Source organism: Azospirillum humicireducens (genome assembly GCF_001639105.2).
GTDB classification, from domain to species: domain Bacteria; phylum Pseudomonadota; class Alphaproteobacteria; order Azospirillales; family Azospirillaceae; genus Azospirillum; species Azospirillum humicireducens.
This window is the reverse complement of record NZ_CP028902.1, coordinates 326,079-372,149: the sequence shown is the minus strand read 5'-3', so window position 1 is coordinate 372,149 and position 46,071 is coordinate 326,079. Positions and strand designations below refer to the sequence as shown.

Here is a 46,071-nt window from a genome sequence, read left to right as displayed (position 1 = left end):
GAGAGTCAGTTCAGGCGTGAGCCGGTATGACAGAGTTCATGGCGTTCACGAAGATCCCGATCATCATTTTTTCGGCGACAATATCCCGGCGCAACCGATGGCCAATCCTGGTCAGGACCAGTGGCGCGTGCGTCTCGACATGGCCCGGCTATGGCGGGATGCCGTGAACCGCCGTGGCGGCGACGTCACCGTCGTGCATCTCCCCGAGGTCGGGATCCGCGGCAACACGCACTTTCCGTTCTCGGACCTGAACAATCTTGAGATCGCGGATTTGATGTCCAAGTTTCTCGCGGAGAAGGGATTGGACTGAAGCCGTCAGAAACCGGAAGGCGGTGTCGGGTTCACCCACCTCGACCGACACCGGCTTGAAAACCGGTCCCGGCATGCCTTGAACACTTCCGGTGCGATCCCGGTCCATTGCCCTGTCCGCCGATCCGCTGCCTGGACGGTCACAATCCAGTCACCCAAGGTCTGGCCAGCTACTATGGACCAGTCCAGGTCGCATTGGTAACGGGCCTTCACCTCAAAGCGTTGATGATTGGCATCCCGTCCATCTGTCATCGTCGAACAGCCGGTCGAACAGCCGGTCACGGTCCTCCTGGGACAGGGGGCACATCCCCAGCAGTTCGGTGACGGCCAGCCCACGCGCCGCTGCCCACCGGAGCAGCGCGAGATCAGGATCGGTTGCCTCCGCTTTCATCTTTGCGACGGTTCCCGCCGAGTGTTCCCGCGCGCTGCTCAGCAGATCCGGATTATCTGCGACGACCGCGAATACGGCGAAGGCGATGGCCCGTTGCCGGGTCAGCGTCTGGCGCAGGGTATCGATCTGGGCGGCCAACTGCGGATAGGCGAGCGCATTCTCATGTTCGGCCAGGAAATGCCGCGAAGCCTCCTCGAACTGCTCGGTCTGGAAGGCGAGAAGGGCTGCCAGCACCGCGCTCTTGTTGCGGAAATGGTGCAGGAGGGCACCCTTGCTCATCCCGCTTTCCTTGACGATCGCATCAAGCGTGAGCCGTCCCGGCCCATCCCGCGCGATGATTGTCAATGCTGCCTGAAGGACGGCGTTACGGGTGCGTTCCGAACGGACAGAATTTTCCATGAGAAACTCGAACGAAGCGGTTTCGGCCGGTTCAGGCCGGAAAATGTGAGGCGGGATGAACAGTCATAGCGCGCCGATGCCTCGAATAACAAGCCGGCTGGTTGGTTTAATGGGAGAACGGCTCTGTTTAGGATGTCTGCGCGATGGGAGTCCGTCAGGTTCCGGGCACAGTGCCTGACGGACTCCAGGCCTCCCCAAGTGCGTTATGGCTCAACCAAGGCCGCTCGAACCGATGCCGTTCCGGGGAGCAGCCTCCCGTTCATCGCAATTGCGCCGCCAAGGCCGCGGCGCCCTTGTCGATGCCGGTTCTGGCGGCGGCCAGCGATCCGAAGCTGGACGGAATGTTGTAGGGATTGGGATACTGCTTGGCGATGAAGGCATCCAGCAGCCGGTCGGACGGCGCATCGTAAATCTCGACCGCGTAGATCACCGAACCTGTCATCGTGCCCTCGCCGCCCCGTACCGACTGCACACCGTTGTAGAGGCCGCCGGCGATGTCGAAGCGCGACAGCGCCCCCAGCACCGGCGTGGTGGTGGCGGCCCCGGTCAGGGTCAGCTTGAGACGCAGGGTGTGGGGGGCGGGAGTTTGCACGGTGCGGAAGCGGGGCGAGAGCTCCGCGGTGAAGCTGCGCTGCATGTGGTCGGCGAGCGTCCTCTTGTCCTGCTCGGACATGTCGCCGAACTGTTGGTCGGCACCGCGGTAGATCGCGACCGGATCGACGATGATCTGGTCGTAATCGCGCCAGTTCATCCCGGTGTTGTAGCGGAACGGAATCCGGCCGGTGTCGTCCTGTGGATTCGGGGCGAGATAAGAGGAGGATTTGAGGCCGGAATAAGCGACGGGATCGGGACTGGCGCAGGCGGCGACCAGTGCGCAGACGACAGCGACGACAGCCGTCGGAATGAGGCGTCGGCGTGCCCGTGACGCGACGAGGATTTGAGGCATGGAATTGGATCCTTTCCGGGGGTGGTATTCAAGATGCCGTAAGCGCGTCCGCGATACGGTCGGCAAGGCGTGCGAGAGTCCGGCTCAGCGCCAGGACGAGCGCATCCGGACCCGGGCCGACGGGACTGAGGGTTTCCACGACGCTCCGTTCAGTGGGAGGGAGGGGGGAACGGGGATGGCGCAGGACGAAATGCGCGGCCAGAACGGCGTGTCCGTCCGCATCGGCCTCGAAGCGGTCGATTCCCACCTCGACCAGGACAGCGGGAGCACCGGCTCCGCCGATGACGTCGGTCGCGATGCCGTTCACCGCATCGGTCACGGTGGCGGCGGGCAAGCGGTCGGCCAGGTTCCGTCGCAGCACGGCGGCGATCATGTCGCCCGGCGCGGCCGCCCATTGCCCGCCGGTCGGAACCAGCCGGGTGTCGCCGGCCAGTCTGAGAATGTCCGGGCGATCCAAGGCGCGCGCCACCGTCACGTCGTGCAGTTCGACCCGTGCCGTCACGTCGGCACGCACGGGTCCGGCAACCGGTACAGGACGGAACCAGTCCAGCCGGGCGGAGGTGCAACCGGCAATCGGTACGGCGAGCAGCCATCCCAGCAGGACGCGCCGGCCGGTGGCCCCGGGGAGATATCCGGCCGTCATGGCCTGCGCCCCTGGATCAGGGCCTCGGGGTGGCTTTCCAGCAGTTCGGCGAGCCGGCGCAACGCCTTGGCGGCCTCGGCGGCCTGCCGCACGCCCAGCTCCGTCTGCCGCCGGAACGACGACTCCGCGCCATAGCCTTCCTCCAGAGATCGTGCCAATGCCTGCACGGCGTTTAGGGATTGGGCGCCGGCCCGCATCAGTTGCGGCAACTGCGCCATGGCCGGTCCCAGCCCGTTGTCCGCCTTGCGCAGAAGGGTCCGGGCACTGCCGGCCAGCCCGTCGATGGCGGCGAGGGCCGAAACCAGTTGGGTGCCGATCGCCTCCAACGGGAGGGCATCGATCCGGCCCGCCACCGCGCTGAGTGCGGCAATCGGATCGTTTCCCGTGCCGGGGAGCGACGGCAGCAGGATCGCGCCGCTGCCCTCCACCGCCTGTGCGATCGCCGCCGGCCCGTCCGGCTCCGGAGCATCGTTCCAGTGCTCGATCGACAGATGCTTCGCGCCCGTCAACAGATTGCCGGTCCGCAGCGCGATCCGATAGCGCTCCCCAGCCCGGCCGGACAGCAGGCGCTCTGCCTCGGACCGCGTGCTGCCGCTCCCAAGGAGGCGGTCCGGCTCCACCGTCAGGTGAACGGCCACGCGAAACCGCCGGGTCCTGGCGTCGTGGACCAGGCCTACGGCGGTGACAGTGCCGACCCGCAGTCCCTGAAGATCGACAGGAGAGCCGATGCCAAGACCATCGATGGCCTCATCGAAATAGGTGAGGATCTCGACCCGGCCGGCGGTATCGGCCGCCGCAGCCACGCTTCGGTCCGCAAGCAGCGGGAATGCCGCACCCGACGGCGCCGCCGGTCCCCCCAGCTTGTCCGGCGGGGTTTCGAAGGCGATGCCGCCACCCAGGGCCGCCCGCAGACTTTCCAGTTCCAGAGTCAGACCGGTCGAGCCAAGATCGAGGCGGATGCCGCTGCTGTTCCAGAAGCGGGTCTCGGCCCGGACATAGCCGTCATAGGGTGCACGGATGAAGATCCGGAGCGTGATCGGGCCATCCGCGACCGGCGGATCGACATCCAGCACGGAACCGACCGGTTTATCGCGAAAGCTCACCGTCGATCCGGCCGACAGCGGCCCCAGCCTTTCGGTTTGCAGAAGATAGACGGAGCCATGTTCCCCGGCGCGGATGTCGGGAGGCTGCTCGAGGCCGGTGAAGCGGGTTTCCGACTGCGTTTTGGCTATCCCGGCCGGGTCGAACTCGATGTATGGGCCGGTCAGCAAGGTTTCGAAGCCCGACAGCGCTTCGGCGCCGAGCCGGGGCTGCACGATCCAGAATCGGGCGCCCTCCGTCAGCCAGCCGGCAAAGGTGCCGTCGATCCTCGCGGTGATGCGCAGGTGCGAGCGGTCCTCGGCCAACCGCACCGCCTCCACACTGCCGATCTGGGCCGAGCGATAGCGGATCTGGGTCTGGCCGGCGACAATGCCCGACGCGTTCCGGAAATCGATGGTGATGGCCGTTCCCCGCTGACGCCATGCCTGGTAACCGACCACCACCGAGAGGGTGGCGGCCAGCACCGGTACCAGCCAGACCCAGGAGAGCGTTCGCCGGCGTTGTCCGGAGCTGTGGGGCCTCAAGGTCATCACCGCCTCCCACCGGACGGGCCGGCCGCCTGGCCGGTGCCGGCATCCCACAGCAGCCGCGGATCGAATGCCCTGGCGGCCAGCATGGTCAGGACGACCACCGCCCCGAAGAACACGCCGCCGGGACCGGCGACGACCGAGGCGGCGGCATCGAACCGAAGCAGCCCGATCAGCACGGCCACGATGAAGACGTCGATCATCGACCAGCGCCCCAGCGCCTCGATCAGGCTGTAAAGACGGGTGTAGATCCAGGCCCGGTCGCCGGACGGCCTGCTCACATGCAGAAGCATCGCCGACAGGCCGGCAAGCTTCAGCAGCGGAAACAGGACGCTCGTCACGAAGACGATCACCGCCAGCGGCCAGAAGCCGTTCTCGGCGAAGGCTGCGACACCGCCCATGATCGTGTGGGATTCAGCGTGACCCAGCCGGATCAGCGTCATCACCGGCAGCAGATTGGCCGGCACATAGGCGATGGCGGCCGCCGTCACCAGGGCCCAGCTGCGCGCCACGCTGTCGGGTTTGCGCGACCGCAGCGGGGTTCCGCAGCGCGGGCAGGGCGCGCCGGGCGGCAGGAACGCCAACCGGCGGCAGTACGGGCAGCTTTGCGGGGGGGAGCCGGCCAGGAAAGGCGCCGGGTCTTCCGCAGCGTTGAGCGCATGCCAGATCGACTGCGGTTCGAACAGGGCATCGGCAACCAGCGTCGTCACCACGAAGGCGAAAAGGCCATAGGCCGCCGGCCCGATCTGAACGTCGGCCATGGTCGTGAGCCGGACATAGGCCACGATCCCGCCGACGAGGAAGATTTCGGGCATGCACCAAGCGCCGAGCCGATCGTGCCAGCGAAGCAGCGCCACCATGCGGGGCGCCATCCGCTGCGGGGATCGGAACATGAGAAGGCCCGACAGCACGGCGATCCGCAACGTCAGGCGCAGCAGCGGCGCCATCATCACGGTCGCAACCAGCAGCAGGGCGAGCGGGGCGGCTCCGTCCTCCAGGAAGAAGCGGGCACCGGACAGCGGGGTACTGTCTCTGTAGCGTCCGAGAAGCCGGATGGAGAGGAGCGGCGACGCAAGGGTAATGACGCCGAGGAGCCAGGCGCCGATGGACAGCGCCAGGGGCGTTGTCAGCGGTTCGTCATGATCCCGCCTGAGCAACTCGCCGCAACGCGGACAATGATGGCGACCGTCTGGCTCCGGTGATGGCAACAGAACCAGTTGGCCGCAGGAATCGCAGGCCAGCATGCAGTCGCCGTCAGTGAAGCCGGCGGCGGCTAAATCGGGGGCGCCGCTTCTGGAATGGACCGGGGAACCCACAGCGGTTCCGCCGCCCAAGGGCATCTGCATGTCGGCGGCCATGGCCTGTCCTGCGCTGATGACGACGTTGTCACGCTATCACCAAGCGCCGATCGGTGTAAACCGTCTAGACGGTATGTTTTTGATTTCGGGCACGGTCCTGAGGGATTGCGATCGTGCGCAGTTTGAATCGCTGTTGAAGATAGAACTTCGGGCCGATCCGAATGCTGGTTCGGGGCGCGGCTTGTGCCTGTTCCCAAACCTTGGGGGCATAGCCGGATTGGTCGTGTCCCGAGGCGTGGTGTAGGAGCCGGGGGGCTCATCTGGTCTCCGGCAGGCCTAGCCGGGACAGTCACGCGGCCGTAGCGGGCAACGTGAGGGCGAGATCAACGCGCAAGGCGGCGATGGTTTCCAGGGTCATGTAGCGCGCCCGCTGTACCGCCCATTCATCGTTCTGTTCGAGCAGGATGGCGCCGATCAGCCGAGTGATCGCCGCCTCGTTGGGGAAGATGCCCACCACCTCGGTGCGCCGCTTGATCTCGCCGTTCAGCCGCTCCAGCGGGTTCGTGCTGTGGATCTTGGCGCGGTGCTCCTTGGGAAAGGTCATGAAGGCCAGCACGTCCTCCTCGGCCTCGTCGAGCAGGGTGGCCAACTTGGGCCGCTTGGGGCGGACCTGATCGGCCACCCGGCGCCACTGCGCCTTGGCGGCGCCGGCGTCATCCTGGGCGAACGCGGTGGCGATGAAGGCCGACACCACGCGCCGGCCGCTCCGCCCGGCATGCGCCAGGGCGTTGCGCATGAAGTGCACCCGACAGCGCTGCCATGTGGCGCGGAACACCTTGGACACGGCGGCCTTGATGCCTTCGTGGGCGTCGGAGATCACCAGCTTCACCCCGGCCAAGCCGCGGCGCTTGAGCTTGCGTAGGAACTCGATCCAGAAGGTCTCGGCTTCCGAGGCGCCCGATGTCCATGCCCAGCACCTCGCGCTGGCCGTCGTTGTTCACGGCCACCGCGATGGTCACGATGACCGCCCCGCTGTGCAAAACCCGCCCGCCTACGCCAGCTCTGGGGGGGCGCTTCGGCGGGCCGGTTCCCCACAGCTCCTACACCACGTTCAGGGACGTGACCCGGCCCGGTAGGCCAGCCGTCGGCCATTGCTTTCGACGAATTGGGTTCGAGCGTCGGCGGAACTGGGAGCGGATTGCAGGGCATTCGGATGGGGGAGGGTGGTCATGTTCGAGGTTCCGACTGATTGGAGGGAGGGAAGCCGGGCTGTATTACCCCAATCAACCAGGGGAGAGCGCCGAATTCAGGCGCTTTCCCCTGGCCCCACGCCTGATCCGGCTTGAGATGATCGACTGGCTCAGGTGGTAACGGGGGTGCGGTAACGGTCCGCCGGCGTGCCGCCGAGGCCCGAGGGGAGTGCGGCGCGGGCGCCCTCAAACGTTTCCCACAGGCTGGCATCGGCCAGAGGGGGGATGGTGACACTCTCCCGGCGGTCGAAGCCGACAAGGGCGGCGTCGACGAGGTCGTCGACCGACATGACATTGGGGATCTGTCCCACATCCACGCCGGCCTTCGCCCAAATCGCGGTGCGCGTCGCGGCCGGCAGCACGGCCTGCACATAAACACCTTTCGGGCCCATTTCCGCCGCCAGCCCCTGCGACAGGGTGAGGATGTAGGCCTTCGTCGCCGCATAGATACCGGGAAAATACGCCGGCATGAGCGAAACCACCGAGCCAATGTTAATGATGGCGCCGTTCCCACGGGCCGCCATGCCGTCAACGGCCGCCGACGCAAGCAGGGTGGGCGCGGTGATGTTGAGGCGGATCAACGCCTCCATCTTATTCCGGTCATTCCCATGGAACGGCCCCATCAGCGCCGCGCCGGCATTGTTGACAAGAATGTCGACGGGCCCCCCAACGCGCAGGCGCTTTTCCACGAGGCCGAGATGCGTCGCATCAGTCAGGTCGGCCGTAATCACCTCCACCGAAACCGCGTGGGCCGCGCGCAGTTCCGCAGCCAAGCCCTCCAGTTTGTCCGTGTTGCGCGCCACAAGAACAAGGTCATGGCCGCGGGCGGCGAAGCGATGGGCGTAGGTGGCACCTATTCCTTCCGATGCGCCCGTGATGAGAGCTGTCGACATCGAATCTTCTCCGAAACGAGGAGCGGTTCGCTCACATGGATGATGGTTATCATCTAATTGAAAAGATGATGGTTGTCATCTATAATTTTTCCGCGAAGGAGATTTAGGGATGGCAAAAAGTCAGAAGCGGAAGGCGGAGAGCCGTGAGGCGATCATGCGCTCTGCGGCCAAGCTGTTTCGGGAGAACGGGTTCGACGGCGTCACCGTTGCGGCGGTGATGGACGGTGCGGGGCTGACGCATGGCGGATTCCCCCGACATTTCACCAGCAAGGAAGAGCTGATCACGGCGACACTCGCCGAGCTGTTCGCCGCAGACGCACGGGAGCCATCGCTGCCGATGCGCGACTTGCATGAATTCGCCCGTGCCTATCTGCGCTCCGAACATCGCGGTGAGCCCGGTACCGGCTGCGTGTTCGCGGCCCTGGGCCCTGAAATGGCGCGGGCACCACGGCCCACCCGCGACATCCTGACCGATGCCATCGAGCGGCAGATCCAGAAATTCGTCGACATCGCGCCGGGTGAGAAACCGGCGGAGCGGCGGGTCGCTGCGATCGGGACTTGGGCGACGATGATCGGCGCCATGGTTCTCGCGCGGATCGTCAATTCGGACGCGCTATCCGAGGATATTCTCGCTTCGGCGCGCCTCTTTCTGGAAGTGGAAGGTTGAAGAAGGGCCTGCTTCTCCGTCGAGGACCAACGAACTATGGCGCGCGTCTTCCGTGGGCTGCCGGTCGTGTCCCGGCTCTCGTGGCCTCCGGACGACGTCGCGCAGGGCTTGGCGGACCTCTTCCTTTGGCGTCCGTCTGATGCTTATTGCAGTTGCAGACGGACGCCAGCGTTTTGATTTTTCGTGCGATCGTTTCAATCGATACCGCTTGAAACGATCGCACTTTAAGCCGCCGAAACTTTTGATCCTGACAAGTCAGGATCAAAAAGCTGCTGGTATCATCTGCGACGGATTGCTGCCGACGCTCACCACGTCTGTGCGGCGATCCAGCTTTCGACAGTGATCGGCTTGAGCCCGAGCTTGGCGTTGTCGTTTGTCTTCCGTGCGAGATGCGATCGACCCTCACCGCCCAGCCAGCCATAGAGCCGGGCGATTTCGGTTCCCACCGGCTCGCCCAGTGCCTGGTTCAGCCCCGCCTCGAACCCTTCAAGTGGCATCGGAGCATAGGCGAATGCGCCGCCGAGGACGTTGCCGAACGCAGCCGCGAGTTCGGGGCCGGTCAGTGCGCGGTCACCGCCAATGTTCAGCGCCTGACCGGCAAAGGCCGGATCCGACAGCGCCCGGGACACCGCGACTGCGACATCCTCCCAACTGACCCACGACACACCTAAGCCGCTATCGACAGGATAGGCGATGACCCGGTTCCCAACGATACCCGGCGCGGACCAAGGGGCGGTCAGATTGCCCAGATAGATGGTCGGTCGAAGGATCGTCCAGGGAATTGATGCGGCGCGAATGATATCCTCGGCGACGATCTTAACGTCGATCGCGGCGACACCTGTGCGTGTGTCTGGTACGGGGGCGCTGGTGTCGAACACGATCCTTTCCACCCCCGCCCGCTCAGCCGCTTTAACCACGTTGCGGGTCCAATCGGCCGCTGCCTCAATGTCGAAGGCCAGCGGCAACAACAATACGATGTACCGGATGCCCGTGGTCGCGCGGATCAGACTCTCAACGTCGTCTAATGATCCCGCCACCGTTTCGACGCCATTTGCGACGCCATCCAACTTGTCCTGCCGGCTCATCACGCGGACGCTGAAACCGTCTGCCTGAAGTCGCTCTACGATAGGTCGGCCCTGCTGCCCGGTGCCGCCGTAAACCAACACTCGTCCATTGTTACGCATGTTTGCCTCCGTCCGCATTCGATGGAGCCGACATACGAGCAAGGAAACCAATGGACAAGTACGCACCTTTTGGTGCCTATTAAGGCATGCATCAGATTCTTTCACCTGACACGTTCGATGCCGCTTGCCCCGCGCGTGCGCTGCTGACCAGGCTCGCTGACAAGTGGGTCATGCTGGTGTTGCTTGCACTGCGGACCGGGCCAATGCGCAACGGTGCGCTGCTGCGCCGAATCGATGGACTGTCGCAAAAGATGTTGACGCAGACGTTGCGTGGACTGGAACGCGACGGTTTGGTGTTGCGTACCATGTTCGACGTGGTGCCGCCCCATGTCGAATATCAATTGACGGAGGGCGGGGAGGAGATTGCCCGCCTCGTCGATCAAATCGACCGGTGGATACGCGATAGCATAGCCGGTAATCCGGCGGCTGGCCCGGCGGCCTGATGTCGAAACGGCACGGGCGACGCGACCTGTAAAAATGGAGTATAAGTGCATACGGGACTGACCGTCTAATCGTATGCGAATGCGTGTACCATAACGCTTTCCGCAGCAGTCGAAAGCCGAAAGGGCGCCGGAGCCGAGCAGAATATGCTCACCGGCACCGACCAGGACAAGAAGTTCGTCCTTGTCGTGAACGCGGATGGCCGGGTGGAATACCGTTCGGTTGACCTTGGTCCCCTGTCCGACGGGCTACGTGTGGTCGCCCGGGGGCTGACCGTGGAGGACCGTGTCGTCGTCAACGGCCTCCAGCACGCCCGCCCCAGCACCCTGGTCCAGCCCCGCATGGTCGCCATGGGAGCAGAGGCGGTACCGCAGGGCAACATCGCAGCCCAGCTGAACCCAAACGCCGGGGTTCGTCAGCGTGGCCATCCGGGTTCAGCGATGGGCGCCGTGGCGGAGCGCCGCCACAAGGAGCGAAAAGGCGGGAGGGAGCTGCCGGCGATCCGGAAAATAGAGGTGGTAGCCGGCGAAGGGCGGGCACCAGTCGTCCAGCAGCCGCACCAGCCGGCCGTCGGCGATGAAGGGCGCGGCCTGATCCGCCATGACGCAGGCGATGCCGAGGCCCTCGCTGGCGGCCTGTAGAACCATGCTCAGGTCATTGAGCACCAGCGGGCCTCCGACCCGGACATTGAGTTCGCGACCGTCCTTCGCGAACTCCCATGCATACAGGCCGCCCTTCGTTGGTAAGCGCACGTTGATGCACCGGTGTTCGGTCAGTTCGTGCGGGGTCTTGGGCATGGGGCGGTTCGCCAGATACGAAGGGGCGCATACCACCGCCATTCGCAGATCGGGGCCGATGCGAACCGCGATCATATCCTTGGCAATTTGCTCGCCGAGCCGGACCCCCGCATCGAACCTGTCGACCACAATGTCGGAGAGCGCAGGGTCGATCGACAATTCGATCGTGATGTCCGGATACTCGCGCAGCAGCCGCGACACGGTAGGCCAAAGGATCGTCTCGGCGGCATGTCGGCTGGAGGTGATGCGGACCGTGCCCGACGGTCGCTCGCGCAGGGCGCTCAGTGCCGAAAGACGCGCATCGATGTCTTCGAACGCCGGCCGCAGCGTCTCCACCAGTTGCTCGCCGGCTTCGGTCAGGGCGACGCTTCGCGTGGTCCGGGTCAGCAATTTGACTCCGATGTTGGCTTCCAGCCGGCGGATGACCTGGCTGATCGCCGACTGGGAGGTATTCATCCGCGCCGCCGCTCGTGTGAAGCTGCACTCCTCGGCGACCGTGAGGAAGACCGCCAGATCGCCCAGTTCGTCACGTCGCATTGATAAGCTCCCAGTATAACATCGTGTATGATTAAGCATCTAATAGTGCAGATCAATGCGCCGTACATAGTCTCCATCGGGTTCGATGCGAAGCCGCTCGTGCTTCCCGACCGGCTCTCGCGGGGCTTCCACAGCCCCCGCAGTTGGAGGAGATATGAGATGACAAACGACGTTATCGTGGTGATCGGAACCGGCGGCATCGGCTTGGCGATCGCCCGGCGACAGGGCTTTGGAAAAAGGGTGCTGCTCGCGGACTTCAACGAGACACTGCTGCGCGCCGCGGCGGACGGTATGGCTGCGGCCGGCTACACGATCGAGTCGCAGGTTGTCGACGTCGCCTTGCGGGAGTCGGTGCGCGCGCTGGCCGACAAGGCGGCGTCGCTGGGCAGCGTCATGCAGGTGATCAACACCGCCGGCCTGTCGCCCAACATGGCGCCCCCGGCCAAGGTGCTGGAAGTCGACCTTTACGGATCGGCCCTGGTGTTCGAGGAGTTCGAGCGCGTCATCGCCCCTGGCGGCGCCGGTCTCATCATCTCCAGCATGGCGGGGCACATGATGCCGCCGCTGCCGAGGGATCAGGAGCATGCGCTGGCGTTCACGCCGGCCGATGAGCTGCTCGGCCTGCCCTTCCTGAAGGGGGATGCCGTGCCCAACTCGCTCGTCGGCTACATGATCGCCAAGCGCGCCAATCACCTCCGTGTGCAGGCGGCCGCGATGAGCTGGGGTGCGCGAGGCGCACGCGTCAACTCGATCAGCCCCGGCATCGTCGTGACGCCGCTTGCGCAGCACGAGCTTAATTCGGAGATCGGCGACGGCTATCGCGCCATGATCGCCGCCTCTCCGTCCAAGCGGATGGCGCCGCCCGAAGAGATCGCGGTGGCGGCTTCCTATCTGCTCGGTCCCGATGCCGGATTCATCACAGGCAGCGACCTGCTGATCGATGGCGGTGTGATCGCGGCGATGCGCGCGGGCAAGCTGCCGGTTCCGGGCTGATCCCGGCGTGCGACGACGGGCCGTCCCGACCAACGGACGGTCCATTGGCCCTATCGACAGGAGAATCCCATGGAAACGCGCACTCTGGGTACGCTGAGCGTCTCGGCCCTCGGCTTCGGCACGATGAGCTTCGCGTCCACCTACGGCACGGCGCCTGACCGGAATGAGGCCATTCGTGTGATCCGCGGCGCGCATGCACTGGGCATCACCCTGTTCGACACCGCCGAGGCCTATGGGCCGTTCACCAACGAGGAACTCGTCGGCGAAGCGTTGTCGCCCGTGCGTGACGAGGTGGTCATCGCCACGAAGTTCGGCTGAAACATCGACCCCGAAACCGGCGAGCGCCGCCCGGGGCTCAACAGCCGTCCGGACCATGTCCGCCGCGCGGTGGATGGCATGCTGAAGCGCCTGAAGATCGAGACCATCGACCTGCTCTACCAGCATCGCGTCGATCCGGACGTCCCGATCGAGGAGGTCGCCGGAACGGTGAGGGATCTGATCGCGGCCGGGAAGGTCCGCCATTTCGGCCTCTCGGAGGCCGGGGCGCAAACCATCCGCCGGGCGCATGCGGTTCAGCCGGTGACGGCGATCCAAAGCGAATATTCGCTGTGGACGCGTGACCCAGAACCGGAAATCCTCCCGCTATGCGCGGAGCTGGTCATCGGCTTTGTGCCCGGGAGTCCGCTCGGGCAAGGTTTCCTGACCGGGCATATCGACCCGAGCACCAGCTTCGACGCGTCGGACTGGCGCAACCGCTTCCCCTGGTTCACGCCGGAGGCGCGCGAAGCCAATCAGGCGATGGTCGAGCTGGTCAAGCGGATCGCGGACGCCAAGGGCGCCCCCCCCGAGCAGGTCGCGCTCGCCTGGCTCCTTGCCCAGACGCCCTGGATCGTACCAATTCCGGGGACGCGCAAGCTGCACCGGCTCGAGGAGAACATCGCCTCGGCCGACATCGAGCTCGGTTCCTCCGATCTCGTCGAGATCGCCGCCGCGCTCTCGGTGATCCCCGTGCAGGGTGCCCGCGGGACAGGCCGCGAAAGTTACGGCTGAAGCACAGGGGTGGAACGATCCTGGCGACCACCATCGGCTCCTGACGCTCTGAATCCATTGGATTGCTTCCATGACCAAGATCCTGATCCTAGGCGCCAACGGGCAGATCGCGCGCGTTGCCATACGCCTGTTCCTCGCGCGGACCGACGCGCAGCTCACGCTTTACCTGCGCAACGCCCATCGCCTGACGGAGACCGCTCCGGCCGATCGGGTCACGGTCATCGAAGGCGACGTTCTGGAGACCGCGACACTCGAGGCCGCCATGGCTGGGCAGGATGTCGTCTACGCCAACCTCTCGGGAGCGCTGGAGCAGCAGGTAAGCCGCATCTTGTCGGCCATGAATGCCGTCGGCGTCCAGCGCCTGATCTTCATCAGCTCGATGGGGATTTACGACGAGGTGCCGGGAGAGCGTTATGGAAGCGTCCTCGATTCCTACCGCAACGCGGCCCGCGTCATCGAATCCTCGGGGCTCGACTACACGATCTTGCGGCCGGCCTGGCTGAACGACCGGGACGACATCGCCTACGGGACCACGAGGAAGGGCGAGCCGTTCCGGAACGCCGCGGCGACCGTGTCGCGCAGCAGCGTGGCGGATCTCGTGGTCAAACTGGCGATGACGCCTGGTCTGGAAAGCCGTGGCAGCCTGGGGATTCACAAGGCGCCGTGATACCCGGCGCCGCGGGATGCCTCACCCGCGGTAGCGCAACGCTTCCAACAGCACGGCGAAGGCGGCCGACGGTTGGCGCCGGCTCGGGTAGTACAGGTGATAGCCGGGGAACGGCGGGCACCAGTCCTCCAGAACCCGGACCAGACGGCCGTCGGCGAGATGCGCCCTGACATGGTCCTCCATGACGAAGCCGAGTCCGAACCCCGCGGTGGCGGCGCGGACGATCAAAGGCACGTTGTTGAAGGCCAGTTGCCCCTCGACGCGCACCCGCAACTCGCGGCCATCCTTTTCCAGCTCCCAGGCATAGAGGGCTCCTGAACTCTGGTGACGCAGATTGATGCACTGGTGATCGGCCAGGTCGGACGGCGTGCGTGGAACCCGGCGCGTCCTGAAATAGGCGGGCGCGCCGACAACGGCCATGCGCAGGTCCGGGCCGATTCGGGTGGCAATCATGTCCTTGGCGAGTGCTTCGCCCAGGCGGACGCCGGCGTCGAAGCGCTCCGTAACGATATCGGCCAGTGCGGAGTCGAGGCTCAGTTCAACGTGGATATCCGGATAATCGGGAAGCAGCCGCTCAAGCACCGGCCACAGGACGGTATTGGCTGCATGCTCTCCTGCCGTGATGCGGATCGTCCCGGCTGGCCTGTCACGCAGTTCGGTCAGGGATGCGAGCTGGGCGCCGATGCTGTTCAAGGCCGGCCGCAGGGTGGCGAGCAGCCGCTCGCCCGCCTCGGTCGGCGCGACGCTCCGGGTGGTGCGGGTCAGCAGGCGGACGCCGATGCGGGTTTCCAGGCGGCGGATCGTGTGGCTCAGCGTCGATTGGGAGGTGCCCAGCCGCGCGGCGGCGCGGGTGAAGCTCTGCTCCTCGGCAACCGTGAGGAAGGCGTTGAGGTCGACCAGCTCTTCACGCTGCATTCATGAACCCCGGATATGACCGCATGTGATTCATAGCACCTAATCTCTGGAGTGCCTCCCCGCTAATTTGCTTGCCGCAGTCGGCGTCCTGAATGGGCGCCGGCACCAACGGTGTGGAGGATGAGAATGAACATCAGGCGCAGCGGGGCGGAAGCCTCGGTGAGAGGCCCCGGTGAGTATTTCACCGGCACCGTCCGGATTGATGCGCCGTTCAGCGGCAACGGCACGCTGAGCGGCGCCACCGTCACTTTCGAGCCAGGTGCGCGCACCACATGGCATACGCACCCGCTCGGGCAGACCCTTCTCGTCACATCCGGGCTTGGCCGCGTGCAGCGGGAAGGCGGCCCGGTCGAGGAAATCCGCCCTGGCGACATCGTCTGGATCGAGCCCGGTGAGAAGCACTGGCATGGCGCCGCACCGCATTGCGCGATGACGCACATCGCCATCGCCGAGATGAAGGACGGCAAGGTGGTCGACTGGCTCGAACCGGTGACCGACGCGCAGTACGGCGGCTGAAGGGCCGCACGACACACCCAAACACAAGGAGACGGAGGATCGTCATGCCACAGGTAATCGTTTTGATCGGAGCCGGTTCAATCGGCCAGGCGATCGCACGCCGGGTCGGTGCCGGCAAGCATGTTCTGCTTGCCGACCTGCGTCAGGAAAATGCCGATGCCGCGGCAAAAACACTGAGCGAGGCCGGCTTCGACGTCAGCGCCGCGACGGTCGACGTGTCGTCGCGCTCGTCGGTTCAGGCGCTGGTCGGGACGGCCTCCGCCCGCGGCGAGGTCTTCGGCGTCATCCATGCCGCCGGAGTGTCCCCGACGCAAGCCAAGCCGGAAACCATTCTCAAGGTCGATCTCTACGGCACCGCGCTGGTGCTGGAGGAATTCGGCAACGTCATCGCGCGCGGCGGCTCCGCTGTCGTGATCGCGTCGCAGTCGGGTCACCGCCTGCCCCCGCTCACGGCCGAGCAGAACAAGGCCCTTGCGACGACGCCCACCGAGGAACTGCTCGCCCTGCCGATGCTGCAGCCCGATCAGGTGAAGGATCCCCTCCACGCCTATCAGATCTCGAAGCGGGGGAACTCCCTGCGGGTGATGGCGGAGGCTGTTCGCTGGGGGAAGCGGGGCGCGCGGGTCAACACGATCAGCCCGGGAATCATCATCACGCCGTTGGCCAAGGATGAGCTGGAGGGACCGCGCGGCCCCGGCTACCGGCACATGATCGAGCTCTCGGCGGCCGGGCGGGCCGGAACCCCGGATGAGGTGGGAACCGTCGGCGCGCTCCTCATGGGAGCCGACGGCGCGTTCATCACCGGCAGCGACTTCCTGTTGGATGGCGGCGTCACGGCAGCCTATTGGTTCGGCGATCTGGCTCCGAAGTGATGGGCTGGCGGGCGAGGACCGCATCCAGGTCGTCACGCACCCGCCGCGGTTCCTCGGCCAACGGCATGTTCGCCGTATCGTGAACGCCGTCCAGCGCGCATGACGGGTCGGCGTCGAGAGCGGCGAACAAGCTGTCGACGTCGTCCTGGGCAAGGCCGCGGGCGGCGACGAGTTCGAAGGTCTTCCGCACCGCCTGGTCGGATGTGAGGCTGCGGACCAGCATCTCGGCGATCTGGCGCCGGGCGATGACGCCGTCGCTGGGGGCGCCGGCCCGGCGTGTGTCACCCTGTAGCAGCACGAGACGGTGCTCGTCCGGACCGTTGCAGTCGAACCAGCCGGGCCGGACGATTGTGTATGGCAACCCGGTGGCGCGGACAAGCCGTTCGGAGCGGCGTTTCCAATCATGGGCCTCGGTCGCGCGGTTATAGGCGCCCGTGCGGTTGGTGACCCCGATCGAGGTCATCAGCGCAAGGCGCGCCTGCCGCCGCCCGAGCGCGCGAAGGACGTTGCGCACGCCGCCGTAATCGACGCTCTCCGCTCCCGCTTTGCCGGCGCCGTCCGAGCCGAGGGTGAACACGACGGCATCGATGCCGTCCATGGCGGCGGACAGCGTTTCGGGTCGGGTGACATCTCCAATGACGATCTGCGCTTGCGCCGGAAGCCGACATGCTCTGGCTGGATCGCGCACCAGGGCGCGCACGGCGTGGCCCTGCTGAATTGCCTCCTCGACGACGAGGCGCCCGATGCTGCCGGTCGCGCCGACGACAAGCACGGTCAGGGGAAGCGTTGACATGATGTCTCCTAGAGTGCGATCGCTTCGGACGGAAGCGTCTGAAGCGTGAATCGCACGAAAAATCAAAAGGCTAGAGTCTGTCAGATGCTTCAGTAAGCATCTGACAGACTCTGGGTGTTCGGAGGGCTATTCCGCCGTCCTCAGCAGGCGGAAGCCGATGCTGATGCCGCGGTAGTCGGGGACGTAGCTGCGTCGGAAGGCCGTCCGCCAGCTCGTCGCCGTGGTGTGCCAGCTGCCGCCGCGCACGACGCGTTCGCCCCCCTGTTCCGGCCCTTGCGGATCGGTTGCCGGACTGTTGGCGTAGTAGGCCGGGTCGTACCAGTCCCGCACCCATTCCCAGGCATTGCCGTGGATGTCGTAGAGGCCCCAGGGGTTCGGCGCCTTGCGCCCGACGGGATGCGTCCCACCCGTGGCGAAATCCTCGCCGTACCAGGCGTAGCGGCCCAACTCCACCGCGTTGTCGCCGAAGGAATAGGCCGTGGTCGTTCCGGCGCGGGCTGCATATTCCCACTCCGCCTCGGTTGGCAGGCGGTAGCGGTTGCCGCCTTCCCGCTCGTTGAGGCGGGCGATGAATCGTTGCGCGTCATTCCAGGACACCGTGGCCGGGTGGTCGGGACGTGTGATCCGTTCCGCCATGCCGGGCAGGCCGTAATAGGGATTGGAGCGGTCGAGCGTGTAGGGGTTCGAGCCCATCACCGCTTCCCATTGCGCCTGCGTCACCTCATGGCGGGCGAGGTAGAAGGGCCGGCTGATGGTGACCCTGTGCTGAGGCTTTTCGAAGTCTCGGGCCTCGCGGTCGCTGTCGGGCGATCCCATGAGGAAGCTGCCGGCCGGGATCAGCCGAAACTCCATGCCGATGCCGTTGGTGATGGTGTCCACGGCATTCCGGGCAAGGGCGCACTTCGAGGTTCCGAGCAGCACGGCAACGGATGCCGCCGAGGCCAGCACCCCACGGCGATTCAGCACCGTCTTCATGATGTCCTCGCAGTGGCGCGTGTGGAGGGAACGAGCAGCCGGGCGCACAGCAGGCTGCCGATCCCGGTGAAGGCGATGACCCAGCCCATCGGCCAGGGCGTGCCGTCCGCGAACTCCCCGACCAGGGCCGAACTGACGATGCCGCTGCCGTAATGGACCGCTCCGATCAGCGCGGACACGGCGCCGGCCCGTTCGGGGTAGCCCGCCATCGCGCCGGCGATGGAGTTGGCGACGATGAAGCCGGTTGCCGAGGCGAACAGGAACAGCGGCACCGCCAGTCCCCAGAGTCCGCCCCAGCCGGTCCAGGCCGCCGCCGCCAGCACCAGTCCGGCGAGTGCTGCCATGCCGGCCCCGCCGCGCAGCAGCCGGTCGCTGCCCAGCCGCCGCACCAGCCGCGCGTTGACGGTGTTGGTGGCCATGATGCCGACGATGCCGGCCCCGAACAGCAGGCCGTACATCTGCGGCGGGACATGGTGGTAGGTGACGTAGGCGAAGGGCGTGCCGGCGATGTAGGCGAACATGCCGCCGTAGAAGAACCCGCCCGCCCCGGCGTAACCGAGCAGCCGGCGCTGCCGGATGAGATCGCCGTAACGCAGCAACGCCCGGCCGAGCGGTTCGCGGTTGCGGCGCTCGGCCGGCAGCGTCTCGGGCAGGGTGAACAGGGCGGCGAGCGTGATGAAACCGACGCCGACCAGCACCCAGAAGATCGCCCGCCAACCGGCGACGGCGAGAATCTGTCCGCCGACGATCGGCCCAAGCAGGGGGGCCACCGCCATCACCGTCATCAGCGTCGACAGCATCTGGGCGGCGCGATGGCCCTCATAGAGGTCGCGGACCATCGCCCGAGCCAGCACCACGCCGGCACAGGCGCCCATGGCCTGCACGATGCGCCAGCCGATCAACGCCCCGGCGCCGCCCGCCATGGCGCAGCCGGCTGATCCGATGGCGAACAGCACCAATCCGACCGCCACCGGCAGGCGACGGCCGATGCGGTCGCTGATCGGTCCCCAAAGCAGTTGCCCCAGGCTGAAGCCGATCAGATACCCCGACACGGTCAGCTCGACCATGCCGGTATCGGCGCCGAGCGCCTGTCCGATCGCCGGCATGGCGGGCAGGTAGAGGTCGGTCGAGATGGAGGCGAAGCCCATCAGCGCGCTGAGAATGCCGAGCATGCGCCAGCCGTGGCTCGGCGCCCGGGCGGGCGCTGTGACGCTGGAGACCATGGACATCACAGTTCCTGCGCTGTTGGGCGGAACAGGATCTCGTTCACATCCACGTCTTCGGGCTGGCTGATCGCGAAGGCGACCATCCGCGCGAAGCTGTCCGCCGGAATGGCGACGGCCTGATAGAAATCCCGGATGCCCTTGGCCACGTCGGCCTCGGTGATGCTCTGCGGCAGCTCCGACCGCACCGCACCCGGCGAGATGATGGTGGTGCGGATGTTGTAGGGCTTCACCTCCATCCGCAGCTCCTCGGACAGCATGCGCACCGCCGCCTTGGTCGCGGCGTAGACGGCGCTGCCGGGGCGCACCTTGTGGCCGGCGACCGAGGAGACGTTGATGATGTGTCCGCTCTTCTGCCGAGCCATGTGGGGGAGCGCCGCCGCGATGCCGTCGATGGTGCCGTTCATTGCTGTCTTCCTTTCGGTCCGATCCGGCGGCGTCCGTAGGCTTTCGGCGTCGGGGATCCGGAACCCGCAGGGGGACCCGCTCATCGGCCGGGCCGGATGCCGCCCAGCCATCGGGTTGTTTACGCAAGGGTTTGCCGCTCCTGGTCCGCCTGCATGACGATCGCCTTATAGTCTTCGGGATAGGGGGCGGCTGGCTCGATCTCGAACAGGTCCGCGTCACGAGCCCGCCGGATCTGGCCCGCGACGACGCGGGTGTTGCCGGTGCGGGAGAAAAAGGCGACCAGAGGCACTGCCCGGGATTGAACCTGCCGGACGGCGGCGGAACCGGCCGAAAGGCCCACTCCCATCGCCAGAGGCAGAGAGAGCGCCGCCGTCATCGCATTCCGCCTCGATAGTCCGCTCGGCCGTTCCATCGGTTCTCTTCCCTCGCTTCGGTCAGAGGCCGGTGGTCTTCATCAGATGCTCGGGATAGCGTTGCCCCTCCACCGCAATCTCCGCGGCGGCGCGCTCGATTTCGGCGAGGTCGCCGGCGGTCAGCTCGAGAGCGGCGGCGGCGAGGTTCTCGTCCAGCCGGTGCAGCTTGGTGGTGCCGGGGATCGGCACGATCCAGGGCTTCCGCGCCAGCAGCCAGGCGAGGGCGATCTGCGCCGGCGTGGCTTTTTTCTCCACGGCGATGCGTTTCAGCAGGTCGACCAATGCCTGATTCTTTTCCATCGCCTCAGGCGTGAAGCGTGGGAGAATCTTGCGGAAGTCGTTCTCGCCGATCTTGGTGTCCTTGTCCATGGCGCCGGTCAGGAAGCCCTTGCCGAGCGGGCTGTAGGCGACCAGCCCGATGCCCAGCTCCTCGCAGGCATCGAGAATGCCGTTGGTCTCCGGACCACGCGTCCACAGCGAATACTCGTTCTGTAGCGCGGTGACCGGCTGGACCGCGTGCGCCCGGCGGACGGTGTGGGCACCGGGTTCGGACAGACCGAAATGCTTGACCTTGCCTTCCCGGATCAAATCCTTGACCGCGCCGGCGACATCCTCGATCGGCACGTTCGGATCGACGCGGTGCTGGTAGAAAAGGTCGATCACTTCGACGCCAAGCCGCTTCAGCGACCCTTCCGCGACCGCCTTGATGCGCTCCGGGCGGCTGTTCACGCCAGCCATCTTGCCGTCGACGATGTTGAAGCCGAATTTGGTGGCGATCACCACCTGGTCGCGCACCGGCTTCAGTGCTTCGCCGACGATCTCCTCATTGGTGAAGGGGCCATAAATTTCAGCCGTGTCGAAGAGGGTGACGCCACGCTCCACCGCCTGCCGGATCAACGCGACACTCTCCTCCCGGCTCAGCGCATGACCGTAACTGAAGTTGAGCCCCATACAACCGAAGCCGATCGCCGAAACCTCCAGGCCACTTTTCCCTAGGATACGCGTCTTCATCGCTTCCCCTTCGGCCCACCGGTATGGGCGTTCAACTGTTGCGGTACGCATGAGATAAGCCAATCGACGCCTGTCGATTAGACGGTGTGATCAACATGAAGCTATATCTGATTTTCATGAATGGGCGGCCGGGTGCGCATGCGCTCCAACCTTGCTCCTGGCCCACGGCGTGGGGCGGAGCGATCAGCCCATACGTTCCTCGCCCGAGGGGCGGCGCGTCCGCATCGGACCTGGGATCGTTTCGGAGTGACGCGGAATACCGAAGCCGCGCTCGGTTCCCGCCAGCAGAATGACGTAGAAGGTCGTAACGACAAGTCCGATGCCGATGCAGATCATGGGCTGCTCCTGCCGCCCGCCGCGGCGGCCTGGACCTCCTATCATCGAAGGCCAAGGTGGAATGGAGGTGCCGGACGGAGGCCAAGGCGGCGCCGACTTTGCCGGCGGCGGATGTGGTCAGTCCCGTGGTGGCACTCGACCCGGCTTGATGGGCGGAAAATAGGTCAAGTCGGACCCGCCGACCAGGCGGCATGGCCGGCATGAGGTCATGTCCATGCTTCATGAATACGCGGCGGCCACGGAACCTTGGCGCTGCCAGAAACGCCTCCCATCGGAGTGGCATCAGGCCGCGATCTGCCGCGCAGGTGTACGCCTGCCCTGTCGGTCGTCACCGACGACATGCATTGCCGGAAGCGTGAGGACGGCGCGCAAGCCGCCATCCTGCCGGTTCTCCAGGCAGATGTCGCCACCATGGCCGCGGACGATGGAGCGGGCGATGGACAGCCCAAGCCCGACGCCGCCGGTGCTCCGGTTGCGCGATGTCTCAAGCCTGACGAAAGGTTCGAACACCCGCTCGATGTCCACCGCCGGGATGCCAGGCCCCCTGTCCTCGACGGTCACCCGAATGTCGCCGCCGTCGGGACGCACGGAAACCCTGGCCTCGGCACCATAGGCGATGGCGTTTTCAACGAGGTTGCGGACGACCCGCCGCATGGCGATCGGGCGGCATATCGCCGGCAGTTTGGCGGCACCATCGAAACTCACGGGGGCGCCGACGTCGGCCATGTCCTCGCACACGCTTTCAACCAGCGAGACGAGATCCACGGCCCGCGCCTCCTCGCTACCCTCCTCGCGGGCGAAGGACAGCATGGCCTCGGCGGTCAGCCGGAGTTCCTCCACATTGTCCAGCATGCGCTGCTTCGTTTCGCCCTCGTCGAGCAGTTCCACCCTCAGGCGCAGGTTGGTGATGGGGGTGCGCAGGTCGTGGCTGACCGCTGCCAGCATCCGTGTGCGGTCATCGACGAAGCGTCGCAGGCGCGCGCCCATGGTGTTGAAGGCGGTCGCTGCACGGCGAACCTCGTCAGGCCCCCTCCGCTCGTCCAGCTCCACCGACTCCCCCCGTCCAAGCCGCTCGGCCGCTTCGCCGATCTGCTTGAGTGGCCGCGAGATGCGGCACGAAATGAAGAAGGCGACCAGCGCTACCATGGCGACCGAGGTCAGGATGGAGAAATACAGCGAGCTGTTTGACACTGCCGGCCGTGCCGGCTGTACCGTGGCGGCGTTCAGCCGGCGGCGGGTAACGTCCATGGGCGTGGTGGAAAAAGCGCCCATGAAGGATCGGGCTGGGGCCGGGCGAAGCTCGCACACAGCGTAGCCCGGCCCCAGCCCGATCCTCCGCCTCGCAGGCGGTGTGTTCGGCGGCAGGAGGTGGTCATCGCGCATCTTCGGTAAGGTCGAGTTGCGACACGCGACCACGACCAAGGACACGACGATGACCGACGACAGAATGGCACTGATCGAGCAGATCCAGAAGAGCACGGATGGCGACTGTCTGCGCTCCGTCGCCGAGCACACGTTGCATCGGCTGATGGACTTCGAGGTCGAGGCGCTGATCGGCGCCGCGCGGCATGAGCGCAGCGACACGCGCACCACCTATCGCAACGGCTCGCGCCCGCGCCAGCTCGATACCCGGCTCGGCACGCTGGACCTGAAGATCCCCAAGCTGCGGCAGGGCAGCTACTTCCCTGCCTTCCTGGAGCCGCGCAAGACGGCCGAGAAGGCGCTCACCGCGGTCATCCAGGAGGCCTGGATCCAGGGCGTCTCAACCCGGAAGGTCGATGACCTCGTCCAGGCACTCGGTATGACCGGCATCTCCAAGTCCCAGGTTTCGGCGCTGTGCCAGGAGATCGACACCCGGGTACAGTCCTTCTTGGAGCGTCCGCTGGAGGGGGACTGGCCGTACCTCTGGCTGGATGCCACCTACCTGAAGGTCCGCCAAGACGGCCGCATCGTCTCGATCGCCGCGATAATCGCCACCGGCGTCAATCAGGATGGGCGGCGCGAGATCCTCGGCCTTGGGCTGGGGCAATCGGAGGCGGCGATCTTCTGGATCGAGTTCCTGCGCGGCCTCGTACGGCGCGGGCTGAAAGGCGTGAAGCTGGTGATATCCGATGCCCATGAGGGGCTGAAGGCGGCGATCAGCCAAGTGCTGAGCGCCACCTGGCAACGTTGCCGTGTTCATTTCCTTCGTTCGCTGCTGTGCCATGTGCCCAAGGGGCAGCAGACCGTGGTGTCGGCCGCCGTGCGCCAAGTGTTCGTGCAGCCCGACCGCAAGATCGCCGGCGAGGTCTGGCGCCATGTCGCCGATCAGCTGCGGGCACGCTTCCCCAAGGTGGCGGCGCTGCTCGATGCCGCCGAGCACGATGTGCTCGCCTACATGGACTATCCAGAGGCACACCGCACCAAACTACACTCGACGAATCCTCTTGAACGTCTCAACAAGGAAGTGAAACGCCGCACGGATGTTGTTGGCATATTCCCAAATGAAGAAAGTGTTCGAAGGCTCGTCGGTGCGATCTTGCTGGAACAGAACGACGACTGGCAGCTTCAACACCGGTACCTGACGCTCGAAACCATGGCCGGTATCGCCGCCGCCGATGAGCCCGCTATCACACCGCTCCCCTCAACAAAGGCGGCCTGACCGACGACGCTCCTGACCACCTTCCAATTTCCACCACCTTGACGGACGTGACCCCGAAACCCCGAAACCGGCCACGTCCTCGGCGTTGAAACGATGCACCCAATCGCGCAAGGTCTGCCGGTCCATCCCGCCCAAGCGCGCGGCGTGGGCCCGGCTGTGACCGTTCAGCACGGTGGCGATCGCCAGAAGACGCGCCGCCACCCGCCCGTCCTCCTCCAATCGGGCCTGCCGGCGCAACTCGCAGACCGAGATGTCCTGTCGGATCGCTATCGCTGGCATTCCCGCTCCCCCGCTGAATAGAGCGGACAGCGAATCACACCAAAGCCGCAGCCTCAATCCCCTGCAACACAACGCGAGTCAGAAATTTCTGGATGCGGTATTATCTGTGCTCCACCACCCTGGACGCCGAGACGTTCGCTCGCGCCGTTCGCGCTCATTGGGGCATCGAGAACCGCCTGCACTGGGTGCTCGACGTCGTCTTCCACGATGACCTCACCCGCCTCAGGTCAGGAAACGGGCCTCAAAACATGGCCATCATCCGTCATATCGCCATGAACCTCGTCCGAATGCCCGCCGACAAGCAAAGCCTCAAAGTCAGGCGAAAACGCGCCAATCTCGACCCAGACTATCTCGAACGCCTCATCCGACAATCCAACACGTTAACCTGAAGCGATTCCCCTGACGCCCCATCGCCTCAGGCTGCTTGATTAGGCGGGGTGTGGCGAGAAAGCGCCACCAGCAAATTTGCCATTCCGGCATCCGCCGCGCCATGCGCCCGGGCAACCTGTCGCGAGAAGGATGGTTGGCCGATGGGCGCCGGATCGAACTCCGCCCGGTCACCCGACGGAGCCGCCTCGCCTCCCGATCCGCTCGGCGGAGCTGCCGGTTCATTGTCCGGCGGTTCAGCGGTGGCGGGTATCCGTCTCCCTGGTTGCTGGTCCTGCAATTCATCCGGCAGCCGTTTGCCGGACGGAAGGTCGATCCTCCGGCTGGCGCCGGGCGCTTCCGGTGTGCTGGTTGCCGCATTGCCCGACACGCTTCCAAGAGTGTCGCCGATGCTCACCCCTGAGGACGATAGGTTCATGGCGCTGCCGCCGATGCCCGATGTTCCCGTCGCAACGTTGCCGGTCACGGAGCTGACCGACGGGCTCGCGCTCATGGGACCGCCGATGTTGCTGATGGTGATGACGCGCCCGGTTTCGATGCTCGACATGCTGCCGATGCTGTTCGACGTGATGACGCGGCCGCTGCCCGCTCCGCCCTCCGACCCGCTGCCGGAGATGGCGGCGGTCGTGATGACCCGCGCGGAGTTTCCGGGAGCGTTGTCCGATGCGGCGGAACCGCCCGGTGGGGGCAACGCGCTGTTTGGTGCGTCGCTGAGCACCGTGGTGGTGTTGCTCGCGACGGCGACCGCCGCGCCCCTGGCCGGTGTGGGCGGCGGCGCGGGAGGAGCTTCGATGGTCAGGCGCGTCGTAGTTTCGGCGATGCCTCCGGCGCCGTCGCTCACCGTCAGGGTCAGGACATGGCTGCCCGCCGTTCCCGCGGCCGGAATGCCTGAGATGGTGCCGCCTCGGCCGGGTGCCGGGGTGAAGCTCAGCCCGGCGGGAAGGCCGCTCACGCTGTAGACCAGCGTCTGATCGGCGTCGCGGTCGCTGGCGAGCGTGGGAAGCGTTGCGGTGAAGTCCCTGCTCACCTCGCCCGAGGGGACAGACAGTGTGCCGACGATGGTCGGGGCGTCGTTCACGGACCGGACGGAGAGGCCGGCTCCGGCCATGGCGACGGCGCCCGCGCTATCGGTTGCGGTCAGGGTGAAGGCGACGGCCTCCACCGTGCCGGGGGCGTTGCGGTTCTCGCTGGGAATGAAGGTCAGGCCCCGCAGCGCGGTTTGTGCGGCGGCGGAGGTGCCGGTGAAGCTCAACTGGCCGCCCGCGGCCGTGAAGCCTTCCGCATTCTCGAATCGGCCGGTTGCCGGATCATAGGCGATGCTGATCGTCAGAGACTGACCATTGTCGGGATCGTCGATCGTATAGGAGGCGAAGGGCTGTGCCGTCTCCTTGTCGGTGATGGTCTGACCGGAGGTGGCGCCGCCCAGCACCGGTGCGTCGTTGACCGCCGACACGGTGAGGGTGACCGCCGCTGCGGTCGGGCTCAGCCCGTTGCCGCTGGCGTCGCGCGCCCCTTGGACCTGGAATCCGAAAAGGCTGCCATCCGCTGTGTTGGCGTTCTGGGATGGCAGGAAGTAAACCGCGGTGGCCTCGGCGGCGGTGATGAGGTCGCCATCGGTGATCGCGCCGCTCCGGTCGGGGTTGCGGTAAAGCGTGCCGCCGGTGATGCCGGAAATGCGGAAGTGGCTGATCTCCGCCCCGTCGGCACTGGCCCGCGCGATGGCGATGACCGCGGACAGCGTGTCCTCGCTGGTGCCGGTGGCGCCGCTCACCACCGGGGTCTCGGCGACGGGGGTCACGGTGACGGTGAAGGTCTCCGTGGCGGTGTTGCCGGCCTCGTCGGTCATGGTCAGGGTGATGTGGGCGCTACCGAAGCGGTCGGCCGCGGGGGTCACGGTGACCGTGCGGTCGGCGCCGCTGCCGGTGATCTGGATGCCGCTGGACGGTATCAGGACCGTGTCGCTGGAGGTTGCGGTGAACTGCACGGTGCCCGCCGCGGTCACCCCGTCGCCGACGGTGACGGTCAGGGCGCCCGTGGTGCCGTCCTCCGCGATGGTCTGGCCGGCCGGGGCGGAGACGGTCGGGGCGCTGCGGTCGATGGTCACCGTCGCCGCCTCGGAGGTCGTTTGATTGCCCGCCGCGTCGGTCACCCGCACACGGTAGGAAAGCCCGGAGCCCTCCGCCGCCCCGCTGTGGGTCAGCGTGTTGGTGCCGGCGGTCGAGGTGATGGTGGCGACCACGCTGTTGCCGCGCAGCAGCTCCAGCGTCAGCCCGGCCTCGGCCACGGTGACCGAGAATGCTGGATCCGTCGCGTTGGTGATGCCGTCGCTGGCGGAGGCGCCGCTGTCGGTCGCCGCGGTCAGGCTGGCGGTGCCCAGGGTCGGGGCGGTGGTGTCGATGACGATGGCCTTGTTGGCGCCGAGCGAGCCGCCGGCCCCCGGCGCCGGCAACGTCAGCACCGCCGCGTTGCCGGCTGCGTCCTGGATGCCGCCGGCGTTCAGCGCCAGCGCCACCGCGGACACGGCGTCGAGGTCGGCGGACGTGTCGCCGGCCTGCACCGTATAGGTGAAGGTCAGCGTCGCGGTGCCGGAGCCGCCGCTATAGCTGGCCGTCCGGTCGGTGGCACCCGTCTCCAGGGTCAGTGCCGGTGTCCCGGTGACGGTGACCGCCTGGCTGAAGGTGACCTGGATGGTGATGGTGTCGCCGGCCTTGTAGGCGCCGTCGGCGGTGGTGGCGGTGACACCGGTGACGGTGGGGGCTAGCGGATCGACGGCGGCCGAGGTGCTACTGGCGCTGGTCGTCGTGGCCGTGCCGTCGGGGCCGTTCGCGGTGATCCCGACGGTGCGTCCCGTCGCCTCAAGGCCGCCGGAGACGATGGTGTAGCTGGCCGTCCAGATGCCCTCCGCGTTGGTCGCGACCACCGCGGAGCCGCCGCCGAACTGGCTGAAATCGACGGTGACGCTGGTCAGCGCGGCGTTGCCGTCGCCGGTCGCGGTGCTGTCCCAGCTCACCGTCACGGTGTCGCCGATGCGGTAGACTCCGCCGGTTCCCGTGGCGCCGGTGACCGTGATGGCGGCGGCGGTGACGGTCGGGACGACGGTCAGCACCAGATCGTTGCCGGTGTCGCCCGCATAGGACACACGATACACCGTGCCGCCGACGGTCAGCAGCGCGCCTTCGGCGACGCTGCTGAACAGGCCCGTCACGGCGTCGCTTCCGTCGTTGGCGACGAGGATGAAGCGGTCGCCCTGGGCCGGGGTATAGCCTTGGGTGATCGACAGCGTGGCCCCGGAAACGTCGACGGCGCCGGTCACGGCGATCCGGTCGTAACCGCTGCCCGCCGTATTGCCGTTGATGTCGGCCCGCAGCGTGCCGCCGGACGCGATGGTCAACCCGCCGCTCAGCGTCAGCGTGCCTGCGGTCCCGGCGCCGGTTCCCGGCGCGATTGCGCCGCCCGAGGCGATCCCGACCGCCCCGGCGATGCTGCCGGTGCCGCCCAGGGTCGCGCCGCTGGCGACGGTGACTCCGGAGGTGTCGGACAGGGCGCCGCTGACCAGCAGCGTGCCGGCGGTGACCGTCGTCGCTCCGGCGAAGCCGGCGGTTCCCGACAGGATCAGCGTGCCGGCGTCCGTCTTCTCCAGAGCGCCGCTTCCCGACAGGGTGCCGCTCAGGGTCAGGGTGGCGCCCGCGGCCACCGACAGGGCGGTGGAGGTCAGGGTCAGGGCGATGGCGTTGGACAGGCTGCGGCTGGCCGTGATGGCGATGCCGCCGCCGCTCACCGTGACGGCGCCGGTGCCGAAGGCGGCGTCCGACCCGACCACGACGGTGCCGGTGCCGGTAAGCGTGGTGCCGCCGCTGTGGCTGTTGCTTCCCGACAGGGTCAGGGTGCCGCCGCCGCTGAGGGTCAGCGCGCCGCTGCCGGACAAGGCTCCCGTCAGGGCGATGCTTCCGCTCTGTGCCTCCACGATGCCGCCGCCGCTGCCGAGGGCGATGGCGTTGTCGACGGTGGTGGCCGCGGAGATGCGCAGCGTGCCGCCGTCCAGCGTCACCGTGCCGCCGCTCAGGGCGGAATCCGTGTCCACCGACAGCGCGCCCGCCGTCACGGTCAGGCCGCCGCTCATGCCGGTGCCGTTGGCGGTGTTGCTCAAGGTGAGGGTGCCGGTGCCGCTCTTGGTCAGGATCGCCGAGCCCGAGAGGGCGCCCGACAGGGTCACCGCCGCGTCGGTCTGGAGGGTCGCCGCTCCGGTCAGGGCGACGGCGTTGTCGATGGTGGTGGCGCCGGTGACCTGCAGGGTGCTTCCCGCCGCCAGGGTGACGCCGCCCGCTCCGAGGTTGCCGTCGCTCGCCACCGCCAGCGTGCCGGCGGACACGTTCGTCGCGCCGTAGCTGTTGCTTCCCGACAGGGTCAGCGTGCCGGCGCCCTGCTTGTCAAGGGTGCCGGCGCCGGTCAGCGTGGCGGCCAGGGTCGCCGCCGTGCCGGTGCCGTTGGTCACCGTCAGGGTCACGCCGCTGTCCAGCGTCAGCCCGCTGCCGGCGATCACCAGCCCATCGGCGGCGCTCGCGTCCCAGCTCTGGCTGGCCGACAGGGTCAGGCCGCTGGCCAGAGTGATCGTCTGGCCGGCGAGCCCGGCGTCGAAGCGGATGGTCGGCGTGCCGCCGAGCGCCGCGGCGATGGCCAGCGCCTCGCGCAGGTCGACGCCGTCGGTCACATCGATGGTGGCGCTGTCGCCGGTCGCCGTCACCGTCACCACGTCGCTGGTCACCGTGGTCGTTGCGGTCGCGCTGCCGCCGTTGCCGTCGGTCAGCGTCACCGTCAGGGACACCGTTCCGGCGGGCGTGTCGTTGCGGTAGGTGATGGCGGACAGCAGGGCGCCGATGCGCGCCGAGGTGGCGCCCGCGGTGAAGGTGATGGTCAGCGTGCCGCCGCTGATGCTGTAGGTGGCGAAATCGGTGCCGCCTTCCGACAGGGTGCCGCTCGTCGTCCCGGTCGCCGTGATGGCCGAGCCGGTGAAGCCGAACCGGTCGGCCGTCCAGGCGCCGTTCGCCGTGGCTCCGGTGGCCGAGCGCTTCACGGTGAGCGTCCCGCCGGCCCAGCCGGCGGAGTCGTTCTCGGCGTCCTCGACCGTGGCGGCGGTGCCCTGGTCGAGCAAGGCGGAGCCGGCGGTCAGGGCCACGCTGTCGCCGTTCAGGTTGCGGATGAGCGGCGCCGAGTTCAGCGTGAACTGCGTGTCGGCGTTGCCGTTCGCGGCGGCCGCGATGAAGCCGCTGGTGACGAGGCCGGGGGTCGCGATGGTCACCTCGACCGTGGCGAAGGTTGTCGCGTTGATGTCGATCTCAACGACCGCCGCGTTTCCGGTGCCCGTCACGCGGATGTTCGCGGCCGTCAGGCCGGACCTGCCGATGAGGTACAGCGCGTCGCCCGTCCCGAAGTCGGTGATCCTGTCCCCGGTCAGGGTGGTGTTGGTGCCTTGGAAGCGGTCGTTGCCGACCCCGCCGTCGATTGTGTCGACGCCGGCCCCGCCGTCGATGGTGTCGTCGCCGTCGCCGCCGTCGATGCTGTCGTTCCCCGTGCCGCCGTCGATGCTGTCGTTGCCCGCCCCGCCGAGAATGGTGTCGGCGCCGCTGCCGCCGTTGATGGTGTCGTTGCCGCTGCCGCCCAGGATGCTGTCCGGGCCGGTGGAGCCAATCAGGGTCAGGCCGCCCGCCGTCACCCTGCTGGCGTCGATGAGGTTCTGACCCTGCGAGCTGGTGTCGGCGCTGAGATCGATGGCGCGGAAGCCGGCGTTGTAGAAGTCGTTGCCGACGGTGATGCTGATCGGGTTGACCGTTGTGCCGGAGGCGATGATGCGCTCGACGTTGCTGATCCGGGTGGCGAAGCTGTCGCTGGACCCGATGGTGAAGCCGGAGTTGCCCAACCGGATGGCGTCGTTGCCGGCCCCGCCGTCGATGCTGTCGACCAGGACGTTGGCGGAAAACAGGACCGTGCTGTTCGCGTAGACGAAGACATCGTCGCCGTCGCCGCCGCTCAGGCTGTCGGCGCCACCGCTGCCGGTGATGACGCTGTTGCCGGAGCCGCCCAGGATGGTGTCGTCGTAGGCGCTTCCGGTGAGGCTCTCGTTGCCGCTGCCGCCAATGATCGTCACCCCGCCGCCCATCTGCTGCGCGCTGACGGAGTTGGCGCCGCCCGCGTCGGTGTCGCCGGACAGGTCGATGCTGCGGATGCCGGTGGTGTAGGCGTTGGCATTCAGAGAGATGGACAGGGAGGAGGAGGAGGCGATGGCGGCGATCCGCTGGATCTGGGACGCCCGCGCGAAGCTGACCGCGTTGCCCACCGTGAAGCCGCCGGTGCCGCCGACCAGCAGGGTGTTGGTGCCCGTGCCGCCGTCGATGCTGTCGATGAGGGCGCTGTTGGCGGCGAAGTCGGCGGATGCGCCGTTGGTGTAGTCGAAGGTGTCGTCGCCGTTGCCGCCGATCAGCGTGTCGGCGCCGGCCCCGCCGCGGATGGTGTCGTTGCCGGCCCCGCCGTCGATGCTGTCGTCCCCGCTGCCGCCGATGATGGAGTCGTTGCCGCTGGTGCCGGTGATGGTCGCGCCGCTGGCGTAGCTGCTGGCGAGCGTGCCGGTGTCGTTGGCGCCGCGGTCCATGCCGCCGGCGTTCAGCACCGCCCCGCTGGCCGTCAGCGTGTGGCCGGCCAGGGTCAGCGTGCCGCCCGTGCCGTTCAGCGTGCCGATGGTCTCGTCCGCCGCCAGCCGCAGCGTGCCGCCGCTCACCGACACCGCCGCCGTGTCGGCGATGGCCGACCCGCCGGTCAGCACCAGCTCGCCGGCGTTCAGCGTCGTCGTGCCGGTGTGGGTGTTGGCCCCCGACAGGGTCAGCGTGCCGGCCCCGTCCTTGGTCAGGCCGCCGGCCCCGTCCAGCGGGGCCGACAGGGTCGCCGCCGTGCCGGTGCCGGTGGTCACCGTCAGCGTGACGCCGCTGTTCAGCGTCAGCCCGCTGCCGGCGATCACCAGCCCATCGGCCGCCCCGGTGTCCCAGCTCTGGCTGGCCGACAGGGTCAGTCCGCTGCCCAGCGTGATCGTCTGGCCGGCGAGCGCCGAGCCGAAGCGGATGGTCGGCGTGCCGCCGAGCGCCGCCGCGATGGTCAGCGCCTCGCGCAGATCCACCCCGTTGGTGACGTCGATGGAGGCGCCGTCGCCGGTCGCCGTCACCGTCACCACGTCGCTGGTCACCGTGGTCGTGGCGCTGGTGCTGGCGCCGTTGGCGTTGCTCAGCGTCACCGTCAGGGTGACCGTGCCGGCCGGCGTGTCGTTCTCGTAGGTGAGGGCGTTGAGCAGGGCGCCGACTCTCGCCGCGGTGGCGTTGGCGGTGAAGGTGACGGTCAGCACGCCGCCGGAGAGGCTGTAGGTGGCGAAGTCGGTGCCGCCCTCCGACAGGGTGCCGCTGGCGGCGGTGCCGGTGGCGGTGATGACGGAGCCGGCGAAGCCGAAGCGGTCGGCCGTCCAGGCGCCGCTGGCCGTCGAGCCGGTGGCCGAGCGCTGCACGGTCAGCGTGCCGCCGCTCCAGCCCGCCCCGCCGTCGTTCGCCGTGGCGTCGCCGGACTGGTCGATGCGCACCGGCGTGCCGGGGGTCAGGGCCACGCTGTCGCCGGACAGATTCGCGATGACCGGCGCAACCCTCAGGTTGAACAGGGTGTCGGCGCCGTTGTTGGCGCTGCTCACGGTGAAGCTGTTGGCCGTGGCGTTCGGCACGGCGACCGACACCTCGACCGTGCTGAAGTCGGTGCCGTCGGTGTCGATCTCCAGCGTGGGCCCGGCCCCGGTGATCCTGATGTTGGCGGCGGTCAGCCCGCTCACCGACGCCAACTGGATGGCGTCGCCCTCGGCGATGTCGGTGATGATGCTGCCGGTCAGGTTGCTGACGCTGTCCTTGAAGACGTCGTTGCCGGCGCCGCCGGTGAGGGTGTCGTCGCCGGTGCCGCTGGTGAGGGTGTCGTTGCCGGCGCCGCCGTCCAGCGTGTCGGTGCCGGCCCCGCCGTCGATGAGGTCGTCGCCGCCGTTGCCGTAGAGCGTGTCGTTGCGGCCGCCGCCGCTGATGGTGTCGTTTCCGGCGCCGCCGCGGATCGTGTCGTTGCCGGCCGAACCGGTCAGGGTCAGGTCGCCCGCCGTCACCGCGCTGGCGTCGATGAGGTTCTCACCGCTGGTGTTGGTGTCGCCGCTGAAGTCGATGGTGCGGAAGCCGGCGTTGTAGAAGCCGTCGCCGACCGTCACGCTGACCGCGGCGGAGTTGGGTGCGGCGGCCAGAGTCTCGACGTTGCTGACGCGGGTGGCGAAGCTGTCGGTGGCGGTGATGGTGAACGCGGTGCCGACCGACCCGATGCGCAGGCTGTCGGTGCCGTCGCCGCCGTCGATGCTGTCAATCAGGGCGTTGTTGGAGAACAGGGACGCGTAGGTCATGTAGAGGAAGACGTCGTTGCCGGCGCCGCCGCGGATGGTGTCGGCGTAGGCGGTTCCCGTGATGCTGTCGTTGCCGGCGCTGCCGATCAGGGTCATGCCGCCGGCCAACTCGGAGACGCTGATGGTGTTGGTGCCGGTCGCGTTGGTGTCGCCGGACAGGTCGACGGTGCGGATGCCGGCGGTGTAGGCGTTGGCGTTCAGCGTGATGCTGAGAGCTCCGGATGTGGCGATGGCGTCGATCCGCTCGACCAAGCCGACCCGCGCGAAGGAGACGCTGGCATTAAGGGTCAGGCCGTTTGTGCCGCCGAACAGCAGGCTGTCGGTGCCGGCGCCGCCGTCGATGCTGTCGATGAAGGCGTTGTTGGCGATGAAATCGTTCTGGCGGTTGCCGGTGTAGTCGAAGGTGTCGTCGCCATCGCCGCCGATCAGCGTGTCGTCGCCGGCGCCGCCGCGGATCGTGTCGTTGCCGGCGCCGCCGTCGATGCGGTCTGCGCCGCTGCCGCCGCTGATGGAATCGGCGCCGCTGGTGCCGGTGATGGTCGCGCCGCCGGCGTAGCTGCTGGCGAGCGTGCCGGTGTCGTTGGCGCCGCGGTCCATGCCGCCGGCGTTCAGCACCGCCCCGCTGGCCGTCAGCGTGTGGCCGGCCAGGGTCAGCGTGCCGCCCGTGCCGTTCAGCGTGCCGATGGTCTCGTCCGCCGCCAGCCGCATCGTGCCGCCGCTCACCGACACCGCCGCCGTGTCGGCGATGGCCGACCCGCCGGTCAGCACCAGCTCGCCGGCGTTCAGCGTCGTCGTGCCGCTGTGGGTGTTGGTCCCCGACAGGGTCAGCGTGCCCGCCCCGTCCTTGGTCAGCCCGCCGGCGCCGCTCAGCGGGGCCGACAGGGTCGCCGCCGTGCCGGTGCCGGTGGTCACCGTCAGCGTGACGCCGCTGTTCAGCGTCAGCCCGCTGCCGGCGATCACCAGCCCATCGGCCGCCCCGGTGTCCCAGCTCTGGCTGGCCGACAGGGTCAGTCCGCTGCCCAGCGTGATCGTCTGGCCGGCGAGCGCCGAGCCGAAGCGGATGGTCGGCGTGCCGCCAAGCGCCGCCGCGATGGCCAGCGCCTCGCGCAGATCCACCCCGTCGGTGACGTCGATGGAGGCGCCGTCGCCGGTCGCCGTCACCGTCACCACGTCGCTGGTCACCGTGGTCGTGGCGGTGGCGGTGCCGTTGGTGTTGGTCAGCGTCACCGTCAGGGTGACGGTGCCGGCCGGCGTCTCGTTGTCGTAGGTGAGGGCGTTCAGAAGGGCGTAGACGCGCGCCGCGGTGGCGTTGGCGGTGAAGGTGACGGTCAGCACGCCGCCGGAGAGGCTGTAGGTGGCGAAGTCGGTGCCGCCCTCCGACAGGGTGCCGCTGGCGGCGGTGCCGGTGGCGGTGATGACGGAGCCGGCGAAGCCGAAGCGGTCGGCCGTCCAGGCGCCGTTGGCCGTCGAGCCGGTGGCCGAGCGCTGCACGGTCAGCGTGCCGCCGCTCCAGCCCGCCCCGCCGTCGTTCGCCGTGGCGTCGCCGGACTGGTCGATGCGCACCGGCGTGCCGGGGGTCAGGGCCACGCTGTCGCCGGACAGATTCGCGATGACCGGCGCAACCCTCAGGTTGAACAGGGTGTCGGCGCCGTTGTTGGCGCTGCTCACGGTGAAGCTGTTGGCCGTGGCGTTCGGCACGGCGACCGACACCTCGACCGTGCTGAAGTCGGTGCCGTCGGTGTCGATCTCCAGCGTGGGCCCGGCCCCGGTGATCCTGATGTTGGCGGCGGTCAGCCCGCTCACCGACGCCAACTGGATGGCGTCGCCCTCGGCGATGTCGGTGATGATGCTGCCGGTCAGGTTGCTGACGCTGTCCTTGAAGACGTCGTTGCCGGCGCCGCCGGTGAGGGTGTCGTCGCCGGTGCCGCTGGTGAGGGTGTCGTTGCCGGCGCCGCCGTCCAGCGTGTCGGTGCCGGCCCCGCCGTCGATGAGGTCGTCGCCGCCGTTGCCGTAGAGCGTGTCGTTGCGGCCGCCGCCGCTGATGGTGTCGTTTCCGGCGCCGCCGCGGATCGTGTCGTTGCCGGCCGAACCGGTCAGGGTCAGGTCGCCCGCCGTCACCGCGCTGGCGTCGATGAGGTTCTCACCGCTGGTGTTGGTGTCGCCGCTGAAGTCGATGGTGCGGAAGCCGGCGTTGTAGAAGCCGTCGCCGACCGTCACGCTGACCGCGGCGGAGTTGGGTGCGGCGGCCAGAGTCTCGACGTTGCTGACGCGGGTGGCGAAGCTGTCGGTGGCGGTGATGGTGAACGCGGTGCCGACCGACCCGATGCGCAGGCTGTCGGTGCCGTCGCCGCCGTCGATGCTGTCAATCAGGGCGTTGTTGGAGAACAGGGACGCGTAGGTCATGTAGAGGAAGACGTCGTTGCCGGCGCCGCCGCGGATGGTGTCGGCGTAGGCGGTTCCCGTGATGCTGTCGTTGCCGGCGCTGCCGATCAGGGTCATGCCGCCGGCCAACTCGGAGACGCTGATGGTGTTGGTGCCGGTCGCGTTGGTGTCGCCGGACAGGTCGACGGTGCGGATGCCGGCGGTGTAGGCGTTGGCGTTCAGCGTGATGCTGAGAGCTCCGGATGTGGCGATGGCGTCGATCCGCTCGACCAAGCCGACCCGCGCGAAGGAGACGCTGGCATTAAGGGTCAGGCCGTTTGTGCCGCCGAACAGCAGGCTGTCGGTGCCGGCGCCGCCGTCGATGCTGTCGATGAAGGCGTTGTTGGCGATGAAATCGTTCTGGCGGTTGCCGGTGTAGTCGAAGGTGTCGTCGCCATCGCCGCCGATCAGCGTGTCGTCGCCGGCGCCGCCGCGGATCGTGTCGTTGCCGGCGCCGCCGTCGATGCGGTCTGCGCCGCTGCCGCCGCTGATGGAATCGGCGCCGCTGGTGCCGGTGATGGTCGCGCCGCCGGCGTAGCTGCTGGCGAGCGTGCCGGTGTCGTTGGCGCCGCGGTCCATGCCGCCGGCGTTCAGCACCGCCCCGCTGGCCGTCAGCGTGTGGCCGGCCAGGGTCAGCGTGCCGCCCGTGCCGTTCAGCGTGCCGATGGTCTCGTCCGCCGCCAGCCGCATCGTGCCGCCGCTCACCGACACCGCCGCCGTGTCGGCGATGGCCGACCCGCCGGTCAGCACCAGCTCGCCGGCGTTCAGCGTCGTCGTGCCGCTGTGGGTGTTGGTCCCCGACAGGGTCAGCGTGCCCGCCCCGTCCTTGGTCAGCCCGCCGGCGCCGCTCAGCGGGGCCGACAGGGTCGCCGCCGTGCCGGTGCCGGTGGTCACCGTCAGCGTGACGCCGCTGTTCAGCGTCAGCCCGCTGCCGGCGATCACCAGCCCATCGGCCGCCCCGGTGTCCCAGCTCTGGCTGGCCGACAGGGTCAGTCCGCTGCCCAGCGTGATCGTCTGGCCGGCGAGCGCCGAGCCGAAGCGGATGGTCGGCGTGCCGCCAAGCGCCGCCGCGATGGCCAGCGCCTCGCGCAGATCCACCCCGTCGGTGACGTCGATGGAGGCGCCGTCGCCGGTCGCCGTCACCGTCACCACGTCGCTGGTCACCGTGGTCGTGGCGGTGGCGGTGCCGTTGGTGTTGGTCAGCGTCACCGTCAGGGTGACGGTGCCGGCCGGCGTCTCGTTGTCGTAGGTGAGGGCGTTCAGAAGGGCGTAGACGCGCGCCGCGGTGGCGTTGGCGGTGAAGGTGACGGTCAGCACGCCGCCGGAGAGGCTGTAGGTGGCGAAGTCGGTGCCGCCCTCCGACAGGGTGCCGCTGGCGGCGGTGCCGGTGGCGGTGATGACGGAGCCGGCGAAGCCGAAGCGGTCGGCCGTCCAGGCGCCGTTGGCCGTCGAGCCGGTGGCCGAGCGCTGCACGGTCAGCGTGCCGCCGCTCCAGCCCGCCCCGCCGTCGTTCGCCGTGGCGTCGCCGGACTGGTCGATGCGCACCGGCGTGCCGGGGGTCAGGGCCACGCTGTCGCCGGACAGATTCGCGATGCTTGGCGACCCCTGGGCGATGAACACGGCGTCGGAGCTGACCTTGGTCGCGGTGAAGCTGCTGACCGTGGTGTTCGGCACGGTGACGGACGAATCGATCGAGCTGAAGTCGGTGGCGTCGGTGTCGATCTCCAGCGTGGCGCCGGCACCGGTCCCGGTGATCCGGATGTTTGCGGCGGTCGGCGTGCTGCTCAGCGCGCCGTTCGCGACGTGGATGGTGTCGCCTCCGGCGAGGTCGGTGATGACGCCGCCGGTCAGGTTGAGCGCGGTGTCCTTGAAGACATCCTGGCCGGCGCCGCCGGTGAAGGTGTCGTTGCCCGCCCCGCCGCCCAGCGTGTCGTCGCCGTCGCCGCCGTCGAGGCTGTCGTCGTTGCTGCCACCGCTCAGGCTGTCGTTGCCGGCCCCCCCTTCGAGGGTGTCGTTGCCGGTGCCACCGACAAGGCTGTCGTTGCCGGCGCCGCCGAGGATGCTGTCGTGGTCGCTGCTGCCATCGATCGTGTCGTTGCCGTCGCCGCCGTGGATGGTGTCGGCGCCGGTGCCGCCGTTGATGGAGTCGTTGCCCGCCCCTCCGCTGATGGAGTCGTTCCCTCCGCCGCCGTTGATCGTGTCGTTGCCCGTGCCGCCAAGGATGGTGTCGGCGCCGTCGCCGCCGATCAGCGTCATGTTGCCCGCCGTCACCGCGCTGGCGTCGATGAGGTTCTGACCGGCGGTGTTGACGTCGCCGGACAGGTTGATGGCGCGGAAGCCGGCGCTGTGGAAGTCGTTGCCGACGGTGATGCTGATCGGGCTGGCCGTCGAGTTGGTGGTGATGCTCTCGACGCCGATGATCCGGGTTGCGAAGCTGTCGGCGGCGGCGATGGTGAAACCGGAGCTGCCCAACCGGATGGCGTCGCTGCCGGCGCCGCCGTCGATGCTGTCGACCAGGATGTTGTTGGAAAACAGGTCGGAGGTGGTGGCGTAAATGAACGTGTCGTTGCCGCCGCCGCCGCTCAGGCTGTCGGCGTAGGCGCTGCCGGTGATGCTGTCGCTGCCGGCGCCACCGATGATCGTCACGCTGCCGCCCGCCGCCGACATGTCGACGGCGTTGTTGCCCGACGTGATGGTGTCGCCGGACAGGTCGATGGTGCGGATGCCGGCGGTGTAGGCGTCGGCGTTGAGCGTGAGGGACTGGGCGGAGGAGGAGGCGATCGCGGCGATCTGCTGGATGCCGGACGCACGCCCGAAGCTGACCCCGCCGCCCACCGTCAGGGCGGCCGAGCCGCCGATCAGCAGGGTGTTCGTGCCGGCCCCGCCGACGATGCTGTCGTACAGCTCGGTGCTGGAGGCGAGGTCGCTCTTGCCGTTGCCGGTGTAGTCGAAGGTGTCGTCGCCGTCGCCGCCGATCAGCGTGTCGGGGCCGCCGCCGCCGATCAGCGTGTCGTTGCCGGCGCCGCCGTCGATGTAGTCGGTGTTGCCGCCGGCGACGGTGCTGTTGAGCGCGCCGCCGACCAGGCTGTCGTCGCCGTCGCCGCCCAGGATGCTGTCGTTGCCCGACCCGCCGTCGATGGTGTCGTTGCCGGCGCCGCCGTCGATGGTGTCGGCGCTGGTGCTGCCGAGGATGGAGTCGTCGCCGCTGGTGCCGGTGATCGTCGCGCCGCTGGCGTAGTTGCTGGCCAGCGTGCCGGTGTCGCCGGCGCCGCGGCCCATGCCGCCGGCGTTCAGCACCGCTCCGTTGGCCGTCAGCGTGTGGCCGGCCAGGGTCAGCGTGCCGCCCGTGCTGCCCAGCGTGCCGATGGTCTCGTTCGCCGCGAGCGTCAGCGTGCCGCCGCTCACCGACACCGCCGCCGAGTCGGCGATGGCCGACCCGCCCGACAGCACCAGCTCGCCGGCTGCCAGCGTCGTCATGCCGGTGTGGGTGTTGGCCCCCGACAGGGTCAGCGTGCCCGCCCCGTCCTTGGTCAGCCCGCCGGCGCCGCTCAGCGGGGCCGACAGGGTCGCCGCCGTGCCGGTGCCGGTGGTCACCGTCAGCGTGACGCCGCTGTTCAGCGTCAGCTCGTTGCCGGCGATGGTCAGCCCATCGGCCGCGCTGGCGTCCCAGCTCTGGCTGGCCGACAGGGTCAGGCCGCTGGCCAGCGTGATCGTCTGGCCGGCGAGCGCCGATCCGAAGCGGATGGTCGGCGTGCCGCCCGCCGGCGTGGCGATGGCCAGCGCCTCGCGCAGGGTCACCGCGTTGCGGTCGTTGTCGTCAGCGGTGTCGGCGGTGCTGTTCACCTGGATGACGTCGGAGGTGACGGTGACCGTGACGGTCGTGCTGTCGGTTCCGTCGTTCAGCGTGACCTCGACGGGCATGTTGCCCGCCGGGCTGTCGGTGCGGAAGGTGATGCGCCGCATCACGTCCTGGACCAGCGCCGTGTCGGGCGTGGTGCCGGACCCGGTGAAGCTGATGGTCAGCACGCCGCCGGTGGTCGAGACGGTCGCGAAGGTGCTGCCGCCGGCTTGCAGCTCGTTGCCGTTGACGGTGAAGAGGGCGGCCGCGCTGGCGACCGTGCCGGTGTCGAAATCGAAGACGTCCGTCGTCACCGCCGTGCCCGACCGTTTCACGGTCACGGACGCGCCGGTCCAATTGCCGCCGTTCTCGGCATCGGAGACGGTGAGGTCGAATCCGGCATCCAGCCGCGCCGCCGACCCGTCGCCGGCCCAGGGGGTCTGGTCGGTGTCGAGGCCGGTGACCGTGGGCGCCGTGTTGGCGCCCAGCGTGTGCGCGTAGCTGACGAGCCGGCCGGTGTCGAGCGCGCCGGAGGCGGCGACCGCGCCGACCGACGATTCCAGCTCCCAGTCGCCGCCGACGACCCGTCCGCCCGTGCGGTCGCTGGAGGCGGCCACGTCGGCCCCGGTCGCCGAGGACAGCGCCTGGAGAAGCTCCACCCCCTGTCCCTGCGCCGTCACCCGGCAGCCGTAGAGAAGCAGGTCGCCCTCCGCCGTCAGCGCCCGGCCCCACAGGGCCAGCCGCTCGGCCTGTGCGGCTGCGCCGGCGGCGTCCAGCCGGGTGGAACCGATGTCAACCGCGCCGACAGCGCCATGGCCGACGATGTTGATTGCGTCATAGCCGGTGCGGCGCTGGGCCCAGGCGGCGACCTGTCCGATGCCGTCGCGGGACGGATCGAGCAGGACGATCTCCGTTCCCGGACGCACGCCGTTGATCACGGCCAGCAGGTCCGGGACGTTGGCGTTGATGAAGACGACCTCCTTGCGCCCGCCGGCCTGGGCGGGATCGGCCTCCCGGATCACCTGCGGCCCGGCGGCGGGCGGCGGCACCAAGGCGGCAGCGTCGATCAAGGCTTGGTCCGCAGCTCCGCGGTCGGACGGTTCGGCGTGGGTCGAGTCGGTCGTGGGCTCGGTGTGGGCGGGGTCGGCGGCGGTCGCGACGCCCGCGGCATCGTACATGAAGCGAGACTCCAGGGCGATGATCGTCCAGCTGAAAGCCGACTTGCGGGTGTCGCGCTTCTCACGCTTGCCCGACACGCCGTCGTCCAACCAAAAATTGCCCCGCATCTACCCTTCTCCGCTTTTAAGCGCCACCTGAACTAAGCATACCCTCATGGCGGATTATCGTAATAAGACCAATTGAAACTAATTTCGCCATTCCAGCACGATTGTTTCGCTGAGCCTTCTTCCATCCGTCGATTTCACCAGAAGGCGAGAAGGTGGCTGGCAAGGCAATGGTGTGCGGGATGGTGTGTTTCAGCGAGCAAAGTTGGGCTCTTCCAAGTTTCGTGTGGATGAGCGGAGCGTGTTTCACCATTTGATGATCGCGTCAGGCGTGACCGAGGACCCGAGCGCGCAGCAGATCGAAGCCCGCCCGGCCATACATGGTGCGCTTGATCGCCTTCAGCCGGTTGACTTGGCCCTCGACCTGCCCGCTACTCCACGGCTCGCTCAGGGCGGCGCGCACCGCGTCCTCGTCGCGGCGGATCCCGGCGGCGAATGGTGACAGCGCGCTGACCTCTGCCTCGCGCAACCAGCCATCGAACGGCTCGGGCACCTTGTCCTTCACCATCTCGCAGAAGCGGATGATGAGATCGGCGGCCGTCGCGATCGACGGCGAGCGCACCCGCAACGCCTGGACAAAGCGGCGGTCCTCGTCGGTCAACCTGTCGGGATCGCCGGCCAGGAGCCGAACCGCGCGCCGGGGCTTCCTGTACCTGGTGGTGGTGATGGATTGGGCGACGCGCAAGGTCCTGAGCTGGCGGCTGTCGAACACCATGGACGTCGAGTTCTGCATCGAGGCGGTGGAGGAGGCGATGGCGCGGCACGGCCGACCGGACATCTTCAACACCGATCAGGGCAGCCAGTTCACCAGTCCGCGTTTCACCGGCCTCTTGACCGCGGCCGGCATCCGGGTATCGATGGACGGGCGCGGGCGGTGGATGAACAACGTCTTCATCGAGCGGCTGTGGCGATCGATGAAGTACGAGTGCGTCTACCTCCACGCCTTCGAGACCGGCAGCGAGGCGAGGGCCGGGATCGGCCGGTGGATCCATTACTACAACATGGACCGTCCGCACTCCGCGCTCGGCGGCAGAACCCCGGAGGAGGCCTACCAGGGCACACCGGACCCCATCAGATTGGCGGCATGACACGGACCTGAACCAAGCTCAGCAAAGCCGCAAATCTGTCCGGGAAACGGGGACCATCTCAGTCCTTTCTCCCGGGGGAAGGTCATACGCCGCTGCCATCAACCTCGTCGCTACCGTCTTGGCAACACGGTGAATGCCAACAGACCCTAGGCTGGCACCCTGTAAAGCTTCAAAAATAATGTGGATTTGTGATGTTCCGATTGTTGCGCTTTCCGGATAGTGGCGGAACGCGCATGCGCCCTGCGGATAGTGCGGCGCGCCGATCATCTGCCAAGCTTTGCCGGTCTGGAAGGTTGGTCGACCCCATGGCCATCCATGGTCAGAGGCGGAACGCCATCCATGGTCAAAGGAAAAGCTCGATGACTGAACCAAGCGCCGAAAGCCAGCTTGCAGTGTTCCCAAATCCCGACGGGTCCCGTGTGCCCTACACGGTGTTCAGTTCGGAAGAAATCTATGCGCTGGAACAGGAGCGCATCTATCGCGGCCCGACCTGGAATTTCCTCGGCCTGGAAGCGGAAATCCCCAATCCGGGCGATTACAAGAGCAGCTTCGTCGGCGACACGCCGGTGGTGATGACGCGGACCGAGGACGGCACGCTCGCCGCCTGGGTCAACCGCTGCTCCCACCGTGGCGCCATGGTCTGCCGCAAGGCCCGCGGCAACGCGCTGTCGCACAGCTGCGTCTATCACCAGTGGAGCTTCGGCGCGGCGGGCAATCTGCAAGGCGTTCCCTTCCGGCGCGGCCAGAAGGGCACCACCGGGATGCCCAAGGACTTCGATCCGTCCAAGCACAGCCTGCATCGGCTGCGGGTCGAAAGCTATCGCGGGCTGGTCTTCGCCAGCTTCAGCGACACGGTAGGCCCGCTGGCCGATTACATCGGCCCGGAGATGCGTCCCTTCGTCGACCGCATCTTTTCCAAACCGGTGGTCTATCTCGGATGCACCCGGCAATATTCGGACAGCAACTGGAAGTTGTATCTTGAGAATGTCAAGGACCCCTACCACGCCAGCCTGCTGCACCTGTTCCACACCACCTTCAACATCTTCCGCGTCGGCATGAAGGCGCGCTGCATCCCCGACGCCAGCCATGGGCTGCACAGCATCATCTATGTGTCGAAAAGCGAGGAGGACGTGAACTCGGCCGACTACAAGGACCAGAAGATCCGCTCCTACGACGAGGGCTTCCATCTGGAGGACGACTCGCTGCTGGCGCTGGAGCCGGAATTCGAGGAGATCACCACCAACCACATCCAGCCGATATTTCCCCAGCTGGTGATCCAGCAGATCCACAACACCCTGGTCGCCCGCCAACTGCTGCCCAAGGGGCCGGACCATTTCGAGCTGGTCTTCCATTTCTTCGGCTATGAGGACGACACGCCGGAGCTGCGCGCGCTCCGCATCAAGCAGGCCAATCTGGTCGGCCCGGCCGGCTACATCTCGATGGAGGACACCGAGGCGACCGAGCTGGTGCAGCGCGGTACGGTGCGCGACGGCGACAAGACCTCGGTCATCGAGATGGCCCGCTCCACCCCGGACGAACAGAACACCCTGATCACCGAGAACCTGATCCGCCGCTTCTGGGTCGGCTATCAGAAATTGATGGGCTTCGAAACGCCCACCGTCGCGGCGGAGTGACCGGCATGAACGACCTGATGATCCGCCTGGAGCTGAGCGCGCTCCAGGACCGCTACGTCTCCATCATCGACAACGACCGGATGGAGGAATGGCCGACGCTGTTCACCGAGGATTGCCTGTACCAGATCATCTCGAAGGAGAACGAGGATCAGGGGCTGCCGGCACCGATCATGCATTGCGACAACGCCCGCATGCTGCGCGACCGCGTGGTGGCGATGCGCAACGCCAACATCTTCGAACAGCCGATCTACCGCCATTGCCTGTCCGGCCTGGAATGGAAGAGCGACGGGGCGGACGGCTATCTCTGCCAGACCAGCTATGTGGTGATCAACACCTCGGCGGCCGGGGAATCGACAGTCTATCAGGCCGGACGCTACATCGACCATGTGGTGCGCACGGCTGAAGGCCTGCGCTTCAAGGCCAAGCGCTGCATCTACGACACCAGCCGGGTGCAGACCCTGCTGGCCTACCCGATCTGAGTGCCGAGGAGACAACGAGCATGACCGAATGGCACGACGCTGCCGCCACCGACGCGTTGGGCGACGACGAGGTGATGGCGCTCAGCATCGCCGGCGTGCCGGTCGCCCTGTTCCGGCAGGAGGGCGCCTTCTTCGCCCTGCACGATCTCTGCTCTCACGGGGCGGCCCGGCTGTCCGACGGCTTCGTCGAGAATGGTTGTGTCGAATGCCCGCTGCATCAGGGGCTGATCGACATCCGCAGCGGTGCCCCCTGCTCCGCCCCGATCACCGAACCGGTGCGCAGCTATCCCGTGCGGGTGGTCGGCGGCCGGGTCGAGATCGCACTGGACCGCTGACGGAGGCCCCCGTGACCGCGATGCCCGAAAGCGAAACGACCTGTGTTGTGGTCGGCGGCGGTCAGGCCGCGGCCTGGATCGCCAGAACCCTGCGGACCGAGGGGTTCGCCGGACGCCTGGTGCTGATCGGCGAGGAGCGGCACTGGCCCTACGAGCGGCCGGCCCTGTCGAAGGAGTTCCTTCAGGGGACCGGCAGCGCCGAGGCGATCACGCTGCTGACTCCGACGCTGGCCGGGGAGGCCCGCATCGAATGCTGGCTCGGCCAGCGCGTGGTGACGGTGGACCGGGAGGCGCGGATCGTCACCACCGCCGACGGCAGGAGCGTCGCGTACGACACCCTGTTCCTGGCGACCGGCGGGCGGGCGCGGCGGATTGCCGGGCTGGAGACCCTGCCGGCCGACCGGATCCACACCCTGCGTACGCTGGCGGACTCCGAACGTCTGCGCAGCGCGTTGAGCGGCGCGAAACGCCTGCTGGTGCTTGGCGGCGGCTGGATCGGGCTGGAGGTGGCAGCGACGGCCCGCGCGCTGGGGGTCGGGGTGACGGTGGTGGAGGCGGCTCCCCGGCTGTGCGCCCGAACCATGCCCCCCGTCGTGTCCGACTGGCTGCACGCCCTGCATGCAAGCCATGGTGTGCGCATGGTCACCGGTGCCGGTATCGCCGGCGTCACCGGCATGGCCGATGGAGTCGCCGTCACGCTGGCCGACGGTGACCGGCTGGAGGCCGACCATCTGCTGCTCGGCATCGGCATCGAGCCGGAGGTCGGGCTGGCCGCGGCGATGGGGCTGGCGCTCGACGACGGCATCGTCGTCGACGCCCAGGGGCGGACCTCCGACCCGCGCATCTTCGCCGCGGGCGACGTCGCCCGCCACCCGAACGCCTTCGCCGGGGAGTCGCTGCGGCTGGAATCCTGGGCGAACGCCCAGAATCAGGCCATCGTCGCCGCCAGGGCGGCCCTGGGCGGGACCGGCGTCTATGCCGACATCCCGTGGTTCTGGTCCGATCAGTATGGCGTGAACGTGCAGATGCTGGGATTGCCGGGCCTCGGCACCCGCGCGGTCGCCCGCGGCAAGCCGGAGGCCGGCAGCGGTTGCTGGCTGATGCTGGACCAAGCCGGGATCGTCACCGGCGCAGTGGCCGTCAACGCCGCCCGCGATCTGCGTGTGCTGCGCAAGATGCTGGAGGACGGCCGCGCCCCGCTGCCGGATGGCTGGGCCGACACGGCGACGCCGGTCCAGCGGCTGCCGAACCGCGCGAACGTCACGACGGAATGACGCCGATCCGCGGACCCGGAATCGAGTTTCGAAGAAACGGGTTCCGGGTCTGGACAGTTCGACGCCCGCCACAGACAACCGGTGCACCGCAGAGACACGGATGCCAAAAGCCGGATTGCGGGCGTATGCTCCCAACACTTCAAGAACAGGGAAAATCATGATGAACCGTCGCAGCTTTCTCACCACGACCGCAGCAACCGCAACCCTCGCCGCCACCGGGGGATTCGCATTCGCGCCCTCCATCGCGCGGGCGCAGAACCAAGCGGTGAAGGTCGCCTTCGTCGGCACGCTGTCCGGGCCGGGGGCAACGCTGGGCACCCATCTGCGCGACGGCTGGCTGGCCGGGGTGACGCGCCTGAACAACCAGCTGGGTGGCCGGGCGGTCGAGACCCTGGTGATCGACGA

The 46,071-nt window shown here is 67.8% G+C and carries 30 protein-coding genes and 8 pseudogenes (1 of these 38 cut by a window edge); 17 read left to right on the top strand and 21 right to left on the bottom strand.

Annotated elements, in window-relative coordinates:
- Positions 1 to 32 precede the first annotated feature (32 nt).
- A pseudogene (locus A6A40_RS16210) lies at positions 33 to 310 on the top strand (hypothetical protein); the annotation flags it as partial.
- Positions 311 to 523: 213 nt separating this feature from the next.
- Here the strand turns inward: A6A40_RS16210 and A6A40_RS16205 are convergent.
- The 7 genes and pseudogenes from A6A40_RS16205 to A6A40_RS16175 all read right to left on the bottom strand — a co-directional run bounded on the left by A6A40_RS16205 (position 524) and on the right by A6A40_RS16175 (position 7,757).
- On the bottom strand, positions 524 to 1,099 hold the full coding sequence (locus A6A40_RS16205; protein ID WP_108546943.1) for a TetR/AcrR family transcriptional regulator: 576 nt from the start codon (positions 1,097 to 1,099) through the stop codon (positions 524 to 526).
- Positions 1,100 to 1,358: 259 nt separating this feature from the next.
- Positions 1,359 to 2,045, bottom strand: coding sequence for a DUF3313 domain-containing protein (locus A6A40_RS16200; RefSeq protein WP_042702722.1), 687 nt, complete (start codon positions 2,043 to 2,045; stop codon positions 1,359 to 1,361).
- A 28-nt stretch (positions 2,046 to 2,073) separates the two neighbouring features.
- The gene (locus A6A40_RS16195; protein ID WP_108546942.1) at positions 2,074 to 2,688 is read right to left on the bottom strand and encodes a PqiC family protein; all 615 of its coding nucleotides are present in this window, start codon (positions 2,686 to 2,688) and stop codon (positions 2,074 to 2,076) included.
- Positions 2,685 to 4,319: a PqiB family protein gene (locus tag A6A40_RS16190; RefSeq protein ID WP_108546941.1), complete on the bottom strand. Its 1,635-nt coding sequence runs from the start codon at positions 4,317 to 4,319 to the stop codon at positions 2,685 to 2,687. Before A6A40_RS16190 ends, A6A40_RS16195 begins: the two co-directional genes overlap by 4 nt.
- A complete protein-coding gene (locus A6A40_RS16185; RefSeq protein WP_158279299.1) occupies positions 4,319 to 5,473 on the bottom strand; it encodes a paraquat-inducible protein A in 1,155 nt (384 codons plus the stop codon). The genes A6A40_RS16190 and A6A40_RS16185 overlap by 1 nt, the downstream gene beginning before the upstream one ends.
- 490 nt (positions 5,474 to 5,963) lie before the next feature.
- Positions 5,964 to 6,663 (bottom strand): annotated as a pseudogene (locus tag A6A40_RS16180) (IS256 family transposase); the annotation flags it as partial.
- A gap of 311 nt (positions 6,664 to 6,974) precedes the next feature.
- The gene (locus tag A6A40_RS16175) at positions 6,975 to 7,757 is read right to left on the bottom strand and encodes an SDR family NAD(P)-dependent oxidoreductase (protein ID WP_108546939.1); all 783 of its coding nucleotides are present in this window, start codon (positions 7,755 to 7,757) and stop codon (positions 6,975 to 6,977) included.
- Positions 7,758 to 7,866: 109 nt separating this feature from the next.
- Here A6A40_RS16175 and A6A40_RS16170 point away from each other — a divergent pair, with 109 nt between their 5' ends.
- Positions 7,867 to 8,424 carry a TetR/AcrR family transcriptional regulator gene (locus tag A6A40_RS16170; protein ID WP_108546938.1) on the top strand — a complete coding sequence of 186 codons (558 nt, stop codon included), beginning with the start codon at positions 7,867 to 7,869 and terminating at the stop codon, positions 8,422 to 8,424.
- Between the two features lie 305 nt (positions 8,425 to 8,729).
- Here the strand turns inward: A6A40_RS16170 and A6A40_RS16165 are convergent, their stop codons facing one another.
- Complete coding sequence (locus A6A40_RS16165; RefSeq protein ID WP_158279297.1) at positions 8,730 to 9,608, bottom strand: SDR family oxidoreductase; 879 nt, start codon at positions 9,606 to 9,608, stop codon at positions 8,730 to 8,732.
- Positions 9,609 to 9,694: 86 nt separating this feature from the next.
- Between A6A40_RS16165 and A6A40_RS16160 the strand changes: the two genes are divergently transcribed.
- Positions 9,695 to 10,051 carry a winged helix-turn-helix transcriptional regulator gene (locus A6A40_RS16160; RefSeq protein WP_108546936.1) on the top strand — a complete coding sequence of 119 codons (357 nt, stop codon included), beginning with the start codon at positions 9,695 to 9,697 and terminating at the stop codon, positions 10,049 to 10,051.
- A 144-nt stretch (positions 10,052 to 10,195) separates the two neighbouring features.
- Positions 10,196 to 10,345: pseudogene (locus A6A40_RS32540) on the top strand (permuted SH3 domain-containing protein); the annotation flags it as partial.
- A gap of 138 nt (positions 10,346 to 10,483) precedes the next feature.
- Here the strand turns inward: A6A40_RS32540 and A6A40_RS16150 are convergent.
- Positions 10,484 to 11,383, bottom strand: coding sequence for a LysR family transcriptional regulator (locus A6A40_RS16150; protein WP_108546934.1), 900 nt, complete (start codon positions 11,381 to 11,383; stop codon positions 10,484 to 10,486).
- Positions 11,384 to 11,542: 159 nt separating this feature from the next.
- Here A6A40_RS16150 and A6A40_RS16145 point away from each other — a divergent pair, with 159 nt between their 5' ends.
- From A6A40_RS16145 to A6A40_RS16135, 3 genes and pseudogenes are all read left to right on the top strand, one after another.
- Positions 11,543 to 12,376, top strand: a complete 834-nt coding sequence (locus A6A40_RS16145) for an SDR family oxidoreductase (RefSeq protein ID WP_108546933.1) — start codon at positions 11,543 to 11,545, stop codon at positions 12,374 to 12,376.
- A gap of 69 nt (positions 12,377 to 12,445) precedes the next feature.
- Positions 12,446 to 13,426: pseudogene (locus A6A40_RS16140) on the top strand (aldo/keto reductase).
- Positions 13,427 to 13,496: 70 nt separating this feature from the next.
- Entirely contained in the window at positions 13,497 to 14,093 is a 597-nt protein-coding gene (locus tag A6A40_RS16135) for an NAD(P)H-binding protein (RefSeq protein ID WP_108546932.1), read from the top strand.
- A 21-nt stretch (positions 14,094 to 14,114) separates the two neighbouring features.
- Here A6A40_RS16135 and A6A40_RS16130 read toward each other — a convergent pair whose 3' ends face one another.
- The gene (locus A6A40_RS16130; RefSeq protein ID WP_108546931.1) at positions 14,115 to 15,008 is read right to left on the bottom strand and encodes a LysR family transcriptional regulator; all 894 of its coding nucleotides are present in this window, start codon (positions 15,006 to 15,008) and stop codon (positions 14,115 to 14,117) included.
- Between the two features lie 126 nt (positions 15,009 to 15,134).
- Between A6A40_RS16130 and A6A40_RS16125 the strand changes: the two genes are divergently transcribed.
- Both A6A40_RS16125 and A6A40_RS16120 read left to right on the top strand, forming a co-directional pair.
- Complete coding sequence (locus tag A6A40_RS16125) at positions 15,135 to 15,524, top strand: (R)-mandelonitrile lyase (RefSeq protein WP_042695955.1); 390 nt, start codon at positions 15,135 to 15,137, stop codon at positions 15,522 to 15,524.
- A gap of 44 nt (positions 15,525 to 15,568) precedes the next feature.
- Complete coding sequence (locus A6A40_RS16120; RefSeq protein WP_108546930.1) at positions 15,569 to 16,396, top strand: SDR family oxidoreductase; 828 nt, start codon at positions 15,569 to 15,571, stop codon at positions 16,394 to 16,396.
- On the opposite strand, the gene A6A40_RS16115 is transcribed toward A6A40_RS16120, so the two are convergent.
- From A6A40_RS16115 to A6A40_RS16085, 8 genes and pseudogenes are all read right to left on the bottom strand, one after another.
- Positions 16,356 to 17,189, bottom strand: a complete 834-nt coding sequence (locus A6A40_RS16115) for an SDR family oxidoreductase (RefSeq protein ID WP_108546929.1) — start codon at positions 17,187 to 17,189, stop codon at positions 16,356 to 16,358. The two genes, A6A40_RS16120 and A6A40_RS16115, sit on opposite strands and share 41 nt — an antisense overlap.
- A 126-nt stretch (positions 17,190 to 17,315) precedes the next feature.
- Entirely contained in the window at positions 17,316 to 18,164 is an 849-nt protein-coding gene (locus A6A40_RS16110; RefSeq protein ID WP_108546928.1) for a formylglycine-generating enzyme family protein, read from the bottom strand.
- Positions 18,161 to 19,393 (bottom strand): multidrug effflux MFS transporter, encoded by a 1,233-nt coding sequence (locus tag A6A40_RS16105; protein WP_108546927.1) that lies wholly within the window; start codon positions 19,391 to 19,393, stop codon positions 18,161 to 18,163. The genes A6A40_RS16110 and A6A40_RS16105 overlap by 4 nt, the downstream gene beginning before the upstream one ends.
- Positions 19,393 to 19,794, bottom strand: a pseudogene (locus A6A40_RS16100) (SDR family oxidoreductase); the annotation flags it as partial. The pseudogene A6A40_RS16100 and the gene A6A40_RS16105, both read right to left, overlap by 1 nt.
- A 119-nt stretch (positions 19,795 to 19,913) precedes the next feature.
- The gene (locus A6A40_RS16095) at positions 19,914 to 20,171 is read right to left on the bottom strand and encodes a flavodoxin (protein WP_108546926.1); all 258 of its coding nucleotides are present in this window, start codon (positions 20,169 to 20,171) and stop codon (positions 19,914 to 19,916) included.
- Between the two features lie 58 nt (positions 20,172 to 20,229).
- Positions 20,230 to 21,219, bottom strand: a complete 990-nt coding sequence (locus tag A6A40_RS16090) for an aldo/keto reductase (protein ID WP_108546925.1) — start codon at positions 21,217 to 21,219, stop codon at positions 20,230 to 20,232.
- 183 nt (positions 21,220 to 21,402) lie between these two features.
- Complete coding sequence (locus A6A40_RS30715; protein WP_158279296.1) at positions 21,403 to 21,555, bottom strand: hypothetical protein; 153 nt, start codon at positions 21,553 to 21,555, stop codon at positions 21,403 to 21,405.
- Positions 21,556 to 21,837: 282 nt separating this feature from the next.
- Positions 21,838 to 22,827 (bottom strand): sensor histidine kinase, encoded by a 990-nt coding sequence (locus A6A40_RS16085; protein ID WP_236783836.1) that lies wholly within the window; start codon positions 22,825 to 22,827, stop codon positions 21,838 to 21,840.
- A 160-nt stretch (positions 22,828 to 22,987) separates the two neighbouring features.
- Here A6A40_RS16085 and A6A40_RS16080 point away from each other — a divergent pair, with 160 nt between their 5' ends.
- Positions 22,988 to 24,196 (top strand): IS256 family transposase, encoded by a 1,209-nt coding sequence (locus A6A40_RS16080; RefSeq protein ID WP_108546923.1) that lies wholly within the window; start codon positions 22,988 to 22,990, stop codon positions 24,194 to 24,196.
- Here the strand turns inward: A6A40_RS16080 and A6A40_RS16075 are convergent.
- Positions 24,188 to 24,475: pseudogene (locus A6A40_RS16075) on the bottom strand (helix-turn-helix domain-containing protein); the annotation flags it as partial. The gene A6A40_RS16080 and the pseudogene A6A40_RS16075 sit on opposite strands and share 9 nt — an antisense overlap.
- A gap of 17 nt (positions 24,476 to 24,492) precedes the next feature.
- On the opposite strand from A6A40_RS16075, the gene A6A40_RS16070 reads away from it, so the two are divergent.
- Positions 24,493 to 24,864 (top strand): ISAs1 family transposase, encoded by a 372-nt coding sequence (locus A6A40_RS16070; RefSeq protein WP_335645191.1) that lies wholly within the window; start codon positions 24,493 to 24,495, stop codon positions 24,862 to 24,864.
- A gap of 26 nt (positions 24,865 to 24,890) precedes the next feature.
- Here the strand turns inward: A6A40_RS16070 and A6A40_RS32205 are convergent, their stop codons facing one another.
- Positions 24,891 to 40,859 carry a DUF4347 domain-containing protein gene (locus tag A6A40_RS32205; protein ID WP_108546922.1) on the bottom strand — a complete coding sequence of 5,323 codons (15,969 nt, stop codon included), beginning with the start codon at positions 40,857 to 40,859 and terminating at the stop codon, positions 24,891 to 24,893.
- A gap of 262 nt (positions 40,860 to 41,121) precedes the next feature.
- Positions 41,122 to 41,505: pseudogene (locus A6A40_RS16060) on the bottom strand (transposase); the annotation flags it as partial.
- Here A6A40_RS16060 and A6A40_RS16055 point away from each other — a divergent pair.
- The 6 genes and pseudogenes from A6A40_RS16055 to A6A40_RS16030 form a co-directional block, all read left to right on the top strand.
- A pseudogene (locus A6A40_RS16055) lies at positions 41,492 to 41,944 on the top strand (IS3 family transposase); the annotation flags it as partial. The pseudogenes A6A40_RS16060 and A6A40_RS16055 sit on opposite strands and share 14 nt — an antisense overlap.
- A gap of 359 nt (positions 41,945 to 42,303) precedes the next feature.
- On the top strand, positions 42,304 to 43,578 hold the full coding sequence (andAc, locus tag A6A40_RS16050; RefSeq protein WP_108546921.1) for an anthranilate 1,2-dioxygenase large subunit AndAc: 1,275 nt from the start codon (positions 42,304 to 42,306) through the stop codon (positions 43,576 to 43,578).
- Between the two features lie 5 nt (positions 43,579 to 43,583).
- Complete coding sequence (gene andAd, locus A6A40_RS16045; protein WP_014188645.1) at positions 43,584 to 44,057, top strand: anthranilate 1,2-dioxygenase small subunit AndAd; 474 nt, start codon at positions 43,584 to 43,586, stop codon at positions 44,055 to 44,057.
- A gap of 20 nt (positions 44,058 to 44,077) precedes the next feature.
- Entirely contained in the window at positions 44,078 to 44,392 is a 315-nt protein-coding gene (gene andAb, locus A6A40_RS16040) for an anthranilate 1,2-dioxygenase ferredoxin subunit AndAb (protein ID WP_108546919.1), read from the top strand.
- Positions 44,393 to 44,412: 20 nt separating this feature from the next.
- On the top strand, positions 44,413 to 45,666 hold the full coding sequence (locus A6A40_RS16035) for an NAD(P)/FAD-dependent oxidoreductase (RefSeq protein ID WP_167562488.1): 1,254 nt from the start codon (positions 44,413 to 44,415) through the stop codon (positions 45,664 to 45,666).
- A gap of 160 nt (positions 45,667 to 45,826) precedes the next feature.
- On the top strand, positions 45,827 to 46,071 hold the 5' end (the start) of the coding sequence (locus A6A40_RS16030) for an ABC transporter substrate-binding protein (RefSeq protein ID WP_108547259.1). It continues 952 nt past the right edge of the window; the window shows 245 of its 1,197 coding nt (coding positions 1-245); its start codon is at positions 45,827 to 45,829; its stop codon lies beyond the right edge, outside the window.

Excerpts from the sequence above, each read along its gene's own strand:
- A6A40_RS16160 (WP_108546936.1), top strand. The coding sequence starts at position 9,695 with ATGCATCAGATTCTTTCACCTGACACGTTCGATGCCGCTTGCCCCGCG.
- A6A40_RS16085 (WP_236783836.1), bottom strand. The coding sequence starts at position 22,827 with ATGGGCGCTTTTTCCACCACGCCCATGGACGTTACCCGCCGCCGGCTG.
- A6A40_RS30715 (WP_158279296.1), bottom strand. The coding sequence starts at position 21,555 with ATGATCTGCATCGGCATCGGACTTGTCGTTACGACCTTCTACGTCATT.
- A6A40_RS16145 (WP_108546933.1), top strand. The coding sequence starts at position 11,543 with ATGACAAACGACGTTATCGTGGTGATCGGAACCGGCGGCATCGGCTTG.
- A6A40_RS16165 (WP_158279297.1), bottom strand. The coding sequence starts at position 9,608 with ATGCGTAACAATGGACGAGTGTTGGTTTACGGCGGCACCGGGCAGCAG.
- A6A40_RS16115 (WP_108546929.1), bottom strand. The coding sequence starts at position 17,189 with ATGTCAACGCTTCCCCTGACCGTGCTTGTCGTCGGCGCGACCGGCAGC.
- A6A40_RS16135 (WP_108546932.1), top strand. The coding sequence starts at position 13,497 with ATGACCAAGATCCTGATCCTAGGCGCCAACGGGCAGATCGCGCGCGTT.
- A6A40_RS16080 (WP_108546923.1), top strand. The coding sequence starts at position 22,988 with ATGACCGACGACAGAATGGCACTGATCGAGCAGATCCAGAAGAGCACG.
- A6A40_RS16035 (WP_167562488.1), top strand. The coding sequence starts at position 44,413 with ATGCCCGAAAGCGAAACGACCTGTGTTGTGGTCGGCGGCGGTCAGGCC.
- andAb (WP_108546919.1), top strand. The coding sequence starts at position 44,078 with ATGACCGAATGGCACGACGCTGCCGCCACCGACGCGTTGGGCGACGAC.
- A6A40_RS32205 (WP_108546922.1), bottom strand. The coding sequence starts at position 40,859 with ATGCGGGGCAATTTTTGGTTGGACGACGGCGTGTCGGGCAAGCGTGAG.
- A6A40_RS16130 (WP_108546931.1), bottom strand. The coding sequence starts at position 15,008 with ATGCAGCGTGAAGAGCTGGTCGACCTCAACGCCTTCCTCACGGTTGCC.
- A6A40_RS16205 (WP_108546943.1), bottom strand. The coding sequence starts at position 1,099 with ATGGAAAATTCTGTCCGTTCGGAACGCACCCGTAACGCCGTCCTTCAG.
- A6A40_RS16195 (WP_108546942.1), bottom strand. The coding sequence starts at position 2,688 with ATGACGGCCGGATATCTCCCCGGGGCCACCGGCCGGCGCGTCCTGCTG.
- A6A40_RS16200 (WP_042702722.1), bottom strand. The coding sequence starts at position 2,045 with ATGCCTCAAATCCTCGTCGCGTCACGGGCACGCCGACGCCTCATTCCG.
- andAc (WP_108546921.1), top strand. The coding sequence starts at position 42,304 with ATGACTGAACCAAGCGCCGAAAGCCAGCTTGCAGTGTTCCCAAATCCC.
- A6A40_RS16170 (WP_108546938.1), top strand. The coding sequence starts at position 7,867 with ATGGCAAAAAGTCAGAAGCGGAAGGCGGAGAGCCGTGAGGCGATCATG.
- andAd (WP_014188645.1), top strand. The coding sequence starts at position 43,584 with ATGAACGACCTGATGATCCGCCTGGAGCTGAGCGCGCTCCAGGACCGC.
- A6A40_RS16105 (WP_108546927.1), bottom strand. The coding sequence starts at position 19,393 with ATGTCCATGGTCTCCAGCGTCACAGCGCCCGCCCGGGCGCCGAGCCAC.
- A6A40_RS16175 (WP_108546939.1), bottom strand. The coding sequence starts at position 7,757 with ATGTCGACAGCTCTCATCACGGGCGCATCGGAAGGAATAGGTGCCACC.
- A6A40_RS16120 (WP_108546930.1), top strand. The coding sequence starts at position 15,569 with ATGCCACAGGTAATCGTTTTGATCGGAGCCGGTTCAATCGGCCAGGCG.
- A6A40_RS16090 (WP_108546925.1), bottom strand. The coding sequence starts at position 21,219 with ATGAAGACGCGTATCCTAGGGAAAAGTGGCCTGGAGGTTTCGGCGATC.
- A6A40_RS16095 (WP_108546926.1), bottom strand. The coding sequence starts at position 20,171 with ATGACGGCGGCGCTCTCTCTGCCTCTGGCGATGGGAGTGGGCCTTTCG.
- A6A40_RS16190 (WP_108546941.1), bottom strand. The coding sequence starts at position 4,319 with ATGACCTTGAGGCCCCACAGCTCCGGACAACGCCGGCGAACGCTCTCC.
- A6A40_RS16150 (WP_108546934.1), bottom strand. The coding sequence starts at position 11,383 with ATGCGACGTGACGAACTGGGCGATCTGGCGGTCTTCCTCACGGTCGCC.
- A6A40_RS16110 (WP_108546928.1), bottom strand. The coding sequence starts at position 18,164 with ATGAAGACGGTGCTGAATCGCCGTGGGGTGCTGGCCTCGGCGGCATCC.
- A6A40_RS16125 (WP_042695955.1), top strand. The coding sequence starts at position 15,135 with ATGAACATCAGGCGCAGCGGGGCGGAAGCCTCGGTGAGAGGCCCCGGT.